Raw genomic sequence first — 55988 nt, forward strand, 5'->3', positions numbered from 1 at the left:
GTCTTCCTCGACGAGAAGACGACGACGGTCATCTGCGATCCTTCGGTGCCGGGTTTCCGGCGGTCGCGGCCCTGGCAGGTGAGCTACATCGCGATTACCGACCACGCCCGCATCTACGACTTTCTCGCGACGACCAGGCGGCTGCAATTGCCGCAGGCATCCTGGGTGCAGGAATCCGGTCTTTTCCAGCACCGTGCGGACATGGTCGTGCGCGGCCTCATCAACGATGTCGATCCTGGGGCCGATCTGACGAATGCCGACCGGATCTGGCTGCAGACCTGGATTCACCGCAACGCCGCCCTCGTCGCGCGCGATGGGCTCTATCCGTTCCTCCAGGAAATGTCGCGGGCGATCGCCGCGACCGGCTCGATCAAGATGCAGGAGATCGCGCCCGAAAATCGTTTCCTCCTGGTGAGGGCCGCACCCGACCACCCCGACCGGTGGCTCGTCAACCAGCTCATTTCACAGCTCGTCCCCCGCGATTTCGTCTCGCGTTTCGTGTTCGACAAGCAAGGCTTCTACGGCGCCTACGAACGCTACGGCGAAAAGTTCCGCGAATATGTTGTGGCAACGCTGACCGGCACATATCTCAGCGACAAGGCCGCCTTCCGCCACAAGCTCTACGGTCTCAAAGAGGAATAGGACATGTTCGATCCGATCGTTGCGTTCTTCCAGCGTGTTTTCACGGCGATCGGCCGTGGCATCGGCCTGGCGGTGGCGTGGATTCTCTGGCCCTTCGTCGCGCTCGGCGCCTGGTACCGGGGGCGGAGCTGGATCATCAAGGGGCCGATCGCGCTGATCCTCCTGGCACTCGTCGTCTTCTACGGATACTTCATCTGGCAGACGCAGGCCTGGACCAATTTCGATCCGGACTACGTCGATCGCTACAAGCTTGCCGAGCGCACGGTGCCGGCCGGTTCGCCGGTCAGCGGCCCGGGTGCGGCGACGGGTCAGTCCGGTGCCGCGGCGGGCGCAAACCAGGCCGCGGTCCAACCCTCCGGTGCCGACAGCACGACCGAGGCGCTCGCCGTCGTGCAACTTCCGGCCGGAACGGTCTGCCAGACCTCGGCCATCGTCGACGTGACGGCGGATCTGATAGACCTCAACGTCAACCAGAATGCCTGGATATCCTCGATGCTCGCCTACAAGCTCGGCTTTTTCGGGCTCGACTGGGACGACACGCCCTGGCTCGACAACAAGGCGTCGTTCCAGCGCGGCATAAACCAGGCGGTGCGGCGCACGGCGGTCGAGCTCGTCGATTCGCTCGGCCGCGTCCGCGGCACCTCAGGCATCAACAACGACCTGCAGAGCGCCCGCGGCAACATCCAGTTCGACGAGGAGACCTGGTATTTCGGCCTCAACCCCTTCGGCCCCAAGACCCCGACGCCGAGCTTCTACCGCGCCGCCGAGCGCGACTTCCGGAAGTTCAACGTCTCGCTCGGAAAATGCGAAGCGGTCTTCGACGGCCGGTCCGACAACATGGTCGAGTTCCTCGACCGCATCGCCAACGACCTCGGCAATACCTCCGCCATCATCCGCGAGCGCTCGGAATTCCACAATGGCGGCTGGTTCGACACGCGGGCCGACGACCGCTTCTGGTTCTCCTTCGGCCAGCTCTACGGCTATTACGGCATCCTTTCGGCCGCCGGTGCCGACTTCGAGAATGTCGTCCAGCAACGCGGCCTGACGCCAATCTACACCGAGACGCTGAAGCAGCTTCGCTCGGCGCTGCGCATCCAGCCGCTCATCATCTCGAACGGCCGCGAGGATGGCTGGATCATGCCGACTCATCTCGCCACCATGGGCTTCTACATCCTTCGCGTCCGCTCGAACCTCGTCGAAATGCGCGACATCCTTGCGCGCTGACGGGCGGCATGCCAGCGTAAGCGCAAAGAAACGCAGCGCGCGTTCCGCGGAGGAGGCGGAGTGCGCGAGCGAAAAAGGGGGGAGACATGCCGGAGGTCAGATCCGATATCGAGATCGCGCGCGCCGCGAAGAAGAAGCCGATCACGGAGATCGGTGAAAAGCTCGGCATACCGCCGGAGCATCTTTTGCCCTACGGCCACGACAAGGCGAAGGTCAGCGCCGCGTTCATCGCCGCGCAAAAGGAGAAAAGCAGCGGCCGGCTCATCCTGGTGACGGCGATCAACCCGACGCCGGCGGGCGAGGGCAAGACGACGACGACCGTCGGCCTCGGCGACGGCCTCAACCGCATCGGCAAGAAGGCGATCGTCTGCATCCGGGAAGCCTCGCTCGGCCCCTGCTTCGGCAGCAAGGGCGGTGCGGCCGGCGGCGGCTACGCCCAGGTCGTGCCCATGGAGGACATCAACCTTCACTTCACCGGTGACTTCCACGCGATCACGGCGGCGCACAACCTGCTCTCGGCCCTGATCGACAACCATATCTACTGGGGCAACGAACAGGCGATCGACATCCGCCGCATCGCCTGGCGCCGCGTGATGGACATCAACGATCGGGCGCTGCGCCAGATCGTCGGTTCGCTCGGCGGCGTCGCCAACGGCTATCCGCGCGAGACCGGTTTCGACATCACCGTCGCCTCTGAAGTCATGGCGATCCTGTGCCTGGCGATGGACCTCAAGGACCTCGAGACGCGACTCGGCAACATCATCATCGGGTACCGGCGCGACAAGAGCCCGGTCTTTGCGCGCGACATCAAGGCGGACGGGGCGATGACGGTGCTGCTCAAGGATGCGATGCAGCCGAATCTGGTGCAGACGCTCGAGAACAACCCGGCCTTCGTCCATGGCGGGCCTTTCGCCAATATCGCCCACGGCTGCAATTCGGTCGTGGCCACGGCGACGGCGCTGAAGCTCGCCGACTATGTCGTGACCGAGGCCGGTTTCGGCGCCGACCTCGGGGCGGAGAAATTCTTCGACATAAAGTGCCGCAAGGCGGGCCTGAAGCCGGACGCTGCCGTCGTCGTCGCGACCGTCAGGGCGATCAAGATGAATGGCGGCGTGAAAAGGGAGGACCTCGGCCGGGAGAATGTCGAGGCGGTCAGGAAGGGCTGCGCCAACCTCGGCCGGCACGTGCAGAACGTCAAGAAATTCGGCGTGCCGGTGCTGGTCGCGATCAACCATTTCACGACCGATACGGAAACGGAAATCCAGGCGATCAAGGCCTATGTCGCCACTCTCGGTTCCGAGGCGATCCTCTGCAAGCACTGGGCCCAGGGCTCGGCGGGGACCGAGGAGCTCGCGCGCAAGGTCGTGGACCTCGCCAATGCCGGGCATTCGCAGTTCTCGCCGCTTTACCCGGACGACATGCCGCTCTTCCAGAAGATCGAGACGATCGCCAAGGACATCTATCACGCGAGCGAGGTCATCGCCGACAAGGTCGTGCGCGACCAGCTCAGGACCTGGGAGGACCAGGGCTACGGGCAACTGCCGATCTGCATGGCCAAGACCCAATATTCCTTCTCGACCGACCCGAACCTGCGCGGCGCGCCGAGCGGCCACACCGTACCGATCCGCGAGGTGCGGCTTGCCGCCGGCGCCGGCTTCATCGTCGTCATCACCGGGGAGATCATGACGATGCCGGGCCTGCCGAAGGTGCCTTCGTCGGAGCGAATCTGCCTCAACGAGGAGGGGCTGATCGAGGGGCTGTTTTAACACCGTCGCGGGCGTCCACCCCCTCTGGCCTGCCGGCGATCTCCCCCACAGGGGGCCACAAGGGGGAGAAGCGGTGTGGCACCGTCTACGCCACCGCGGGAGCGTGCCGCTTGCAGGACGGCTCGTCGGAGCAAGGCGCCCGCCGCATATGTTCTCCCCCCTTGTGGGGCTTGTGGGGGAGATGGCCGGCAGGCCAGAGGGGGTAAGACGCGGAGGCAGAAAGTATAGAACTACCCGAGCCCGACGATGAAATCCGACTTGCCGATCGGAACGCCCTTGTGCCGGAGGATGGCGTAAGCGGTGGTGACGTGGAAGTAGAAGTTCGGCAATACGAATTTGAGGAGATAGTCCTCGCCGCTGAAGGTCATCTTGAAGTTGGGGAAGCTGAGCGTCACTTCGCGGCTCTCGCTGCCTTCGAGATCTTCCGGTTTGACCGTCTCGAAGAACGCCACGGTTTTTCCGATCCGCTGGCGCAGATCGTCGAAATTCCTTTCGTCATCGGGAAACCGCGGCACTTCGAGGGTGGTCAGCCGGGCGATGGCATTCTTGCTCGTGTCGCTCGCCCTCTGGACCTGCCCCGAGAGCGGCAGCATGTCCGGTGCCAGCCGCGCATCGAAGAGTTCGGAGAGCGGCAGGCCACTTTCAGAGGCGAAGGCCTCGGCCTTGTCGAGAAGGCCGCTGAGGGCGGAAAAGCCACGGGTGAAGGCGGGAACGGAAAGCGTGTGCATGGTGAGCGGCATGGAATGCTCCTCGGGTGGGGCGGGTGACGGCGGGATGAGCCAAAGGAAGATCGGCTGCGGTTTCATAGATCGTGTCGCGTGCCGATAATTTCAATCGAGACGGGAGCGCTTGCCTATCCGAAAGCCGACTTGCGGCCACTCGCTCGATGTGCTTTCGCTCGAGCACTACGTCTCCGATAGCGTCGCCGGGAACAACAGGGAGGCATCATGACACCAACGGAACTGCAGGCCTACCTCCACACCCACATACCGCTTTCCGCCGCGATGAAGGTCGAGGTGGTGGCCGCCGATTGGGATCACGTGCTCCTTCAGGCGCCGCTGGCACCGAACATAAACCATCGTGAAACCGTGTTCGGCGGCAGCGCTTCCGCCCTTGCGATTCTCTCCGCCTGGTCGCTCCTGCACCTTCGACTTCGTTCGAGCGGCGTTGCCGGCCGCCTGGTGATCCAGAGCAACACCATGGACTACCTAAAGCCCATGGCAGGCGCATTCTCGGCCCGCTCGAGCCTTGCGGACCCAGGGCAATGGCCGAGCTTCCTGCGATTGCTGGAACGACGGGGCCGGGCGCGCCTCGTGGTCACCGCCGAGCTCATGAGCGAGGGCGAGGCAGCCGGCCGCTTCTCCGGCGAGTTCGTGGCGCTTCGATAGTATCTCGCAGGGCGGAGCAGAAGCGAAGGTCGAGGATTTTGCCCCCCACCCTGAGCCTCTCCCCGCTTGCCCACCGCATGCATGAGGGGCGATTCCCAGCCGGTTCTATCGACAGTAGCGGTACCCGTTCTCCCGCTCGATGACGTCGAGATGCAGGTGCATCTCGTGCGCCTCGTCGCTGCCCGGATCGAGCACGGTCGTGAAGTAGAGGCAGGCCGAGGCCGTGACGGCGCGCTGGAACGCGCCGGTCAAGGTGCCGTCCTCGTCGCGTGGCTGGATGACGATGGTCTTGCCGTCGGCGAGCTCGAAGGAGGCGATGTCGACGGCGTTGCCGTGGGCGTGTTCCGATATCTTGCCCGTGCTCGCACCGTTCCTGTGCCGGCAGACATAGGTGGAGGCCTGGTTCAAGGCGGTGATGCGGGTATCCGGCCCGAAGGCCGTGCGGGCCGCCGGGGCCGCCGCTTCCTTGGTCCAGGTGGCGAGCGCCAGTGCCGTCCGGCAGCGCATCCTTCCCCCTGGGGAGAGGGCCACGCCGGGCAATATCGTCTCGACCTCGATCGGCTTGTCGATGCCGCAGCCGCTGCCGTCGTCGATGCGTGCCGCCTCGGTGAAGCGGCTGCCGATCTTCCTCAGCGCGGCGAGACAGGATGCATATTCCTCGGCGGACTCCGTCTTGACTGGAACGATCACCTCCGCCGGGGCCGCGCTCCCGGGCGGAGGGGGAAGCGCGTCATCCTTCTGCGGCAGGTCCTCACCTTTCCCGGGCGGGCTCTCCGCCTTGCTCGCGTCGTTGGCGAGACCTTCATCGCCGTCGCGCGCCTTCGCCGGTTTCGATGGGGGTCGCGGCATCGGTGTCGGTTGTCCGCCGAGGGTCGCGGGCTTTGCAACAGGCACCGGCCCCTTCTTCGGCAGCGTCGCGCCCGTAAGGATCACGGAGGAAAGCAGTATCATTCCGACGGCGTGGCGCATTGAGGTCCTCCCGTGTAGCGGCCGAAGCGGCGTAACGCGCGGAAAAACAATCCTGTTTCAAATTGTGCTGAAATTCAGGACGGGCCCGTCAGGAGGTCGTCGGGAGGGGAGGGGGACGTCCTTCCCCACCCTAATTTATATTGACTATTACACTCATGTTTTCTTATGTGGCGCAAATAAGGCGAGCGAAGCCCGTCTTGCCCGATTTCCGACACATGCCCAGCCAGCCCTTGAGTTCGCCGCTCAACAGCAAGCCCGGCCAACATCTCAAAAGGACTGGTCCATGCTCAACCGGCATCATCGCCTGGCGCTCCTCGCATGCACGGCATTCGTCACCCTCGCCGGGACGACATTTTCCCGTGCGCAATCGGCCGACGAAGCGGCAACGGCCAATGAAAAACAAGATCGCGTCACCGTGCTGAAAAAGCTGACCGTCAAAGGCGGGGGGGAGGAAGGCGTGGCCGACACCCCGCTTGCCGAAGAGGTGACGCAAGAGGAGCTCGACAACAACCAGATATCGAGCTTCGAGGATCTGGGCAGAAGCCTGGAGCCCGGCGTGGGCTTCAACCGCTCGAACGGCAGCGTCAACATTCGCGGCCTCGAGGGGCCTCGTGTGCTGACGACGATAGACGGCATTCCGATCCCGTTCATCGATGACGGTGCGCGCGACGCGGACGGCGGGATCGACAGCTTCGATTTCGCCGCCCTCTCGGCCGTCGACATCGTGCGCGGTGCCGATTCCAGCCGCGCCGGCGGCGGCGCGCTCGGCGGCGCCGTGGTGCTCAGGACACTCGAGCCGGAAGACCTGATCGGCGAGGGCAGGACCTGGGGCGGCATCTTCAAGCTCGCCTATGACGGCGAAGACGAGGGCCTCGGCGGATCCGCCGCCGGTGCCGCGCGCTACGATAACACCGCGGTCCTGGTCCAGGGCGGTTACAAGAGGGGACACGAAAGGAAGAGCAACGGCGATGTCGGCGGTTATTCCACGACGCGCACTGAGGCGGATCCCGCCGACTACGACCAGAACAACCTCCTGTTCAAGGTCCGCCAATATACCGACAGCGGGCATACATTCGGCCTGACGGCCGAGCGCTTCGACCGTGAAAAGGACATCGATTTCATGTCGGGCCAGAGCCTCACCGGCAACTACCGTCCGGGCGACTACGACAAAGTCGACAATACCCGGCGCGAGCGCCTGTCGCTCGACTACGATTTCGCGGCCACCGACGACGACGCCTGGTTCGACAGCGCTTCCGCCGTCGTCTATTGGCAGCGCCTGCTTCGCGAGAACGGCGTCGATGCGTACCGCAGCCTCTCGGTGATCGGCGACTACTCGCGCCTCAACGAGGCCGAAAACGAGAGCTTCGGCGCGGGCGGCTATGTCGACAAGTTCTTCGACAGCGGCGTGCTCCAGCACAAGGTGACGCTCGGCGGCGACTTTGCGATCGGCAAGCTGCACCAATATTCCTCGGGCGAGGATAGCTGCGACACGACACCCACCCCGACCTGCAACTTCCTGCACACGAACCAGTCCGACAGCCCGGATGTCGACAGCCGGCAGTTCGGCATCTATCTGCAGGATCGCATTTCGATCGGCGATGGCCCCTTCGCGCTGACGCCGGGCATCCGTTTCGACTGGTACGACTACGCGCCGGAAAACACCGCGGCCTACATGGGCAATCCCAACTATGACGGCCTGCCGCCGGGCCAGAGCGACCAGGCGCTCTCGCCGAAGCTGCTTGCGACCTACCAGGCGGCCGAAGAGGTCGAGCTTTTTGCGCAATGGGCGATGGCCTTCCGGCCGCCGACGGCGGAAGAGCTCTACCTGAACTACGGCGCGCCGGGCAGCTATCTGCAGATCGGCAATCCCGACCTGAAGCCGGAAACGAGCCACGGCTTCGAGGTCGGCGCCAATCTCGGGGACGAGGAGTTCGGCGGGCGCGTGAGCGCCTTCTACAACAGGTACAGGAACTTCATCGACGAGCGCCGGACCGCCGATACGACCGGCACCTATCCGCTCGGCATCACCGAGGCGATAAACCGCGCCAACGTCTCGATTCACGGTATCGAGGTGTCGGGACACAAGGTCTTCAGCAACGGATTCCATGTGCGCACGGCTCTCGCCTATGCCTATGGCCAAGACCTGGACACGGACGAGGTGCTGGGTTCGGTGCCGCCGCTCAAGGGCGTGCTCGGCCTCGGCTATGCAACGGAAACCTGGGGAACCGACCTGATCCTGACGGCAGCAGCGGCCGTTTCGGACAAGTCGACCAACAGCTTCAAGGCGCCCGGCTACGGCATCGTCGACGTGACCGGTTGGTGGCAGCCGGAGCAAATGCCGGGATTGCGGGTGAACGCCGGCATCTACAATATATTCGACAAGACCTATTGGGACGCGGTGAACACGCAGAACACGTTCATTCAGCCGGCGGAATTCTATTCGGAGCCGGGCCGAACCTTCAAGGTCTCGCTGACGCAGCGCTTCTGAGGCTTTCAGGGGCTTCTTCAAAAGGGGCGACCATCGTGGCCGCCCTTTTTTGAACTCGCCGCTTGCTAAGCCACGCGAGGCAGGCTAACAGTTGCGCCCATGGCAAACACGCAGAACATTTCGATCTGGTGGTGGGCTCGCTGAGGCGGCCTTGACCAGTCATGCGTGATTGAGACATGAAGCCGCCCGGAGATTTCGAGGCGGCTTTTTCGTATTCTGGCCGCGTGGAAAGACCGGGCTTTTACGGAGCGAGACGAATGGCAACGGTAATTCTGGAAGACGGCGCTGAGAGTTACACCACCCAGGGCGGCATCGTGGTCACGCGCAGACGGCGTGATGCTTCCTATGCGGGCGCGATCGCGGGTTATGTCGACAGGCTCGACGAGCGGCGCGGCGCCGTCTTCTCTTCGAACTACGAATATCCCGGCCGCTATACCCGTTGGGACACCGCCGTCGTCGACCCGCCGCTCGCCATCTCCTCCTTCGGTCGCTCGCTCTGGATCGAAGCCTATAACGAGCGCGGCGAGGTGCTGCTGGCGCTGATTGCCGAGCATCTGAAATCCGTCGCCGACATCACGCTCGGTGCACTCACCGCCCGCCGCCTCGACCTCACCGTCAACGAGCCCGATCGCGTCTTCACCGAGGAAGAGCGCTCGAAGATGCCGACCGTCTTCACCGTCCTGCGTGCGGTGACGAACCTGTTCCACTCGGAAGAGGATTCGAGCCTCGGGCTCTACGGCGCCTTCGGCTACGACCTTGCCTTCCAGTTCGACGCGATCGAATTGAAGCTCGCCCGTCCGGACGACCAGCGCGACATGGTCCTCTTCCTGCCGGACGAGATCCTCGTCGTCGACCACTATGCGGCCAAGGCCTGGATCGACCGCTACGATTTCGCCAGGGACGGCCTCTCGACCGAGGGCAAGGCGGCGGATATCGCGCCGGAGCCTTTCCTGAGCGTCGACAGCATTCCGCCGCATGGCGACCATCGCCCGGGCGAATACGCAGAGCTGGTCGTCAAGGCGAAGGAGAGCTTCCGCCGCGGCGATCTCTTCGAAGTGGTACCGGGGCAGAAGTTCTACGAGCGCTGCGACAGCCGCCCCTCGGAGATCTCCAACCGGCTGAAGGCGATCAATCCGTCGCCCTATTCCTTCTTCATCAATCTCGGCAACCAGGAATATCTCGTCGGCGCCTCACCGGAGATGTTCGTGCGCGTTTCCGGCCGTCGCATCGAGACCTGCCCGATCTCCGGCACGATCAAGCGCGGCGACGATCCGATCGCCGACAGCCAGCAGATCCTGAAGCTTCTGAACTCCAAGAAGGACGAATCCGAGCTTACCATGTGCTCGGATGTCGACCGCAACGACAAGAGCCGCGTCTGCGTGCCGGGCTCGGTGAAGGTGATCGGCCGTCGCCAGATCGAAATGTATTCGCGGCTGATCCACACGGTCGACCATATCGAGGGCCGCCTGCGCGACGACATGGATGCCTTCGACGGGTTCCTGAGCCACGCCTGGGCGGTGACCGTCACCGGTGCGCCGAAGCTCTGGGCGATGCGCTTCATCGAAGCCCATGAGAAGAGCCCGCGCGCCTGGTATGGCGGTGCGATCGGCATGGTCGGCTTCAACGGCGACATGAACACCGGGCTGACGCTGCGCACGATCCGCATCAAGGACGGGATCGCCGAGGTGAGGGCGGGTGCGACGCTGCTCTACGATTCCAACCCGGAAGAGGAAGAAGCCGAAACCGAACTGAAGGCCTCCGCCATGATTGCAGCCATCCGCGACGCGAAAGCCGCCAACAGCGCCAATGCGGCGCGCGACGTCGCGCCGGTCGGCGCGGGCGTCAACATCCTGCTCGTCGACCACGAGGACAGCTTCGTCCATACGCTGGCGAATTATTTCCGCCAGACGGGCGCGACGGTTACCACCGTGCGCACGCCGGTCGCCGAGGAGCTCTTCGACCGGGTCAAACCGGATCTCGTCGTGCTCTCGCCCGGCCCCGGCAGCCCGAAGGATTTCGACTGCAGGGCGACGATCAAGAAGGCGCGGGCGCGCGAACTGCCGATCTTCGGCGTCTGCCTCGGTCTTCAGGCGCTTGCCGAAGCCTATGGCGGCGATCTCAGGCAACTGGCGATCCCGATGCACGGCAAGCCCTCACGCATCCGCGTGCTCGAGCCCGGCATCGTCTTCTCGGGCCTCGGCAAGGAAGTGACGGTCGGGCGCTATCACTCGATCTTCGCCGATCCCTCCAGCCTGCCGCGCGAGTTCATGATCACCGCCGAAAGCGAGGACGGGACGATCATGGGCATCGAGCACCTGAAGGAGCCGGTGGCGGCCGTGCAGTTCCATCCGGAATCGATCATGACGCTCGGCGGCGACGCCGGCATGCGGATGATCGAGAACGTGGTGGCGCACCTCGCCAAGCGGGCGAAGATCAAGGCGGCGTGATCTCGCGCAGCCGCCGGTAAACCTTTGACAAGCGGCGCGACATCGCCCATATGACGTATAGCTCCGCCTGCGCGAAAACCCGCGCGGGCGGTTTTGCGTTTGAATGGATGTGCATTTGCAAAGCGTTTGCATCTGCACGAGGAATGAAGATGGCTGCGTCCGACAATCGAACAGTCCTGAGGCTCGCCTTCTGGGGCGTGCCGCTCTCTCTCGGGGTGATGAGCCTGAAGATGCTGGCCTGGTGGGTGACGGGTTCCGTTGCGCTCCTGTCCGACGGGCTCGAGTCCACGGTGAACGTGGTGGCGGCGGTGATCGCCTATGCCATGATCGGCTATGCCGCAAAACCGGCGGACGCCGACCATCCGTTCGGGCACCACAAGGCGGAGTATTTTTCCGCGGTGATCGAGGGCGTGCTGATCGTGGTGGCGGCGCTGGTGATCATCTGGGAGGCGATACCGGCCCTGATGGCGCCGGCCACCCTCGATGCGCCGGCGCTAGGGCTGGCGATCAACTTCGGCGCCGGCATCGTCAACGCGATCTGGGCGATCGTGCTGATCCGGGCGGGCAGGGCCCATCGGTCGCCGGCGCTAAGTGCCGACGGGCATCACGTTCTTTCCGACGTCGTCACCTCGGCCGGCGTGCTCGTCGGGCTTCTCCTGGTCCTCGGCACCGGCTATACCATCCTCGATCCTCTGCTTGCGATCGTGGTTGCCGGCAATATCCTGTTCCAGGGCTGGAAGGTCATCTCGCGCTCGATCGACGGCCTCATGGACAAGGCGGTGCCGGCGGAGGAGGAAGAGGCGATCAAGCAGGCGATTGCGGCCAATGCCGGCGGCTCGCTCGGCGTCCACGATCTGAAGACGCGGCAGGCGGGCAAGGCGACCTTCGTGGATTTCCACATGGTCGTTCCGGAGGCGATGCCGGTCGGCGACGCCCATGACATCTGCGACCGCATCGAGGAAGCGATCCGCGCCGTCCATCCGGGCGCGAGCATCGCCATCCATGTCGAGCCGGAAGGCGAAAAGGCGCACGGCGTGCGCGTCAAAGTTAGTGGAGCACTACGGAAATGACCAAGACGGACCTAACAGGACTTTCACAGCTCGGGGCAAAGGTCGATCTGCCCCAAAGCCCGGAAGAGGCGGTGCTCGAAAGGGTGCCGAGCGGCCACGCAGGCACTGATTTCGTCGTGCGCTTCACCGCGCCGGAATTCACCTCGCTCTGCCCGATGACCGGACAGCCGGACTTCGCCCATATCGTCATCGACTATGTGCCGGACGGCTGGCTGGTGGAATCCAAGTCGCTGAAGCTGTTCCTGCATTCCTTCCGCAACCACGGCGCCTTCCACGAGGATTGCACCATCGACATCGCCAAGCGGCTGGTGTCGCTGCTTTCGCCGAAGTGGCTCAGGATCGGTGCCTACTGGTATCCGCGCGGCGGCATCCCGATCGACGTCTTCTGGCAGACCGGCAACCCGCCCGAAGGCGTCTGGCTGCCGGACCAGGGCGTGCCGACCTATCGCGGCCGGGGGTAACGCACGGGAGCGGCGCAGGACCCGGCCTCCGACCTTCCCGCAAGGTCGTTCCGACGGGGAGAGGGACTGAGGCGGCGCCGCGAGTCCCTTCGCCCGCCGCGGACCGCCTGCGGGGAGAAGGTGGCCGGCAGGCCGGATGAGCGGGAATCTCGCTACACCTCCTGAACGGCATCCCGCGCTTGAACGACACCCGCGCGAAACGGTTTTCCTCAATCGCATATTCGTGTAGGCAGCGGGGCGATCGGCCGCCTGGCCGAAGTTTCACACTCCACCGAGAGCCCGCCTGATGATCATCCTGCGTTCGATCCTGTTCAATCTGGTCTTCTATGCGAATCTGATCGTCCAGATGATCGTGCTGACGCCGGTCTATTTCCTGCTGCCGCGAAAGGCCGCCTGGTTCGTGCCGAAGAACTGGGTGCGCAGCAATCACTGGCTGATGGCGAAGATCGTCGGCACGACCTTCGAGATCGAGGGCCTGGAGAACATTCCGAAGGGCTCCTTTATCTTCGCGCCGAAGCATCAGTCCTTCTGGGACGCCTATGCGCTTCTGCCCTGGCTCGACGATCCCTTCTACATCCTCAAGCGGGAGCTGACCTGGATTCCGCTCTTCGGCTGGTACGTCCTCAAGCAGCGCATGGTGCCGGTCAACCGCGCCGCGCGCGGCAAGGCCATGACAGCGGTCATGGATCGCACCAAGCGCGAGATGGCGAGCGGTCGCCAGCTGATCATCTATCCCGAGGGCACGCGCCGCCCGCCGGGCGCGCCGCCGGAGTACAAATACGGCATCGCCCGGCTTTACCGCGACCTGCAGGTCCCGGTCGTCCCCGTCGCCATGCATCCGGGCCTGTTCTGGCCGCGGCGCAAGTTTCTGCGCTTCCCCGGCCATTTCAAGGTGCGCATCCTGCCGCCGATCGAGGCCGGCATGGACCCGGATGCCTTTCTGGCGAAGCTGGTGGAGGTGACGGAGGCCGCCAGCGACGATCTCCTGGTCGAAACCGTGAAGGCCAATCCGCATCTGCCGTTGCCGCCCACGGCGGAGCAGCGCCTGCGCGAACTCGGGGCGGAATGAGGACGGCGCAGCTTTCCGCCCGAAATCGGGGTTAAGCCCGGGCCGACATGCCGCCGCCCGCCTCCAACATCGCCGCGACCTCCTCGAGCCAGTGGTCGCGGATGCCCATTTCCTTGAGATGCGCGAGCGTGTTGAGGACATATTCGCGATTGGGGCCGGACTTGCCGACCGCACCCGCGACCGTTGCCGCCGCCTGCGCGGCGGTCAGCGCGCCGGCATATTGAGCGTGACTGCGGTCGGTGACATAGGCGAGCGCCGGCACGCGCCGTCCGTCGGCAAGCTGCACGGGCATCGTGCGTTCCTTGTAGACACGCGTCACCAGTTCGCGTTCGCGCAGGTAGTCGATCACGTCCGCCTTTTCCGAGGATGCCACCCGGAAAGCCGTGCCGATGCAGGAGCCGCCGTAGTCGAGGCCGAGCACGAGGCCCGGCCGGTGCTCCGTTCCCCGGTGCACCCAGGAATGCACGCAAAGCGAACGGCGATAGCCGAAGGCGCGCGCCGTCCGCTTCTCTTCGAAGCGAAAGCCCGGATTCCACATCAGCGAGCCGTAGCCAAAGACCCAAAATTCGTCCATATCCGCTACCAATCACCCCGTGCCGCCGACCGCCGAATCAGCGATCGGCGCCGTTGCGGCATTCGAATTTTCTACCGCATCTCTCCATAAATCGACCTCGATTCAAGGACAAAGACATGCGGCAATTCAAAGTGCTGCAGCGACATGCAGCCTCAAGTTCGCCGGATGGGAACCGGTCGCCCGAAAGGCCGTTCCCACCGCATCATATGGAGTATCCGATATCATGACGGCAACCGCAGTCGCCAACCGATCGTCCGTCAGCAGGAAGATTTTATGGCTGGCCGCGGGCATCGCGCTCGTGAGCGGCCTTTACTCCGCCGGCTGGTTCGTCGCCGCGGACCAGGTCGAGAAGCGCCTCACGGCCTATCTCACGGAAAGGCAGGCGAGCGGTTTCGGTGGCGAATGCGCGGAGATGGAGGTGCGGGGATTTCCGTTCCGCATCGGCCTTTTCTGTGACAAGGTGCGCCTCGACGATACCCGCCACGGCGCCTCCGCATCCTTCGGCGCCCTGCGATCGGCCGCCCAGGTCTACCAGCCCGGACGCGCCGTGATCGAACTCGACGGCCCGGCCGAAATCCGCGTCTCGCCGGGCGCCACGATCTCGGCCGACTGGACGCTCCTCCACGCGAGCCTTGCGGCGACGCTCTCCGGCGTCGACCGCACCTCGCTCGCCTATGACAACCTGACCGGCACCGCACGCTCGCCGCTGACGGGGAAGGGCCTGGGCTTCGGCGCAAGCCATGGCGAAATCCACCTGCGCCAGAACGGCGGCGACCTCGACGCGGCGCTCAGCATCGACAAGCTCGACCTGCGCCCGGGCGAGGGACCGAGCCTCGCCCCGCCGGCCGACGTCACCATGGAGCTGACGGTCGCCGGCAAGGCCGAATGGCTTCAGGCCGCCTCCTTCTCGCCGCACATGCTGCGCGCCACAAGCGGCGAACTGCGCCAGCTGACGCTCGATGCAGGTTCGGGAATGAGCGCCAAACTCTCCGGCCCCTTCTCGGTCGATGACCAGGGGCTGATCTCCGGCGAATTTTCACTGGTGATCGCGAATATCGATAGCTGGCGGGAAAGCCTCGTGAAGATAATACCCGGTGAGGCCGAGCTTCTCGACAACATCGCCAACATGCTGAAGGCGCTTTCAGGCGGCAGGAACGAAGCGATCGTCAAGCTCAATGTGCGCGACGGCACCGCCTTCCTCGCCTTCGTTCCGATCGGCGTGCTGCCCGCGCTCTGACAAGGGAAGGCTATTTCTGGTCCATGGCATGCCGGCCGAAGTCCGGCATTGCCGTGTCCTGGCCCGCCTGGATGATCGACCGGCGGATCGCGCGCGTGCGGGTGAAAAGATCGAACAGCTTGTCGCCGTCGCCCCAGCGGATCGCCCGCTGCAGCGAGGCGAGGTCCTCCGAGAAGCGCGCGAGCATTTCGAGGATCGCCTCCTTGTTGTGCAGGCAGACGTCGCGCCACATGATCGGATCGGAGGCGGCAAGGCGGGTGAAGTCGCGGAAACCTGAGGCGGAATACTTGATCACCTCGGACTCGGTCACGGTTTCGAGATCGTCGGCCGTGCCGACGATGTTGTAGGCGATGATGTGCGGAAGGTGCGAAACGATCGCCAGCACCTTGTCGTGATGCTCCGGATCCATCTCGTCGACCATCGAGCCGAGCGTTTCCCAGAAGAGCCTGAGTCTCGCGACCGCCTCCTCGTCCGTCCCTGGCGGCGGGGTCAGGATGCACCAGCGCCCGCGGAACAGCCCGACGAAACCGGCATCCGGACCGGAGTGCTCGGTACCGGCGATCGGATGGCCGGGGATGAAATGCACGGTTTTCGGCAGATGCGGCATCATCTGCGCGATGACCGAGCCCTTTGTCGAGCCGACATCGGTCACGATCGCCCCGGGCTTCAGGTGCGCGGCGATCTCGGTCGCGACGGCGCCCGAGGCGCCGACCGGCACCGACACGATGACGAGGTCCGCGTCCTTCACCGCCTCGGCCGTCGAGAGCGTATAGCGGTCGCCGAGGCCAAGCTCGCCGGCGCGCTTCAACGTTGCTTCGCTGCGCGTCGTCACGACGATCGTGGCGGCAAGCTGCTTCTCGCGGATTTCCCGGGCGATCGACGATCCGATCAGGCCGATGCCGATGAGGGCGATGGTGTCGAACTGCTGAGCCATCATTTCCGTCCCATGAATTCGCTGAGCGCCGCGATCACGCCTTCGTTCGCTTCTTCAGAGCCGATGGTCATCCGCAGCGCATTGGGAAAGCCGTAGGCGCCGACGGCGCGCAGGATGAAGCCCCGGCTCGTCAGGAACGCATCCGCCGCCTCGGCCGACCTGTCCGCTTCGTCCGGGAAGTGGATCAGCGCGAAGTTGGTCACCGACGGGGTGACGCGAAGACCAATTGCCGTCAAGGCCTCGCTGACGCGCGCGAGCCAAGTCTGGTTGTGATCGACGGCAGCGGCGACGAAGGCCTGGTCGCGGACCGCCGCAGCACCGGCCGCGATCGCCGGCGCGTTGAGGTTGAATGGTCCGCGCACGCGATCGACCGCCGCCACCACATGGCGCGGCGCATACATCCAGCCGATGCGCAGGCCCGCAAGACCGTAGATTTTCGAGAAGGTCCGCGTCATCACCACGTTGCGGTTGGTCGAAACGAGCTCCAGGCCGGCCTCGTAGTCGTTGCGCCGGACATATTCCGCATAGGCGGCATCGAGCACCAGCAGCACATGTGCCGGCAGTCCCGCGTGCAGCCGCCGCACTTCGTCGACCGGAATATAGGTGCCCGTCGGGTTCGCCGGATTGGCGATGAAGACGATCTTCGTCCGCTCCGTCACGGCCGCGAGAATCGCATCGACATCGACCCGCTGATCCTTCTCCCGGACCGCCACCGGCGTGCCGCCGGCCGCGGTGATCTGGATCTTGTAGACGAGGAATCCGTGCTCGGTGACGATCCCCTCGTCGCCGGGGCCGAGATAGGTGTGGCAGAGGAGGCCGAGCAATTCGTCCGAGCCGTTGCCGCAAAGGATGTTTGCGGGGTTGAGGCCGTGAACCGCCGCGATCGCATCCTTCAGCGCATGCTGCTGCCCGTCCGGATAGCGCTCGAGAGCGAAGGCCGCGGCCTGGAAGGCCTCGATCGCGCGCGGGCTCGCACCAAGCGGCGTCTCGTTCGACGACAGCTTGTGAACCCTGGCCACGCCCGGCGCATGTTCCTTGCCGGGCACATAGGCGGCGATATCCAGGATGCCGGGACGCGGCTCAGGGCTCTTCAAGGCAAGGTCCATCGGATCGGCTTTCACGGAAAGAATGCGGTCCAGCCAATACCGGGGCCAGTGATTTTTGTCGAGTGCGACGTTGTGGCCGCGATGCCGCGAATTAGAAGAGTTCGGGTAGCTGATTCGCCCCTCATCCGCCTGCCGGCACCTTCTCCCCGTTCTGACGGGGAGAAGGGACAAGCAGCGGCCGCTCGCTCAAATCTCAGCGCATGCGCAGGATGCTGCCGCAAGCCCTGGGGCAGAGCATCGCCGCGAGTCCCTTCGCCCCGCCTGCGGGGAGAAGGTGCCGGCAGGTGGATGAGGAGCAATCCAGAATGAAAACCGCCTACGGCTCCGCTCGACCTCGCGTGCTCGGCACGCCGTGCGGCGCCAGCACCGGAACGAAGACGCGGCGCGAGGCGCGTGCGGCGACCGGCAGGCCCTGATAGAGGCGCTTCTGCGCCTCTACGATGATGACCCCGGAAAACACCGGCCAAAGCCACCGGCCGAAGCGCTCCAGACTGTGGCGCATGCGAAGGATCAGCTTGCGTTTCGACGGCGGGAAGAACAGGGCCTCGGAGGTGGCGCCGGGCGTGAAGTTCGTCTCGCGCAGGAGCGCCGTCAGTTGCCCGCGCGAATAGGGCCGCCCCGAGCCGAACGGGGTGTGCTCCATGCGGGCCCAGACGCCGCGGCGGTTCGGCACCACGATGATGAGGCGCCCGCCGGGGGCGAGCACCCGCCAGATCTCCTTCATCGTCTCGCGCGGGCTTTCGGCGAATTCGAGCGAGTGAACCATCAGCACCCGGTCGATCGAGGCATCCGGCAGCGGCAATTCCTCGTCGAAAACCAGCGCCGTGGACGAGAGTTCCGCCACCGGCCAGTTCACCGCCCCCTGTCCCGCCGGCATGAAGGCGAATGTCCGCTCCGTGTCGGCGCGGAAACGCTCGAGATAGGGAACGGCATAGCCGAGCCCGACCAGCCGCTCCTCCGGCAGACGCGCCCAGACGGAGGCAAGCGCCATGCTGACCGCCTGTTCCGCCATTCGGCCGAGTTCGGAATGATAGAATTGGCGGAGATCGACAATATCCGTGTGCATGGGCAACATGTTAGCTTCGAAGCGGTAGACTTCAAGGCGAGCCTCGCTACATTCGGCTACAGCGCCGCGCCGCGCCGGACGCGTCAAGGCGGCGCTGTCGCACTCGCCCATACCCGATCGGAGGACCAAGCCATGGCCGCGCTCGAACTCGACCTTTTCCTCTGCCGCACGGACAATTTCGGCGTGCTTCTCCACAACCCTTCGAGCGGCGCCACGGCCTCGATCGACGCGCCGGAGGAACAGCCGATCCTCGAAGCGCTCGAACGGCGAGGCTGGCAACTGACCCATATCCTGACGACGCATCATCACGGCGACCACGTGGCGGCGAATGTAAGCCTCAAGGAACGTTTCGGCGTGACAATCATCGGTCCGAAGAACGAGGCGGCGAAGATTCCGGGCATCGACAAGACGGTCGGCCAGGGCGACCGTTTCGATTTCGCCGGCCATGCCGTCGAAGTCATCGAAACGCCGGGGCACACGGCCGGCCACGTCTGCTTCCATTTCCCCGAGGACAAGCTGCTCTTCGCTGCCGACACCCTGTTTGCGCTCGGCTGCGGCCGGCTCTTCGAGGGAAACGCCGAGACGATGTGGCAATCGCTGGGCAAGCTGATGGCGCTGCCGGATGATACCGCCGTCTATTTCGGTCACGAATACACGCTCTCCAACGCCCATTTCGCCGTCACCATCGATCCGGAAAACAAGGCGCTCAAGGACCGCGCGAGGGAGATCGAGGAAACCCGATCGGACGGCGGCTACACCGCGCCGACGACGATCGGCCTCGAAAAGCGGACGAACCCGTTCCTGCGCGCCGGCGATCCGAAGATCCGCGCCCATCTCGGCATGGAGAAGGCGAGCGATGCCGCCGTCTTCGCGGAGATCCGCAAGCGCAAGGACAATTTCTGATGGCATCGCGGGAAATGACGGCGGAGACGATTATCGCGACGCTCGGGCTTGCCCGGCATCCGGAAGGCGGCTGGTACGCCGAGACGTTCCGCGATCCCGGCGGGCCCCCGCGCGGCCATTCGACCGCGATCTACTATCTGCTCGAGAAAGGCGAGCGCTCGCACTGGCATCGCGTCCGCGACGCTGCCGAGCTCTGGCACTATTACGCCGGCGCGCCGCTCGAGCTCAGCATCGCCGGACCGGAGGGGCCCGCCTCAAAGGTGCGGCTCGGCCCGAACCTTGCGGACGGCGAACGGCCGCAGCAGGTCGTGCCGGCCGACTGGTGGCAGTCCGCCACCTCGCTCGGCGACTGGACGCTCGTCGGCTGCACGGTCGCGCCCGGTTTCGACTTCTCCGCCTTCGAAATGGCGCCGCCCGATTGGCGGCCGCCTGGCGAGTAGGCCTGTGGAAATTTCGCCCCTCATCTCGGCCACCTTCTCCAATTGCCGGCGCGCCTGGCGGCGGAGCCGGACGATCTCGTGATCTCTACCTGCCACTGGATCCGCGGACCGGGGCATGAACGAGTGCTTTGGACAGGCCGATCTTTTCGAGGTCGGTTTCGAGTATGGGATCGAAGGCGACCTTCTTCCAGAGCACCCGGTAGCCGAGATGCTGGTAAAGCCGGAGCGCCCGTTCGTTCGCGGCGGCCACGTGAATGCGGGCGTCCCTGTATCCCCGATGGGCGATTTGCGTTTCCAGCGCCGCAATGAGTGCCGATCCGGCGCCCCGCCCTTCGAAGGCCGGGGCCACCCAGATGTCGCTGATGGTGTCGTCGGCGTGCTCGCAGGCGCCGATGCCGGCGGGCTTCCCGTCTATTTCGGCGACCAGAACGCGCGCACCCAACTCCCGCAGGAATGGCAGGAACGGATTGGTCTGGTCGATCCTCGCCGCGACCTGCGCCGTCACCAGAGGCTCTATCCCCTTGCGCCACGCCGCGAGGCCGATCTGCGCCAGGACGTCGGTTTCGTCCGCCTGGGCGGGACGGATGGTCACCATTCCGGCTTTCCTTCCGAAAAGGGCCGGTGGAACCAGCCCCTTGGCTCGCGGTTCGGCGACATCAGCCAATGAGCAAGGCCGCGCCGATTACGGCGGTGATGCCGCCGAGAAGCCGGGCGAGGGTGCCCTTGTGCGAAAGCCTCGCGACGCCGAGGCCAATGCCGATGCCGGCGATGTGCAGAAGGACGGTCGCGATGATGAAGCCTGCCGCGAATGGCCAGGCACCGGCTGTGCCGAGTTCGCCGCCATGGGCGTGACCGTGAAAGAGCGCGAAGACCGCCACGACCGCCGCGGCTGCAGCCGCGTCGAGCCGCACGGCCATGGCGACGAGGAGGCCGAGGGCCACCACGGAAGCGAGGATCGCCGGCTCCACGAAGGGCAGCATGACGCCGCCGACGGCAAGGCCGAAGCCGAGCGCCATCGTTGCGACAAAGGCGGCCGGCACGCTCCACAGCGCCCGCCGACCGATCTGAGCCGCCCAGAGCCCGACCGCAATCATCGCCAGGACGTGGTCGGCGCCGAAGAACGGATGGGAAAGGCCCGCCATCAACGAGCCGTGCGCGACGGGATCAACATGGGCGAGGGCGGGCGCGGCGGACGTGCCGAGCGCCGTGACGGCGATAAGAATCTGTTTCTTCATTCTGGTCCCCACTGGTCGGCAGGTCCGGGAGGCGGCCTGCCCGATTTCGAAACGGCCGGAGAGGCATGGCACGCTTGCCGTCTTCGACGAGCCGCTGATCTTATTGGGGTTTTACCCGCTGTCCATACGGCATTTGGCGGTCCCCCGTTTACCATGGCGGCAGCGCCGGCCGTGGAACCGGCCTTCGCCCGTCCCTTTGCATTGTTTTCGCCGTCGAGTCGCATTATCTGACTTTGAAGACATTTGACGAGGAGTCCGGAGAATGCGGAACGACGACGAACAGGAAGAGAAAAAGACCGAACTGCCCTTGGGCAAGGAAACGGAGGCGAACCTTTTCAAGTCGCGTTCGATTTTCATCTACGGAACGATCACCCAGGAGCTGGCGCAGAAGGTCTGCTCGCAGCTCATGGCACTTTCCGCGGCAAGCGACGAGGATATCCGCATCTTCGTGAACTCGCCGGGCGGTCATGTCGAATCGGGCGACAGCATTCACGACATGATCAAGTTCGTGAAGCCGAAGGTCTGGACCATCGGTACCGGCTGGGTGGCCTCCGCCGGCGCGCTCATCTATGTCGGGGCTCCGAAGGAGCGGCGCCTGTGCCTGCCGAACACCCGCTTCCTGCTGCATCAACCCTCCGGCGGAACCCGCGGCATGGCCTCCGACATCGAGATCCAGGCTCGCGAAATCCTCAAGATGAACGAGCGGCTCAACCGGATCTTTTCGGAAGCGACCGGCCAACCGGTCGAGAAGATCGCCAAGGATACCGATCGCGACTACTGGCTCGGCGCCGAAGAGGCCAAGGCCTATGGGCTCGTCTCGCGGATCATCACGTCGATCGCCGAGATTTGATATCGGGCGGACTCACGCTTGGTCCACTGAGCGCTTGTTCTCCCTCGGGTTTGCCCCTCACCCTAACCCTCTCCCCGCATGCGGGGAGAGGGGACCTGGAGCGAAGCGGTTGCCGCGAGTCCCTTCGCCCCGCCTCGCGGGGAGAAGGTGCCGGCAGGCGGATGAGGGGCGAATTCCGGCCGCGCGTCACATGCATCAGCTCCCTTGCCCTGCGGCGTCAAGCCGTGTATAGGCTCTGCCCATGACCAAGGCGAACGCATACAAGATCGCAGCGATCTTTTCCGGACACGGTGGCAACCGTGCTCCTGCGCGCGCCTTCGCCTCGCTTCTTCTTCTCGGCCTTACTCGCGGTTGCCGGGTTCGCTGAGGAGCGCCCGGCGGCCGAAAAGCCTGCCGGCATGAGCTCCTCGAAATCCAGAAAAGCTTGAGACAAATCGCGTTGCGCCGCCGGCATCAGCCATCGCAATATCCTCGGTGATCGGCTATTGCATGCGGCAGGCTACGCCCAGTGACGAAGAGAAGCTGCACATGATCCTGAAATCGCATCCCACCAAGGTCGGCATGCCCGAGGCGGCTGTGAAATATCAGCCCTATCCCCAGATCGCCCTGCCGGATCGCACCTGGCCTTCCAAGACGATCACCAAAGCGCCGATCTGGTGCTCGGTGGACCTGCGTGACGGCAACCAGGCACTCGTCGATCCGATGGGCCACGACCGCAAGGCGCGCATGTTCCATCTGCTCCTGGACATGGGCTTCAAGGAAATCGAGATCGGCTTCCCCTCCGCCTCGCAGACCGACTTCGACTTCGCCCGCTGGTGCGTGGAGGAGGGCAACGTCCCCGAGGACGTGTCGCTGCAGGTCCTGGTGCAGTGCCGCCCGGAACTGATCACGCGCACTTTCGAGGCGCTCGAGGGCGCGCACAGGCCGATCGTCCATTTCTACAATTCGACCAGCGAGCTGCAGCGCCGCGTCGTGTTCGGCAAGGATGTCGCCGGCATCAAGCAGATCGCGACGGACGCTGCGAAGATGATCACCGACATGGCGGCAAAGGCCGGTGGTGGCTACCGGTTCCAGTACTCGCCGGAGAGCTTCACCGGCACCGAGCTCGAAGTGGCCCTTGAGATCTGCAACGCCGTCATCGAGATCGTCAGGCCGACGCCGGACAACAAGCTGATCATCAATCTGCCCTCGACGGTCGAGATGGCAACGCCGAACGTCTATGCGGACCAGATCGAATGGATGTGCCGCCGCCTCGACAACCGCGAGAACCTGATCGTCTCGCTGCATCCGCACAACGACCGCGGCACCGGCATTGCCGCCACGGAACTCGGCCTGATGGCGGGCGCCGACCGCGTCGAGGGTACGCTCTTCGGCAATGGCGAGCGCACCGGCAATGTCGACGTGGTGACGCTGGCCTTGAACATGTTCACGCAAGGTGTCGATCCGACGCTCGACTGCTCCGACATCGAGCGGATCAAGGAAGTCTACGAATATTCCAACCAGATGGTCATTCCGGAACGCCATCCTTATGTCGGCGAGCTTGTCTACACCGCCTTCTCCGGATCGCATCAGGATGCGATCAACAAGGGCATGAAGGCCTTGAAGCAGGCGAACAAGCCCATCTGGGAGGTGCCTTACCTGCCGATCGACCCGCGCGACGTCGGGCGCAGCTACGAGGCGATCATCCGCATCAATTCCCAGTCGGGCAAGGGCGGCATCGCCTATATCCTGCAGGAGGACTACGGCATCAACCTGCCGCGCAACCTGCAGATCGAGTTCCGCGAGGACATTCAGCGGATCACCGACGAGGAAGGCAAGGAATTGCCGTCCAAGCGCATCCACCAGCGCTTCCTCGAGTGCTACGTCGAGCAGCCGGGCGCGCGCATCAAGTTCGTCGACCACCACACCTATCCGGTCGGCGAGCACAAGGGTCTGCGCGTCGTCGCGGCCGAGATCACCGATCGGGGTGAGACGAAGCGGATCGAAGGCAAGGGCACCGGCCCGATCGACGGCTTCATCAACGCGCTGTCGATCTATCTCGGCATCGAGCTCTCGGTAGCGGACTATTCCGAGCATTCGCTGCAGCACGGCTCGAACGCCGCCGCGATCGCCTATGTGGAGGTCGAGTATCCGGGCGGGACGCTCTTCGGCGTCGGCATCAACACCAACATCGTCGCCGCCTCCCTGGAAGCGATCGTGTCGGCGGCCAATCGCGTGCTGGAAGTGATGGGCCGTTAACGCCCTGACTGGTTGCTGGGCACGGATTACGGAGGCTGTGCCCCTCACCCTAACCCTCTCCCGCATGCGCGGAGAGGGGACGGGGGCGGTGCGGTATCGTCCCTTCGCCCCCGTCTTCACGGGGAGAAGGTGCCGGCAGGGCGGATGAGCCGCAAGCCGCGCCGTTATCTCACATCAGATAGCTGCCGCCGCCGTTTCGGCGAGGTCCTGCAATGCGGGGTTCGACGAGGGGCCGACGATCACGAAGGATGCCCCGTTTCTCTGCCAGGAGACGAAGCCGAGGTCGCCGCGAATGGTCTCGATGAAGTCGCCCGATGGCGGCGCAGCCGCCTGCTTGCGGAAGCAGATGGCGACGATCTCGCCCTCGCGATCGCGGTAGACGAGCTGGGCGACCGGGTTGCCGTCGACGACCAGCAGCCGCGCGCCCTCGAAGGTCAGGCCCTTGCCGTCGAGCGTCGGGATCCGGAAGGTCACGCCGACGCTCGAGGCGAGCCAGGTTTCTATCTTTTCGCCCTGCGCTGCCGGCACTTCGACAAGGTGCTCCCTCTGGCGCGAATAGACATGGTGGTATTCGGCGATCTCGTCGAGCCAGGAGCGCTCGTTAGCCATCCTCGTCGGCTCGGCGATGTTGGTGGCGCTGCCGAGAATGAAGCCGGCGACGCCGCCAAGCAGCAGCAGGACGGTGGAGGCGGCGACGATGCGGGGCCAGATATGGGCGCTTCGCTTCGGAAGATTGGCCGTGGCGACGCGCTCGGACTTCGGGCTGATGCCGGATCCCTGCTTGATCTGGCGCACCAGCGCAAGCGGTACCGGGTCATGGAGGAAATCCTCGAAGGCCCCGTTGCCGAAGGCACTGCCCGCCTTCAGCTTGTCGAGCAGGGCCCGTGCATCCTCGTCGCTCGCCAGCAGTGCGTCGAGCTCGGTCTTCTCGGCTTCGCCGAGTTCGCCGTCGATATACGCGGACAATCGCACTTCGAGCGCCACACCCTTCGTCTGCAACAACGTCACGCCCTCCTTTCCGTATTCTCTGACAGCATGGCAGCGAGCCGGAGCCGGGCCGTCGACAGCCGGCTCATGACGGTGCCGATCGGTATGCCGAGGATCTCCGCCGCTTCCCGGTAGCTGTAACCCTCGACATTGACGAGCAGAAAGACGCTGGCCAATCCCTCCGGCATGGAAAGGATCATCTTCTGCACCTGGCTGGCATAGACGGCCTTTTCGGCCGCCGCTTCCGTGTTCAACTCATCCTGCTCGAAGATGTCGACCATCCCACCACCGCCGCGGACCTTGCGCTTGCGGACCTCGTCGACCCAAAGATTGCGGGTCATGGCGTAGATCCAGCTTTCGAGCCGGCCCTCACCGCTCCATAGGTGGCTGCGGGCGATCGCACGCTCGCAGGCCTCCTGAACGAGGTCGTCGGCGTCGTTGGCGTTGCGCGTCAGCGTCATCGCGAAGCGGCGCAGCTTGGGCAGCATGCTGACCAGATCGCGTCTGAAGTCCTTCGTATCTGCGGCTGGGCGCATTGCTCTTCCAGTGAGACGTGCCGGATCATGCGTCTATTCGCCATGCGGACGCATTGCGCATGATATGAAACATTTGATCCGAAGTCTGCAAGGGAAGAGCCGGAACGGCAGGCGGTTTTTGCGTTCCGGCACCGGTTTTCCCACTGTCCCGTGTTCCATCGTCTAAGGCTGCCGTCAATAGGTGCGAACACCCCCGAGAGACTGCAGCAGTGCCCGGTAGGCCCATGTGTCTTCGCCGCCGCGGTCGCGGATTTCGATGAGCTGGACTTTCGCTTCCTCGATCTTGCCCTGCTCGACCAATGCCTGGCCCATATAGGAGCGCGCGAGGATATAGTTCTCGTCCGCCTGAAGCGCGCGGCGATAATATTGCATGCCGACCTCCATCCGGCCCGCCTTGCGGTTGGCGTAGCCGAGATAGTTCAAGACGCGCGCGCTCTTCTGCTCCTTCATCGCGCCGAGAACCTTGATCGCATTTTCGTATTGGCCGGCATAGGCGAGCTCGCGGGCGGCATCGAACAGGACGTCGTCACCGAGATCGCTCCTCTTGGCGTCGACGCATCTGTTCGACTTGGCGTCCCAGACCTTGCCGTCGCGGCATTGGGTGGTCGTCTTGGTCTTCTTCGGCGGCTCGCTGGTGTCTTCGCCGACGGCCAGGGCGGCATGGCCCATGACCGAGGTCATGAGGGCCGCGAGGGTGAAGAGGGTCGCATTGCGGTTCATCGTGCCTGTCTCCCGTGAAAATCGCGCCGGCGCCGGGTGCACCTGTCGCTGCGTCCGGCGGTTGTCATCGAAAGCGGCTACAGCGCCGCGCGTCTTATCAGGCGCGCAATGGTCGCTGTAGCGGCTTGAATTGCTGTCCTTAAATCGAGATGGATTTAAGGAGACCTGCAGCAGGACGCTTGAGGTGCGCGATTTATTCGGTCCAGTCGAATTTTTCAGAAATGCGTGGTCTCGGCGAGCGTGACGTCGGTGGCGTCGGCAGTGAGCGCGAAGCGCTCCCGGGTCAGCCGCCAGTCTCCGGGCCCGCCGTCGACTGAGAAAAGGTTGTAGGCCGCGACCGGCTTGCTGCCGCCGGGGCCCTGCGAGGCGGACGCGATGCCGACGACCGGGACCGGTCCCGCATGTCCCTTGAGCCAGTAGACGGTGTTGAGGTGCGTGTGGCCGTGCAGGACGAGCTCGGCGCCTCCGGAGGAGACGGTGGCGGCGAACCGGCGGATGCCGATCATGCGCTTGTGCATCGAAGTCGCGCCGCGGATCGGCGGGTGATGGATCATGACGATGCGGAAGAGCCCGGCCTCGCCGGCCGCGCGCAGAAGGTTGACCGTCGCTCGCGCCTGCCGCGGCCCGAAGTAGCCGCTGGCGGCGAAGGGCGGCGTGGCGACGGCCGTCGAGCAGCCGATGAGTGCTACCGGACCGCGCACGCGCATATAGGGAAAGCAGCCGTGATCCTTCAGCCAGCCGGCCGGACTGTCGTCGCCGCGCATGAAAGGATACCACGCACGCGATGTCTTCTCGTAGGCGCCCGGCACATAGGCGTCGTGGTTGCCCGGAACGATCGAGATGTCCTTGGGATCGCCTGCCGCCATGAGCCAGGCGGTGACCGCCTCGATTTCAAGGGAGGAAGCGAGGTTGACGAGGTCCCCGGTGATCGCGAGGTGATCCGGCTTGCGCTTTTCGATGTCCTTCATCAGGCAGTCGAGCGTGCCCGGAAACAGATGGCGTATCCTGTTCCTGTGCCAATTGACGAAACCGGTGATCCGCTTGGAGGCGAGCTCGCGGAAAGTGAGGTCCGGCAACGGGCCGAGATGGACGTCGGATATATGCGCAAGTTTGAACATCGACTCCGTCTACCGCATATTCCGCGACAGGGGAATCACTTGGATGGATTATCCCTGCGGCGCCGCGCGCCCCGATCGGGCACGCGAAGGTCGCCGTAATCGGAGCGGTGCCGAAGGAGAATCGATATGGACGAGGACCGTCCGCCGGACGCGCTCAACTGGCGGCTCCGCCTGCTGACGCGGATTGCCCATGTCTATCTTGCCTTCGCCCGCGGCATGACGCTCGGGGTGCGGGCCGCCTGTTTCGACGAGGAGGGGCGGGTCTTCCTCGTCAAGCATTCGTATCTTCCCGGATGGCACCTCCCGGGCGGCGGTCTCGATCGTCATGAAACGGCGGTGGAGGGGCTCGTGCGCGAGCTCAGGGAGGAAGGCAATCTCGCGCTGACGGCACCGCCGCGGCTCTTTCAGGTCTATTACAACCGGCGCACCAGCAAGCGCGATCACGTCATCTTCTTCCGCTGCGACAACGTCCGCCAGGAGCGGCCGAAGGTCGCCGATCTCGAAATCGTCGCGGCAGGCTTCTTCGCCCCCGACGCGCTTCCGGTGGACACCACGGCCGCAACGCGGCGCCGGCTCGCCGAACTTGCCGGAACGGTGACGCCGGATACGTTCTGGTAGGAGCTTAAGGCCGCGGACGCTCGCCGTTCAAAGCCCGTCCCGCCCATGCGGCGCGCCGAGGTCGATCTCCGGTCCGACCGGCACGATGCCGTTCGGATTGATCATCGTGTGGCTGCGGTAATAGTGCTGCTTGATGTGGTGCAGGTTCACCGTCTCGGCGACGCCCGGCACCTGATAGAGGTCGCGCAGATAGCCGGAGAGGTTCGGATAGTCGGCGATGCGGCGAAGATTGCATTTGAAATGCCCGACATAGACCGGATCGAAGCGGACGAGCGTCGTGAACAGGCGCCAATCGGCTTCGGTGATGAGGTCGCCGAGGAGATATCGGCGCGAGGCAAGGCGGTTGTCGAGCTCGTCAAGCATGGCGAAGAGCGCCGCCACGCTCTCCTCGTATGCCGCCTGGGTGGTCGCGAAGCCTGCCTTGTAGACGCCATTGTTGACCGCGTCGTAGACGCGGGCGTTGAGCGCATCGATTTCCGGCCGCAGCTGTTCGGGGCAGAAGTCGGCGGTCGACCCGGTGAGTTGGTCGAAGGCCGAGTTGAACATGCGGATGATTTCGGCGGACTCGTTCGAGACGATGGTGTTCTTCCGCTTGTCCCAAAGAACCGGCACCGTCGCCCGGCCGGAATAGACGGGATCGGCGCGTACATAGACCTGCCAGAGGGCGCGCGAGCCGAAGAGATGATCGGGATTGCCGTTCTCGTCGTTGAATTCCCAGCCGTTCGCCAGCATCAGCGGATCGACGACCGAGAGCGAGATCAGCTCCTCGAGCTTCTTGAGCTTGCGGAAGATCAGCGTGCGGTGGGCCCAGGGGCAGGCGAGCGAGACATAAAGATGATAGCGGCCCGCCTCGGCCTTGAAGCCGCCATCGCCGGTAGGGCCGGGCGAACCATCGGCGGTGACCCAGTTGCGGAACTGCGACTCGCTGCGCTTGAAATGGCCGTTCGTTGAACGCGTGTCGTACCAGACGTCCTGCCAGACGCCGTCCACCAGCCTGCCCATGCGCAATCTCCTGTCCGTGGCTTCCTTGTCTCAATAGATAGTGCAAAGAGCCGCGGCCAATAGGTGCGAAATTCCGAACAGTGCGTTTTCGCTTTGACAGACGGCGATTTTCTGCTATCGGCGATCCGAACGCTTTTTCACCTTGGGAAACGACCATAGCCATGATCCTGTCGGGAAGCCTGCGACGACGCTGATGCTGCGAACGCCCATTCGGGGCGAGCCATCTCAATTCCGTTCGCATGCCGGTCTCGACATCCATGAAAAAGCACGATCTCGTCTATCTGACTGAAGACGCGTCCCACGACGCAGCCATCGAAATCATCAACGAAGAAGCCTTCGGCCCGGGCCGGTTCGCCCGCGCGGCGGCGCGCATTCGCGAACAGGGGCCGCATGACCGGTCGCTCTCCTTCGTCTGCGCCGACGCCGGCGAAACGATCGCATCGGTCAGGATGACGCCGGTCATGGCGGGGTCCGTCAAAGGACATCTGCTTGGCCCGCTTGCGGTGCGGCCGTCGCATAAGAACAAGGGCATCGGCCGGGAACTGGTGCGCATCGCCGTAGAAGCGGCGCGGCGGAAGGGCTCCGAGGCGGTGATCCTCGTCGGCGACCCGCCCTATTACCAGCCGCTCGGCTTCGAGAAGGTGCGCTACGGTGCGCTCGACTTTCCGGGCCCGGTCGACCCGGCCCGCGTGCTGGTCGTCCCGATCGCCGCCGACGTTCACGCGCGGCTCGAAGGCGTGATCGCCTGGCGGGACGACAATGTAACGGCGGCCGAGACCGCTGCGCCGCAGGCCCAGGGCGCTGCGGCCTGAAGCGGGCGGTGTTTATTGGTCGCCCCAAGCCGCGCCAAATGTGTTGCGCGGCGCAGGCCCGAGATCGTGACCTCGCCACCGGTTACCGCCCTTCGCGGTACCAGGTGGCGGAGACGAGGAAGAGCAGGGCGGCGAGACCGAACAGGCCGGAGAAGAGCGACAGCGAGTTGACGCCCTTCAGCACCGTCTCGTCGGTCATGCGCAACGACAGGCGCTGGTCGTCGGCGACCCGCACCGCTCCGCGAACCGGCAGGATCGAGGGGAGGTCGACCGGGCCGTCGGCGTCCGCCAGTCGGCGGACGAGGCCCTTGGTCTTTTCCGCCCAGGGCCTTAATTTTTCTTCGGTCGAGATCGCCGCCTTGAACTCCGGGGCGTCGACGTTGCCGACATGCACGAGCGTCGTCATTTCGTCGTTCGATACCTCGAAGAGGCCGATCTCGTCGGTCTTCACCTCGGCCTTGTAGAGGCCGGGCTCGCGCTCGGCCAGATTGACGTCCTGCGTCCGGCCCGAGGGATAGGTGAGAGTCGCCTGGCCCGGGTCCCCCTCGATCGTCTGGCGGGTGATCTCCAGCGTCCGGCCGAGGGCGCGGGCAGTCAGAGCCTCCTCCTCGAGCGCCGGCTCCTGCATCAGCCAGTGGGCGGTGCGGCGATAGAGCGAGACGTGCGGCCCGCCTCCCTCGAAACCGCGCGCCCAGAGCCAGCCCTGGTCGGAGAGCAGCATGGCGACGCGCCCCTTGCCGACGCGGTTGAGGACGAGCAGCGGCTTGCCGTCGGCCGCTTCCATCACCGTCTGGCCGAGCGGCCTGTCGACATCGACGGTGCGGAACCAGCGCCCCCACGCGGGCGGCTCGCTCGACGCGCCTTCGAGGCCGCGGGTGACCGGATGCTTCTTACCCTCCTCCGAAAGCCGCGGGAAGAAGGCCTTTTCGTTCATGACGCCGGTCGGGGTCGCCGGCAGCACCGCCGAAAGCGGGGTCGCGGCGATCGAATCGTCGCCGGCATGCTCGGGGCCCGCAGCGATCAGCAGGGCGCCGCCGTTCTGCACATATTGCGCGATGTTGTCGTAGTAGAGGATCGGCAGCACGCCGCGGTGCTGGTAGCGATCGAAGATGATGAGGTCGAACTCGCTGATCTTGTCGACGAAAAGCTCGCGCGTCGGAAAGGCGATGAGCGAGAGTTCGTTGATCGGGGTGCCGTCCTGTTTCTCCGGCGGCCGCAGAATGGTGAAGTGGACGAGATCGACGGCGGCGTCCGATTTCAAAAGATTGCGCCAGGCGCGCTCGCCGGCATGCGGCTCGCCGGAGACGAGAAGCACGCGCAGGTTCTCGCGAATGCCGTCGAGCATGTGGACGGCGCGATTGTTGGCCTCCGTCACTTCGCCGGGAATGGCATTGACGGCGAATTCGAGGATGTTGTTGCCGCCGCGCGGGACGGTAAAGCTGAACGGCACGTCCGTCCCCGGTTCCGCGTGCTCGGTGGCGATCTCGTTGCCGTTGAGACGGATCGTCACTTCGGCGCTGCCGCCCGGGGCCGCACCCTCGTCGACGACGCGGAACGTCATTTTCTGCTGTTCGCCGACAATGCCGAAGCGCGGGGCGCTGACGATCTCGATGCGCCGGTCGAACTCGTCCGGCCGGCCGGTGATCAGCCCATGGATGGGCGCGTCGACGCCGAGCTTCTGGTTCACGTCCGGGACGTCGTGGATCTGGCCGTCGGTGATGAAGATGGCGCCGCCGACACGCGCAGGCGGCACGTCGGCGAGTGCGGTCGCGAGCGCACCGAAGAGCTTTGTCGAGGGGGCCTCGCTCTCCTCGCCGTCCGCGGCCTCGACCACCCGGGTCTCGATCTGCGGAAAGCGGGCAAGGCGTTCCTTGAGCTCGGCAAGCGCGGAATCGGTCTGGGCGCGGCGGTCGCCGTTCTCCTGGCTCTGGCTGCGGTCGACGACGACGGCGACGACGGTCGAGAGCGGCTGCCGCTCCTCCTGGAAGAAGACGGGATTGGCGAGCGCCAGGCAGAAGGCGGCAAGCGCCGCCGCCCGGATCCAGGCGCCGCGCACGCGCCGCCAGATGCCGAGCGCCGCCAGTGCAGCCGCGACAAGCGCCAGCGCCGCAAGATAGGGCCAGGCGAGGATCGGCGAAAAGACGATGGTCATCGCTCTGTCCTCACTGTCCGAGCCGCTCGAGCAGGGCGGGCACGTGCACCTGGTCGGCCTTGTAGTTGCCGGTCAGCATGTACATCATGATGTTGACGCCGGAACGGTAGGCGTATTCGCGCTGCATCTCGTCCGGCGGCACGGTCGGCAGCAGGGCGGCGCCGTTCGCATCCACCGCCCAGGCGCCGGCGAAGTCGTTGCCGGTGATCATGATCGGCGTCACGCCGTCGCCTGAGCGCGCCGGCCGGTTGCTCGGCTCCTCGCGGTTGTCGAACGTCGCCTCGATCCAGAGCGGGCTGCCGGCATAGCGGCCGGGAAAGTTCGTCAGCAGGTAGAAGGCCTTGGTCAGCACATGATCGGCCGGAACCGGTTCCAGCGGCGGTATGTCGAGATTGGCGAGGATCGCCTGCAGGCGCTCGGCATTCGGGCTGGTTCCGCCCGAGGAGGCGCCGAGCGAGGAGAACTGGTCGCGCGTGTCGAAAAGCACGGTGCCGCCGGCGCGCATATAGGCATCGATGCGGCTGACTGCCTGCGGGTTCGGCATCGGGGCGCTTGCCGAGATCGGCCAGTAGATGATCGGGTAGAAGCTGAGCTCGTCCTTCGCGATGTCGAGGCCGACCGGCGCGCCCGGCTCGAGCGTGGTGCGATAGGTCAGGAAATCAGTGAGGCCCTTGAGGCCGTTTTCGGAGAGACGATCCACGTCCTCCTCGCCGGTGACGACATAGGCGAGGTGAGTCGTGTCGAGCCGCTCCAGGATGCGCGCGTCGTCCGGCCGCGTGTCGTCCGCAAGGGCTGGCGGTGACGGCAGGAGGGCCGCGCCGGCGAGCACGAGGAGCAGCAATGTCGCCGCGGTGGCGCTCGCCCTTTTGACGCGCGAGAAGACGCCGCTCATGAAGAGGACGATGACGGCGTCGGCGAGCAGCAACAGGAGCGCAAGCGTCATCAGCGCAGGCTTCAGCGACCAGCTTTCCGCACCGGCCAGCCGTTCGGCGACGTGCGGGCCGGCCGCCACCATGTCCATCCGCTTCAGTTCCGCATTGCGCGGCAGCACGTTGAGCGCGGTGAAGCCGTCCTCGGAGCCGTAGAGGCCCGGCGGGTTGTCCGGCGTCGCGAGCGGCTCCTTGCCCGGTGCGACGTTGAGCGGACGGGCGTTGCCGGTCTCGGCGACGAGCAGGCCATGGGCGTTCAGCAATCGGTAGGGCGGCAGCGTCTGCGCCTTGACGGCCTTGCCTTCGCTGGCGATGCCGCCGCTGCGCGAAAGCTGGACGCTGCGGCGAAGCATTTCGACGAAATGCCCGGAGATCGGCAGGTTCGACCAGGTGGCCTCGGCGCTCACATGGAAAAGGATGATACGGCCGGCGCCGCGTGTCGCCGTCGTCACCAGCGGCGTGCCGTCGGCGAGGTTTGCCCAGGTGCGCTCGGCAAGGTCGGCGGTCGGCTCGGCGAGCACCTGCCGCTTGACGAGAATGTCGGTCGGCCGGGGCATGCCGGCGAAGGGGCTGTTCGCCGGGTAGTCGGCAAGCGGCTGCGGCTCGGACCAGGACAGCGCGCCGCCGAGCGCGCGCTCGCCCTGCCGAAGCGTGACCGGGACCAGCGGATCGTCGGCGGGCGCGGCGGCCAGTCGCGGACCGGCGAAGCGGATCAGCGTGCCGCCATTGTCGATCCATTTCGCGAGCACCGGATAGGTTTCCTCCGGCAGGCGGCCGATGTCCGCCATGATCAGGACCGAGGGCCGCTGTTCCAGGAGTTCCGGAATGGCGACGGCGAGGTCGGTCTCGCGCGGCTCGACGAGATCGGCGTAGGGGACGAGGGCCCGGTTGATGTAGTAGAGCGGCGACAGCAGCGGCTGGGAGAGGTCGCGGGCCTCGCCGCTCAGGAGGGCGACGCGGCGGCGGCGGAAGCCGTCGTCCAGGAGGTGGGTGGCACCCGCCGTCGAGAGGCCATCGATGCCGATGCGGGCGAAGTCGTTGCGCAACTCGAAAGGCGCCTCGATGGTGCCCTTGGCGGTCGCCGCGCCGGGCGTGAAATCGATCGCGCCGTTGGCGATCGCGCGGCCGCGGGTGTCGTAGGCGACGACCGACAGCGTGCGCCGGTCGTCGGTCTTCAGCCGTGTGGCCGTCACCGACATGCCGCTCGATTCGTTGCTCGTATCGGTCAGCGCCACCGCCTCGCTTCCGTCCGCCTCGATCACCCGGAGACCGCCCGCCCGGATCGCTGCGAGGGCCGCCATCGTCTTGCCGTCCGGGGCCTCGATGCTGTCGGTGATGAAGGCGATGGTGCCGGGCGGAGCGTCCTTGAAGGCCGCCTGCAGGGCGGCGATCGCGGACCGACGGTCGGCGGGCAGCGGTTCTGGGCCGGCTGCGGCGAGGCGATTGCGCGCCGTTCCGGCCGATCCCGGCGTCGCATCGTGCTGGCGCTCGCCGGTGAAGACGATCGACACGGCGAGGTCCTTCGCCTCGGCATCGTCGATGAGCGCCGAGGCGGCCTCGACCCGCCGCTCCCAATCGGGCGCGGTCGCCCAGCTGTTGTCGATCATGAGCGCGAGCGGCCCGGATGTCGCAAGCGTGTTGCTGCGCGGGTTGAACACCGGGTCGGCGATCGCAAGAATGACGGCTGTCGCCATCAGCATCCTGAGGAGCGTCAGCCACCAGGGGCTCTTCGAAGGCGTCTCCTCGCGCTTCATCACCGAGGCGAGGATGCGCAGCGGCGGAAAGACTTCCGCCGCCGGCCGCGGCGGCGTCATGCGCAGCAGCCACCAGATCACCGGCAGCGCGATGAGGGCCGCCAGTATGGCCGGGTTGGCGAAGGCGAAGGAAAGCCCGCCGATCATCGCAGGCCCCCATGCGTCGCCCGGGTAGGCATTCCGGAGAGATACATATGCACCGCGACCAGCGCCTCCGAGGCCGGCCGATCGGTGCGGTGCGGAATGAAGGTCCAGCCGAGATGGCGAAGGCTCTCGCCGAGGCTGTCACGGCGGGCGCGATAGGCGCGCTGGTAGTCCTCGCGCAGGATTTCGGCGCGGCCGGCGGTCAGCTTCTCGCCGGTCTCCGGATCGGTGAATTCGGTTCGGCCGGCATAGGGGAAGACCTCCTCGGCCGGGTCGGCGATCTCGACGACGTGGCCGTGCAGTCCCCGCCGTGCAAGCGGTCCGAGCCGTTCCATCACCTCGTCCGCCGGATCGAGGAAATCGCCGATCAGCACCAGATCGCTGGCGCCGCGGATCATGCCGGTCTCGGGCAGGCCCTCGGCAAGCGGGCTCAGCATGATGGCCGTTGCCAGCCGTTCGGCGGCGTTGCGGGCCGAGACCGGCTCCATGACTCCCGGGCAGCCGATGCGTTCGCCGGAGCGGGCAAGAATTTCGGCGAGCGCCAGCATGAGCACGAGGGCGCGGCTTTCCTTCGAAACGGCGCCGAGCGTCGACTTGTACATCATCGAGGGCGAAAGATCGGCCCAGAGCCAGATCGTGTGCGCGGCCTCCCATTCACGGTCGCGGACGTAGGTGTGGTCGTCCTTGGCGGAGCGGCGCCAGTCGATGCGCGACAGGCTTTCGCCTTCGCTGTAGGGCCGGAATTGCCAGAAGTTTTCCCCGATGCCGCGCTTGCGCCGGCCATGCCAGCCCGAGATCACCGTATTGGCGATCCGCCGCGCCTCGACGAGGCAGTCGGGCACGAGCATCGCGCGCTGCTGCGCGCGCGACAGGACCTCGCCAGAGGGAGTCCGCGCAACAATGTGCCCGATCGAGGCCATACGCTATCCCTTGGCTCGCTTCACCAGGTCGGCGATGACGTCGCGCACGGTCATCCCCTCGGCGCGGGCGGCAAAGGTCAGCGCCATGCGGTGCTGGAGAACGGGTTCGGCAAGCGCAAGGATGTCGTCGATGGAAGGGGCAAGCCGCCCGTCATATAGCGCGCGGGCCCGGGCGCAGAGCATCAGGGCCTGTCCGGCGCGCGGTCCCGGACCCCAGGCGACGTTCTTGTCGGTGGCGGCATTGCCGTTGCCGGGACGGGCGGAACGCACGAGCACCAGGATGGCATCGACCACCTTTTCGCCGACCGGCATCTGGCGGATCAGGCTCTGGACCTGCTGCAGGCGCTCGGCATTGATCACCGGCCGCGCCTCTGCCTCGGCGAGGCCTGTCGTCTCCAGGAGGATCTGGCGCTCGGCGGCGAGTTCGGGATAACCGACATCGACCTGCATCAGGAAGCGGTCGAGCTGGGCCTCGGGCAAGGGATAGGTGCCTTCCTGCTCCAGCGGATTCTGCGTCGCAAGCACATGGAAGGGCTGCGGCAGGTCCTTGCGCGCGCCGGCAACGGTGATGTGGTATTCCTGCATGGCCTGCAACAGGGCCGACTGGGTGCGCGGCGAGGCCCGGTTGATCTCGTCGGCCATCAGGAGCTGGGTGAAGATCGGGCCGGGAATGAAGCGGAAGGAGCGATGGCCGGCGGTGTCCTGGTCCATCACCTCGGAGCCCAGGATATCGGAGGGCATCAGGTCGGGTGTGAACTGGATGCGGCTGTTGTCGAGCCCGAGAACGGTGCCGAGCGTCGCGACGAGCTTGGTCTTGGCAAGGCCGGGCACGCCGACAAGCAGCGCATGGCCGCCGGAAAGCACGGCCAGCAGCGTCTGCTCGATGACGCTCTCCTGACCGAAGATGACCTTGCCGATCTCCGCGCGGATGAGCGCGATTTCACCGAGGGCAGCTTCCGCAGCGGCAACGATCGCCTTTTCATCGGCCAGTTCGGTTGCGCTTTTCATCACACTCATCACAGCTCTCCCCCGGCCGCGCGCCGCCCGGACGAATCGTCATCGCCCGCTGGCCAATTCCTATTTTTCAATTTAGACCCTGGCGAACGGCTGACAAGCCGGCGCCAACGCACTATCTCGTGAGTTCCAAGAGGCATACGGCACAGTTCGTAGACGTCGGATGCCCAACACGCAAGATCGGGGCCAAACGGGACAGAACAATGGCAGAGGCCAAGATTCGGCAAACGGGCGATGCGGCGGGCCTCGCCGCGCTGATCACGCGCGCTGCCGGCCAGACGGGCGGCGAGGCGAGGGGACTGCCGCCGGTCGAGCGCTGGAATCCGCCTTTCTGCGGCGACATCGACATGGAAATCCGTGCCGACGGCACCTGGTTCTATATGGGCACGCCGATCGGCCGCCAGCCGCTCGTCAGGCTGTTCTCGACCGTGCTGCGCAAGGACGACGACGGCGGTACCTATCTCGTGACGCCGGTGGAAAAAGTCGGCATCCGCGTGGCCGATGCTCACTTCATCGCCGTCGAAATGAGCGTGACGGCAAGGGACGACGCCCATGTGCTGACCTTCCGCACCAATGTCGGCGATGTGGTCGAGGCCGGCCCGGAGCACCCGTTGCGCTTCGTCATCCACGGCGACAATCGCGAGCTGAAGCCCTATCTGCATGTGCGCGGCCGGCTGGAGGCGCTCGTTTCGCGGCCCGTCATGTACGACCTCGTCGACCTCGGCGAGACGGTCGACTTCGACGGCATCGAGATGTTCTGCGTCAAATCGGCCGGGGCGGTTTTCCCGATCATGCCGGCGGCCGAGCTGGAAGCACTGTCGCGATGAGCCGTCATCCGTTCTCCGCCGATGAATTCCGCCGCCGCGCCTATGCGCAATCGGGCGGCCCGGTCGAAACCGCCTGGCGCGACCATGGCGACTTCCTGCTCAATCCGGGCATCGTGCCCTATCTCGAATCCCTGCATCTGAAGGATGCCGCCGTGCTCGTGCCCGTCGTCGACAGCGGCGAGGATGCGAGCGTGATCTTCACCCAGCGCACCTCGCACCTGCGCAAGCATTCCGGCCAGGTCGCCTTTCCGGGCGGAGCCGTCGATCCCGAGGACCGGTCCATCGAGGTTGCCGCACTGCGCGAGGCGCAGGAGGAGATCGGGCTCGATCCGCGCTTCGTCGAGACCATTGGCCGACTGCCGCACTACATGGCAATGTCCGGTTTCCGCATCACGCCGGTGCTTGCGGTGGTCCAGCCGGGCTTCGAGCTCATACCTAATCCGGAGGAAGTGGAAAGCGTGTTCGAGGTGCCGCTGTCGTTCCTGATGAACCCCGACAATCACGGCCGTGGCAGCCGCCACTGGCAGGGCGAGGAGCGGCAGTTCTACAGCATGCCCTATGGCGACCGGAACATCTGGGGAATCACCGCGGGAATCGTCCGCATGCTCTACGAGAGGCTCTACGCATGACCTCGATTGCCGCCGAGCCCTGGTTTCAGGCGCCTTCGCTGCAGCGCATCTTCGGCCTCTTGAACGTCGACGGCGGCGAGGTCCGCATCGTCGGCGGGGCGATCCGCAACAGCCTGATGGGCCTGCCGGTTGCCGATGTCGACCTGGCGACCACCTGGCGACCCGAGGACGTGGCCGAGAAGGCGAAGGCGGCCGGCATCAAGGCGGTGCCGACGGGCATCGACCATGGCACCGTCACGCTCGTCGTCGATGGCGAGCCCCACGAGATCACGACGCTGCGCCGCGACGTCGCCACCGACGGGCGTCGGGCCGAAGTGGCTTTCGGGACCGATTGGAAAGCGGATGCGGAACGGCGCGATTTCACGATCAACGCCCTTTATGCGAACAGCGAGGGAGAGGTCCTCGACTATGTCGGCGGGCTTGCGGACATCGAAAGCCGCACCTTGCGCTTCATCGGCAACGCCGCCGAACGGGTCGCGGAAGATTATCTCAGAATCCTGCGCTTCTTCCGTTTCTTCGCCCATTACGGCAGCGGCCGGCCGGATGCCGAGGGTCTGAAAGCCTGCGCGCAGGCGCGCGCGAAACTCGCGACCCTTTCCGCCGAGCGGGTCTGGAGCGAGACGAAGAAGCTGCTTGCCGCCGAGGATCCGGGCCGCGCGCTTCTCTGGATGCGCCAGGCGGGCGTGCTCGGCGAGGTCCTGCCGGAAAGCGAGAAATGGGGTATCGACGCGATCCCGGCCCTGATTGCGGCGGGGAAGAGCTTCTCCTGGCGGCCCGATCCGCTGTTGCGGTTGGCGGCGATCGTTCCCCCGGACGCCGAGCGGCTCGAAGCGATGGCGAAGCGGTTGCGGCTGTCGAAGGCGGAAGCCGCCTATCTGGACCGTTTCGCCAAGGCTCCGGCGATTGCCGCCAAGCTGGCGGACGCGGCCCTCGACCGCCAACTCTATCGTCATGGCAGCGAAGGGATTGTCGCGCGGCTAAAACTCTCGCTCGCCTCGGCTCGCCGCAAAGCCGAAACCGACCCGGCATTCCTTGCCGAAAGCGCGTCGTATCAGCGGTTGCTCGCGCGGGCGGAGAAGTGGCAGCGGCCGGCATTTCCGTTGAGCGGCGCGGACGTCCTGAAGGCTGGGGTTCCCGCCGGCCCGAGGGTCGGGGAGACGCTGGCGGAACTCGAAAATCTCTGGATCGAAAGGAATTTCGCCATCGACCGGGCGACGCTCCTCGCCCGGCTCGAATCCCTGGTGCGGCCGGCCTGAGCCGGCACTCGTCCGCGCGGTCAGGCCGCCTCGGTCTCGTCGACGATGCGAGCCTTGATGTTCTCGATCATGTTTTCGCGGATGACGGTTTCCCCATGGGTTTCGCGCATGTGCTCCACCGCGCGGCGGACGATCTCCGCATCTTCGTCGGCGCGAGTGTGCCAGGGACAACCCGGGACGAGCGAACCGCATTCGAACAGGCGCATGACGTTCCTCCTTCCTTCAATCGTCTGCAATCGGCAAAGCCTGGAAAAGCCTAGCATCAACCCGTGCCGCGGCCAAATCGTTCCGGTTGTGCCGATATACTGTTGCTTGCCTCGACCGCCGACATCATGAAGCTGCGTTCTGCGACGTGAGTGGAGAAAATCCTGTCGTCACGCGGTTCCTTGATGCTATGGCTATGCGATCCCGCAAGACAAAGGCCCGCTTCGAGACATGACCGCCATTCAATCGGAACTGATTTCCGCCATCCGCAGCATCCCGGACTATCCGAAGCCGGGCATCGTTTTCCGTGACATCACCACCTTGCTCGGCAATCCGCGGGCCTTCCGCCGGGCGATCGACGAACTGGTCCAACCCTATGCCGGCAACAAGATCGACAAGATCGCCGGCATCGAGGCGCGCGGCTTCATTCTGGGCGGTGCGATCGCGCACCAGCTTTCGGCCGGCTTCGTGCCCATCCGCAAGAAGGGCAAGCTTCCCTACGATACCGTCAGGATCGCCTACAGCCTGGAATACGGCGTCGACGAGATGGAGATGCATCGCGATGCGATCGTTCCCGGAGAGAAGGTGATCCTTGTCGACGATCTGATTGCGACCGGCGGCACGGCGGAAGGCGCGGTCAAGCTCCTGCGGCAGATGGGCGCGGAGATCGTCGCCGCCTGCTTCATCATCGACCTGCCCGAGCTTGGCGGCCGCAAGAAACTCGAGGCGCTCGGCGTCGATGTCCGGACGCTGATCGCGTTCGAGGGGCATTGAGAGAGGAAGGAGCCGCCGTTTCCAGCGGCTTCCCGGTCCGCCTCACGCAAATTCTATGACCTTGCTTTCGAAGCGGATCACCGCCTCGCCGTGCTGGTTTTCGCCTTCGCAGAGGATCGTGTTGATCCGCCAGCCGGGGCGCGACGCGACCACGCGGGCCTCGATCAGCGTGACCGCATAGGTGATCGTGTCGCCGGCATAGACCGGCTTCAGCCACTTGAGCTCACGGAAGCCGGGCGAGGGGCCGAGCTTCGGCGCGTGCAGGCCTTCGGCGGCGAGCCGTTGGATCTCACCCTTCCAGAATTCGACGAAGCAGTGCATCCAGCCGGCACTGGTGTGCCAGCCGGAGGCGCAGAGACCGCCGAAGAGCGAGTGCCTCGCCTCTTCCTCGTCGAGATGAAAGGGCTGCGGGTCGAAATCGCGGGCGAAGCGGATAATGTCCTCGGCGGCGAAGGTCAGGCTGCCGATCACGACCCTTCGGCCGGCTTCGTAAAGTTGTGCGAGCGTCATCATGCCCGGCGCTCCGCGTCGCGCCGGCGGAACATGACCGAGCATTCCGAGACCGCCACGGCTTCGCCGTTCTGGTTCTCGATTTCGTTGCGGAACTTGACGATGCCGATCGCGGGTTTCGACTTCGATTGGCGCGATTCCAGCACCAGGCTGAAGCCCGAGAGCAGATCGCCGGCAAGGACCGGCTTCTTCCACTCCATGAAGTCGATGCCCGGCGAGCCTTGCGAGGAGGAATTGCCGAGAAAGGCATCGATCATCATCCGCATGCCGATGGCGCTCGTGTGCCAGCCGGAAGCGGAGAGGCCGCCGAGAATGCTGCCCTTGCCCGCCTCTTCGTCGAGGTGCATCGGCTGCGGATCGAATTCCTTGGCGAAAGCGATCATGTCTGCCGTTCGCATCTGGACCGGGCGATAATCAAAGCGCCGTCCCGGCGAAAAATCCTCGAAATAGAGCATGCCGACTTCCTCATGTTGCGCCGCCCTCTCTGGCGGGATCTGACAGCTCCACATGGCGCTTGACGCCGGTTCATGCAACCACTTACTTGGGGTTGCGCCGTCCCGCCTGTACAAGGAGCAAATCTTGACCGAACTGAACACAGCACTTGCCGCCGCTGCCGACAAGGGGATCATCTTGCCGCATCAGGTAGGGGCCCTGGAAGCATATCTCCTGGAGCGCGGCATTGGTACAGGCGGCCGTGACGCAGCCTTGCGGGCGGGCACCCCCGCCGAAATCAAGACGGCGGAAGACAGCGAGCAGCCGCTGTTTCTAAGAGGATTTCATGACATCCTGATCACGATCGGGGTCGTCATTGCCCTGGTGGGGCTTTCCGGCATTGGCGGCGTACTCATCCTGCTGCCTGCGATCCTGGTGCTCGCCGAAATACTGGTTCGGCGGCAGAGGCTGGCCTTGCCTGCGGTTAGCCTGTCACTCGCAATGGTTTGGTGCGTCGCCATTGCGGCGCAGGACTTCGTGACCGACCAGGAGTGGGAGCGGTTTACCCGAGGAGTGATCTTCGTTTGGGCCTTTCCGCTGCCGCTCTGCTTGTTCTATTGGCGTTACCGGGTGCCCCTGTCGCTCGCGCTGTTCCTGCTCTCGGTCGCTGCCGCTGCAGTCATCCTCGTGCTCTTCGTCCTTTGGGAGGCGTGGAGAATCGACGCTGGCCTGGATCCGTATCTGCTCTCCAGCATCGTGTTCATCGCGGCGCTGGCGGTTTTCGCAGCAGCACTTCGATATGACATTTCGGATCCGCGGCGCGTGACGCCGCGCTCGGACACCGCGTTCTGGCTGCATATGGCAGCGGCGCCGGGATTGTTCTATGCGATGCTCGGTTTGATCACCGGCGGCGAGGCGTTTTGGTTGAGCGGCGAGGGGGACCTGGGTCGCGCAGCGGCTGTTGTGCTTCTTGTCGCATTTTTGATGACAATCGGCTTGGTGATCGACCGTCGGGCGTTCGTCACTTCGGGCCTGTTGTCGCTCGGCGGCGCGATCTGGGTCATCCTCAACGAAGCGGGCGTCTCATTCGACACCTACGTCTTCGTCGTGTTCGCCGCCGTTGGCCTGACGGTGCTTGTCATAGGGATTTTCTGGCAGGCGCTGCGCCGCGTGGTGATGCGGCTGTTACCGGATGCCATAACGACGCGCCTACCTGCCACGCGCTGACGGCCTCCAGCGGCCGCTGTCTTTCGGTGAGCACGCGTTGCGCGATGACCGCTCGACTGCGAGGTGTGAGGCGGGTATTTGGTTTCGACGTCCATTCGGTCCCCTGAGAATCACTGAAGCTTCGACAACATCAGCTTTCCCGGTCGAGACCGGATGGACGGCCTGTTGGACGCTCCGTTTTAGGTATTGAAGCGGAAGTGAATGACGTCGCCGTCCTGGACGACGTATTCCTTGCCTTCGTCGCGTGCCTTGCCCGCTTCCTTGGCACCGTTTTCGCCGCCATAGGCGATGTAATCGTCATAGGCGATGGTGTTGGCGCGGATGAAGCCGCGCTCGAAATCCGTATGGATGACGCCGGCGGCCTGCGGCGCCTTGGTGCCGCGCGGAATCGTCCAGGCGCGCGTCTCCTTCGGCCCGACCGTGAAATAGGTGATGAGATCGAGCAGCTTGTAGCCGGCGCGGATCAGCCGGTCGAGGCCGGCCTCTTCGAGACCGAGCGCGGCCAGGAATTCCGTCGCTTCCTCTTCCGGCAACTGCGCGACCTCGGATTCGATCGCCGCCGAGATGATGACGGTTTCGGCGCCTTGCTCCTTCGCCATCTTTTCGACGGCGCGGGTGTGCTCGTTGCCGGTCGCCGCATCGCTTTCGGCGACATTGCAGACGTAGAGAACCGGGTGGGCGGTGAGCAGGTTGAGGCCCTGCAGGATGCGCAGTTCGTCCGCATCGAGCTTCGCCAGCAGGGTGCGGACCGGCTTGCCTTCCTGCAGGAGCTTCAGCGAGGCTTCCATGATCGGAAGCTGCGCCATCGAGTCCTTGTCCTTGCCGGTCGCGCGCTTGCGCGTCTGTTCGGTGCGCCGCTCGAGGCTTTCGAGATCGGCAAGCATCAGCTCGGTCTCGATCGTCTCGGCGTCCTCGACCGGATGAATGCGGCCTTCGACATGGGTGATGTCGTCGTCCTCGAAGCAGCGCAACACGTGCACCACGGCGTCGACCTCGCGGATATTGGCGAGGAACTGGTTGCCGAGGCCTTCGCCCTTCGATGCGCCGCGGACGAGACCCGCGATATCGACGAAGGAAATCCTCGTCGGGATGATCTCCTTCGACTTGGCGACGTCGGCGAGCTTGCGCATGCGCGGATCGGGAACGGCGACCTCGCCGGTGTTCGGCTCGATCGTGCAGAAGGGATAGTTCGCCGCCTGTGCCGCCGCCGTCTTGGTCAGTGCATTGAAGAGTGTGGACTTGCCGACATTCGGCAGCCCGACGATACCGCATTTGAAGCCCATGGCCAAAACCTGTCATTCTTGATTGCTTGGGCGTGGCTATGGGATAAAGGAGAGAAGCGGTCAAGCTCTTCGCGCATATCCGGGCGTGCCCGAGCGCCTTTCCCCGCGAATGTCCCGGTCGCGGTGCCGGCGGGTCCCGGCGATCGTAACCGCCTCCTCGTGACGTCAACCGGTGGGCTTCCGATGAGTGACAGTGACGTTGCCGCAAAACGGAAAACCAGGTCGAAGCCGAAGCTGGAACGGCCGAGGCTCTACAAGGTCATCCTCGTCAACGACGATTACACGCCGCGCGAGTTCGTCGTGATGGTGCTGAAGGCCGTCTTCCGGATGAGCGAGGAGACCGGCTATCGGGTGATGATGACGGCGCACAAGCTCGGCACATCGGTCGTGGTGATCTGCGCCAAGGATGTCGCTGAAACCAAGGCCAAGGAGGCGACCGACCTCGGCAAGGAAGTCGGCTTCCCGCTCATGTTCACGACCGAACCGGAGGAGTGACGGTCCTGGTCGCCGCCCAATTCTGCGCGGCGTGCGTCAGTCCCCCTTCGAGCCGAACATCTTCTTCAGCATTTCGGCCATCGGACCGGTTGCCGGGAGCTTCTTCGGCTGGGCCGCGGCGCGGGCCTGGTGGATGTGCGACTGCGCCGCCGGCTTCTTCGACGCCCCGGGCTTTTCCGCCTCCGGCTTGCCGCCCGTCGCGAGCGCGATCTTGTTCAGGAGTTGCGACTCCTCGCCCTTCACCAGCATCGCCGCATTGTCGGCGATCGTGTCCAGCAGCGGTGAAAGCCAGGCCTGGTCGGCCTTGGCGAAGTCGCCGAGCACATGGGCATGCACCAGCTCCTTTACGCCCGGATGGCCGATGCCGAGGCGCAGGCGGCGGTAGTCCTTGCCGCAATGGGCGTCGATCGACTTGATGCCGTTGTGGCCGCCGTGGCCGCCCCCGGTCTTGATCCGCGCCTTGCCGGCCGGCAGGTCCAGCTCGTCATAGATGACGACGATATCCTCGGGCGCCAGCTTGTAGAAGCGCATGGCCTCGCCCACGGCTTCGCCGGAAAGATTCATGAAGGTCTGCGGCTTCACCAGGAGCACGCGCTCGCCGCCGATCTCGCCTTCGGCGATCTCGGACTTGAACTTCTTCGACCAGGAGGAGAAACCGTGACGCCGCTGAATGGCATCGGCCGCCATGAAGCCGATGTTGTGGCGGTTGCCGGCGTATTTCGGGCCTGGATTGCCAAGTCCGGCGATGATCAGCATGTCGGCAAGCTCCTGATGCGCATTTGCTCCACGGGCGGAGTGGAACGGCGCGGAAGCGCCCTTTTTGCCCCTCATCCCGCTGCCGCAGCCTTCTCCCCGCAGGCGGGGAGAAGGGGTATGCCGCGCCGCTAGAGTCCCTCTCCCCGCTTGCGGGGAGAGGGTTAGGGTGAGGGGCAATCACCCCTGTTCCGTTATTCAACCCCAAGATCATCGCGACCGGGCCAAAGTCAATGCCTATTTCGCCGCCTGCTCGATGCGGGTCGGCGGCAGGCCGTAGCGCTCGAAGATCCGGTTCTGCGTCCCATCGGCGATGAGGCGATCGAGCTCGGACTGCAGGCGGGCGATGATTTCGGCCGGCATGTCGCGGTGGCAGGCAATCCCGTATTGCTTGCCTTCGAGCACCAGCGCCGCCTCGACCGGCATTCCGTCGCTGCGCATGCTCTCGAACGTCTTCTGGGAAGTCATCATCAGATCGATGCGGCCGGCCACGAGCTTCTTGAGCGTCGAGTCGAGATTGGCGGCATAGTCGATTTTCCGGAAGCCGTGTTCCTTGAGATAGGTGGCGGAAAAGTCCTCGCGCTGCGTCCCAATGACGAACTGTTGCGCCGCCTCGACCGAGCGCGGTGCGACGGCCGAGCCCTTGCGGCGCACCATGATCATCTGGTCGACGAGCAGCGGCTCGACCCATTTGAACTTCCTGTCCCGTTCGGCATCGTGACCCGTGGTGAAGACGCAATGGAACGGCTGGGCTTCCGCAAGCGCAAAGGCTCGCGCCCAGGGCAGGACCTCGATCTCGTAAGGCAGGTCGAGCGCCTTCGCGATCAGTTCGACCTGTTCGACCGACGCACCGCTTGCGCCCTTCCCGTCGGTGAAGTTGTAGGGGGGATATTCTTCGGTGACAAAATGGATCGTTTCCGCATGGGCGGTGGCGGCAAGACCGAGGAAGAGTGCCACGATCAATTGCTTCATGCCCATTTTCCTTTTCATGTTGGCGCTAGAGCGGATGCACTCACATGCGTTCGCGCACCGCTCTATTTCATTGTTTTTGCCGCATTTGTGCGACGCCAGGTGCCTTCACCCGACTGCAAAATGCTCTAAGCCTGATGGCTCGCCTTGGCTTCCGATTCGTTCTCCAGCATCGCCACCATGTCGTTGATCGGCATGGGCCGGCTGAAGAGATAGCCCTGGCCATTATCCACACCAAGCTTGCGCAAAAGCTGCCATTGATCCTCAGTCTCGATGCCTTCGGCAACGACGGTGCATCCCATCTGGTGCGAGATGGTGCGAATGCCCTTGATGAGCATCCTGCTCTTGCGCCTGACGTCCACCGCATTGGAGCTCAGCGAGCGGGTGAAGGACTGGTCGACCTTGACGATGTCGACGGGGAACCGGTTGAGATAGCTGAGCGAGGAATAGCCGGTGCCGAAATCGTCGAGGGCGATCCGGCAGCCGAATTCGTTGAGCTGCTTCAGGACGGCATGGACCTCCGGATTGTCGAGCATCAGCACCGCTTCGGTGATCTCGATGACGATCCGCTGCGGCGAGATATGGTGCTTGAGCAGGAGCGCCGCGAGCTTGTGCGGGAGGGTGATCTCGAACTGCAGCGGCGAGAAGTTCACGGCGAGATAGGTGTCCTGGGTTCCGTCGAGCGCGGCGATCGCCGCGAGGTGACGGATCGCCTTTTCCAGCACGCGCTCGCCGATGCGGCCGATCGTGCCGGTCTCCTCGGCGATGCCGATGATCTTGCCGGGCGGCATGAGCCCCTTTTCGGGATGGTTGAGCCGCATCAGCGCCTCGAAGCCGACGATCTTGCCATCGCCAAGGCTGACGATCGGCTGCAGCCAGGTCTCGAACCAGTCTTCCCTCAGGCCCGCCTCGATGCATTGTTCGATCTCGTGGCGCTCGCGTGCCGCATCGAGCATGCCCGCGTCGAAGATCTGCTGGCCGTTCTTGCCGTCGCGCTTGCGCGCATACATCGCCATGTCGGCCTTGAGCAGGAGGTCTGCAGCGCCCGTGGCATGGGCGGGGTAGACGGAAATGCCGACGCTGGCGCTGACGGAGAGCTCGTTGCCGGCGACCGGCATCGGCTCGCGCAGCGCCGCGCAGATCCGCTCGCCGATTTCGCTCGCGAGGTCGACGACTTCGGCGGCGGCAACGAGGATGGCGAATTCGTCGCCGCCAAGCCGCGCCATCACGTCTCCGGGGCCGAGCGTCGCGCGGATCAGTTCCACCGTCTGGCGGAGCACCGCGTCGCCGGTGGCGTGGCCGAAATTGTCGTTGATCCACTTGAAGCGATCGAGATCGATGAAAAGGCAGGCAAGCTGCATGCCGCATTCGTCGGCGCTCCGGATCGCCTCATCCAGCGCGCTTTCGAAGCCCTGGCGGTTGAGGAGGCCCGTCAGGTGGTCGGTGATCGCCTGGGCATGGTTGCGGCTTTCGGCCTGCTTGAGGGCCGTCACGTCGGTCATCACCGAAAGCGACAGTCCGTTGCTGCCGGTCTCCGTCTCGAGGATGAGCACGGTCATGAATTCGCCGTCGGCCTTGCGGAAGGGCAGGGTGACTTCGCGGATCGTGCCGTTGCCGGGGGCGGTCGACTGCACGTGCAGGCGATGGGCCTCGTGCCAGTTCGGGTCGACGAAATCGGTGAAGTTCCGGCCGATGACCGCTTCGCGGGCGTAGCCGGTCGCAAGCAGCCAATAATCGCTGACGGCGGTGAGGCGGCCTTCGGCATCGAGCGAGAACAGCATGGCCGGCGTGAGGTTGTAGATTTCGGTGGCGCGGCGATGCGCGACCTTCAGTTCCTGCTCCTCGCGCTCCAGCCGATCCTGCATCTCGTTGAAGTTTGCGGCAAGCGTGCCCATCTCGTCATCCGAGGTCCAATCGACCCGATGGCGTGAGCCGAGCCGCCGCGTCGCCTCGATCGCTGCCGTCAGGCGCATCAGCGGGCGCATGACCGTGAAACGGTTGCCGATTAGCGCCGCCGCAAAGACGACCGCCACCGCAAACAGAAGAATGCCTAGGATCGCCCACTCGTCCTTGCTGAAGCGCGAAAGGATGCCGGATGCGGGAACGCGGACTTCGAGCGTGCCCACGGATTTGGCGCCGTCGACGCCGTCGTAGGAGATGGCGGTCTTCAGCAGCCGTTGCTTCGCAGCCTCGACGCCGGGCCCCAGATGGGCAAGGACGTTGCCCGTCGCATCGCGAATGACGACCGCCTCGACATCGGTGGCGTTCATCAGCGAGCGGGCGATCCGCTCGATGCCGTCCTGGTCGAAGTCCCACATGGGCTTGGCGATGGCTTCGGCGCTCGCCTCCATCAGGAATTCGACGTTGTGCAGGCGCTCGCGCGCGAGCCGCTCGGTGGATATGGTCAGGAAAAGAGCGAGCAGCGGTGCAACGAAAGCGAGCATCGCCCCGCAGATAATGGCAATGAAACGGTTCTCCACCGAATGCATCATCGGATGCTCCCCCCGGCGGACGTTTTCGCTCTGTTCATTTCGGATTCTCTCGGACTGCCACCTACTCCCCTGCGGCAGAACATCATCAAATCCTTAAATGTTGCTGAAGCCGCATTGCGGTTTTCGGAAAAAGACGCCTGCTACCATGCCGGGCATTCCCCAGAAAGAAAGAACCCGCCCCAGGCGATCCCGGGACGGGTTCTCTTCAATGATGAGCGCGACAGGGCAGGCGGTGCCGGCCGGTCGCATGAAGCTGCATCAAGCCTCGGCTTCGCCCTCGGCCTCTGCTGCTTCGCCTTCGGCTTCCATCACGCGGCCGGCGATCGTGGCGACCGTGAAGTCGCGATCGCTGATGACCGGGGTGGCGCCTGCCGGAAGCTTGATGTCCGAGATGTGGACCGTGTCGCCGATGTTGAGGCCGGTGAGGTCGACCGTCAGGAATTCCGGGATGCTGTCGGCGGAAACGTTCAGTTCGACTTCATGGCGAACGATGTTGAGTGCGCCGCCGCGCTTCAGACCCGGGGACTTCTCTTCGTTTTCGAAGTGAACCGGAACCTGAACCGAAACCTGGCTGTCCTTCGAGACGCGCAGGAAGTCGACATGCATGGTGAAGTCGCGGACCGGATCGAGCTGATAGTCCTTCGGCAGGACGCGGATCTTCTCGCCATTGACGTCGATGACGGCGACGGTGGTCATGAAACCGCCGGCATGGATCTTCATCGTCACGTCCTTGGTGGACAGTGCGATGGAAAGCGGGGGCTGCTTGTCACCATAGATGACGGCGGGAATAAGACCGTTGCGGCGAAGTTCGCGGGAGGACCCCTTACCAACCCGTTCGCGCGTCTCGGCCTTGAGCTCGTAAGTCTGGCTCATGGGTAGACCTTTCTGGTTATTTGGAGAGTTCGTCCGCCAAGGGGTCAAGAGACCCGGGGGCGGAAAAACCTGAAGCCGCATGGCGGCTTCATCCGCGGTGCCTCCAAGGGTGTCTGCGCGGACGCGGGGTCCATAGCCGAGAACAGGCGGAATTGCAAGGCGCGGGCCGTCAGGTCCTCGTTTTGCCGATCGCGCCGCAAACCTTGCGTCACGCCCTGCGTTTCGCCAGGCGCGCGAGCGCAAGCATGAGGCCGCCGGCGACGAGGCCCCAGAAGGCGCCGGAGACGTTGGCGAGGCTGACGCCCGAGGCGGTGACGAGGAAGGTGATCGCGGCGGCTTCGCGCGTCTCGGCTTCGGTGAAGGCGGCCATGGCGGAGCTCGAGAAGGCGCCGATCAGCGCGAGCCCGGCCACGGCTTCGATCAGCACCGGCGGAGCGAGGCCGACGAAGGTCGTCACCGCGCCGGCGAGCAGGCCGAAGGCGATATAGGCAATGCCGGCGTTGATCGCCGACCAGTAGCGGCGTGCGCGGTCGGGATGGGAATCGGCGCCGGCACACATCGCCGCGGTGATCGCCGCCAGGTTGACCGCGTGACCGCCGAAGGGGGCGCTCAGCATCGAGAAGAAACCGGTCGTCGCGAAAAGCGGACCCGGGGCGGGATGATAGTCGTTGACCTTCAGCACGGCGATGCCGGGAATGTTCTGCGACGCCATGGTGACGATGAAGAGCGGCAGCGCGATGCTGACCGTTGCCGCGGCGTTGAAGGCCGGCGCGACGAACTCCGCCTTCGGCACGAGCGCGGCGGAAAGACCGCCGAGCGCGCCCGCCGGCATCTCGACGCCGAGCGCGATGACGACGACGAAGGCGAGCAGCGCCGCCGGCACGGCGTAAAGCCTGTTGACGCTGCCGACGAGCGCCCAGGCAAGCACGATCGGCAGGCCGAGGAGCGGGTTGAAGGCGATCGCCTTTGCAGGCGCGAAGCAGAGGCTCAGGAGCACGCCCGCGAGCATCGCATTCGCCAGAGCCGGCGGGATGGAGGAGACCATCCGGCCGAGCGGCTTCCAGAGGCCGGCGATGACGACCAGCAGGCCGCAGACCAGGAAGGCGCCGACGGCGGCGCTGAAGCCGCCTTCGACGGCGCCCGCGCTTGCGAGCAAGGCCGCGCCAGGCGTCGACCAGGCGATGCTGACGGGAAGCCGCGTGACGGCGCTGATGACGATGGCGCAGACACCCATGGAAATCGACAGCGCCATCAGGCCCGAGGCGGCTTGCGCGTCGCTCGCGCCGACGCCGGTGAGGCCGTGCAGGACGACGGCGAAGGAGCTGGCGAAGCCGACAAAGGCAATGAGCAGGCCCATGAACAGGCTTTGAACGGAAAAGTCACGAAACATGGCGGACGAATCGGTTGTTGTTGGGCGAGTCGCGGTAGCTGCCCCAACCGAGTAGCACATCCGGCGGGGCTGTCCACCGCTCGAGGCGCAAGGGGGCGACCTTCGTCTGGATGGACCTCTCGCAGAATTGATGCCTATAGTGGCGCCGGACGCGAGCAGCGGAGAGCGGGGAGAGCCGCGCGCCGGTCCGCGGGGGGACGCCTTGCGAAGGGGGATGGTTTCCGTCCGCGTTGCACTTGCGAGGATCGATCACGCTTATGATTTGCGTCGTCTCGACGCGTGTCGCACGTGGTCCAGGGAGGAACCGAATGGCTTCGAACAGAGATCACTCGGAGCATGTCTACCGAGTCACGCATCAGCCGTCCGCCGCCGCCAGTTCGCCGGTCGCCGCCTCGTGGCGGCGCTGCATGACCGTTCACGGTCTTGCTCCGGAAGAGGCGCGGCTGCCCTGGCGTCTCAGCGAGAGCGAGTTGCGGCAGGCGCGCGAGCGCTCGGGGGCGCTGATCGCGGAGGCAACGGGCGAGCTCGACCGGCTTTTTGCCATGGTGGGCAAGGCGGGCTACTGCCTGCTGCTGACCGATGAGAACGGCGTCGCGCTCGAGCGCCGCGGCGCCGGCGGCGACGACGCGGATTTTCGCGGCGTCGGCCTCTGGTCGGGGACAGTGTGGAGCGAGGCGAGTGTCGGGACCAACGGTATCGGCACGGCGATCGTCGACGAGCGACCCGTCGTCATCCACCGGGATCAGCATTTCCTCAGCAGCAATATCGGTCTGAGCTGCACCACGGCGCCGATCCGTGGTGAAACCGGGCGCCTTGCTGCGGCGATCGATATCTCCACCTGCCGCGAGGATGCCTCGGAGGCGGTGCTGTCGATCCTTTCCCAGGCCGTGCGCGACGCGGCGGCCCGTATCGAGGCCAACCTGTTCCGCCGCGCCTTCGCGGGCGCGCGCATCGTGCTCGTGCCGGTCGACCGGGCGGGGCCGGCGCTGCTCGCGGTCGACCGCGACGATCTCGTTCTCGGCGCCACCCGGGCGGCCCGGCAATGGCTCGGGCTCGACGACAAGCGCATCGCCGCCGGAATCCCGGCCTCCGACCTGCTTCAGGAAGACCTGCCCCGCGAGGGCGGGGCCTTGCCCGACGCCGAGCGGGCGGCCCTGCGCCGCGTGCTCTCGCGCACCAACGGCAACGTCTCGATGGCGGCCGACCTCCTCGGCATCAGCCGCGCCACGCTTTACCGCAAGATGAAGCGGCTTTCGTTGAACTAAGTGGTTGCGCCAAGAAGGCCTTCTCACAGGAAGATCCCCTCACCCTAACCCTCTCCCCGCATGCGGGGAGAGGGGACGAAGGCGGCGCCGCATATCCCTTCGCCCCGCTTGCGGGGAGAAGGTGCCGGCAGGCGGATGAGGGGCAGCCAAGCCCGCGAACCCCTCACATTCGACCATTGCTGCGCTGCAGCACGACAGCCTCCGCCCGCCTGTCTCAATTCTGAAACACATGCCGCTCCCCGAGCGCGGAGCCTCCCTATCGGAAAACCGAATTCGCCTGCACCCTTCCTTCCACAGCAATCGGAGTGCTGTTTCTTTTCCAAAGGGAGGAAGTCATGCTGCATCAGAAGATCCTCGAGAACCCCTACAAGCTCAAGTACGGCAACTTCATCGGCGGGAAGTGGCGCGAGCCTGTTGCCGGCCGCTATTTCGACAATATGACGCCGATCACCGGCGGCACGCTCTGCCAGGTCGCCCGGTCGGATGCGGCCGATATCGAGCTCGCGCTCGATGCGGCTCATGCCGCCAAGGAAAAATGGGGCCGGACCTCGACGACCGAGCGCTCCAACATCCTGATGAAGATCGCCTCGCGGATGGAGGACAATCTCGAGCTTCTGGCCCGGGCCGAGTCCTGGGACAACGGCAAGCCGATCCGCGAGACGATGGCCGCCGACATTCCGCTGGCGATCGACCACTTCCGCTATTTTGCCGCCTGCATCCGCGCGCAGGAAGGCTCGATCGGCGAGATCGACCATGACACCATCGCCTATCATTTCCATGAGCCGCTCGGCGTCGTCGGCCAGATCATCCCGTGGAACTTCCCGATCCTGATGGCCGCCTGGAAGGTTGCGCCGGCGCTCGCCGCCGGAAACTGCGTCGTGCTGAAGCCGGCCGAGCAGACGCCGGCCTCCATCCTGGTCCTCGCCGAACTCATCGCCGATCTCTTGCCGCCCGGCGTCCTCAACATCGTCAACGGCTTCGGCCTCGAGGCCGGTAAGCCGCTCGCCACCAGCCCGCGCATCGCCAAGATCGCCTTTACCGGCGAAACGACCACCGGCCGGCTGATCATGCAATATGCCAGCCAGAACCTCATCCCGGTGACGCTGGAACTCGGCGGCAAGTCGCCGAACATCTTCTTCGCGGATGTCGCCAACGAGGACGACGACTATTTCGACAAGGCGCTCGAAGGCTTTGCGATGTTTGCCCTCAACCAGGGCGAGGTCTGCACCTGCCCGAGCCGCGCGCTCGTCCAGGAAAGCATCTATGACCGCTTCATGGAGCACGCGCTGAAGCGGGTCGAGGCGATCCGGCAGGGCAATCCGCTCGACGAGGCGACGATGATCGGCGCACAGGCGTCGAGCGAACAGCTCGAGAAGATCCTCTCCTATATCGACATCGGCAAGCAGGAGGGCGCCGAGGTGCTGACCGGGGGCGGGCGCAACATGCTCGAGGGTGAACTTTCCGGCGGCTACTACGTCAAGCCCACGGTCTTCCGCGGCCATAACAAGATGCGCATCTTCCAGGAGGAAATCTTCGGGCCGGTCGTGTCGGTGACCACCTTCAAGACCGAGGCGGAAGCGCTGGAGATCGCCAACGACACGCTCTACGGCCTCGGCGCCGGCGTATGGAGCCGCGACGCCAATCGCTGCTATCACTTCGGTCGCGAGATCCAGGCCGGCCGCGTCTGGACGAACTGCTACCATGCCTATCCGGCGCATGCCGCCTTCGGCGGCTACAAGCAGTCGGGCATCGGCCGCGAGAACCACAAGATGATGCTCGACCATTACCAGCAGACGAAGAACATGCTGGTGAGCTACAGCCCGAAGGCGCTCGGCTTCTTCTGATCCTCAACCGTCCGGTCCCGGCGGCGATCGCCGGGATCCTCCCGGCGGGCTCCCGATATCCTGTCGGGGGCCTGTCGGCATGTGGGAAGGTAGAAAATGGTGACGGAAACAAATGGAGAGCCGCGGGTCCTCGCGACCGACGCCGCGATCGAACTCATCCGCGAAATCCGGCGCGATCATCCGGACATACTCTTCCATCAGTCGGGCGGCTGCTGCGACGGCTCGTCGCCCATGTGCTATCCCGCGGATGACTACATCGTCGGAGACAACGACGTGAAACTCGGCGAGATCGACGGCGTGCCGGTCTATATCAGCGCCAGCCAGTACGAGGCCTGGAAGCACACGCAACTCATCATCGACGTCGTGCCGGGCAGGGGCGGGATGTTCTCGCTCGACAACGGCCGGGAAAAGCGCTTCCTCACGCGCTCGCGGCTCTTTGGCGGGGGCGAGGGTTGTGTTTTGCCGTCCCGGAGGTGAACTGGCGAGCATGTTCCCTTTTTGTTCGTTCGATGATATCGCTTGTTCGTCATCGACGGCGGAGGCGGACATGGCAGATCAACGTAGCAAGTATCATGCATTCCGGGCCTTGCACGATCGAGCGGGTGCTTTCGTCATTCCCAACCCGTGGGATGCAGGGTCGGCGCGCATCCTCGCCGCGCTTGGCTTCGAGGCACTGGCTACCACCAGTGCCGGATTTGCCTTTTCCATCGGACGGAGAGATTCGTCGGCGGCTCTCTCGCGCGAGGCGATTCTGCAGAACGCCGGGAGTATCGTCGAAGCCACCGATCTGCCTGTCTCCGCTGACCTGGAAGACGGCTTCGGCGCAGATCCCGCGTCTTGCGCTGAGACGATTTCGCTGGCAGCGGATGTTGGGCTGGTCGGCGGTTCGATCGAAGACGCCACGGGCGACCCCGGCAATCCGATCTTTGACTTCGGGCTCGCTGTCGAACGCATTGCCGCCGCCGCCGAAGAGGCGCGCAGGCACCCATTCGTCTTGACGGCTCGGGCAGAAAATTTCCTGCATGGCAGGCCCGACCTGGACGACACGATCCGTCGTCTCGTCGCGTTTGAAGAGGCGGGCGCGGATGTTCTTTACGCCCCCGGTCTACCGAGTCTCGAGGCGATCCGAACAGTCTGTTCTTCGGTCAGCCGGCCGGTGAACGTCGTCATGGGACTTGCCGGGCAGACCTACACGGTAAAGGAACTCGAGGCGGCTGGGGTTAGGCGCATCAGCGTCGGCGGCTCCTTTGCGCGAGCGGCTCTCGCGGGAATGATGAGCGCCGCGCGGGAAGTCAAAGAACATGGCACTTTCACCTATTCGACGCATGCAATGTCCGCTGCCGAAGCGGCGTCCTACATGCTAGACATGAAAAGATGATGTTGGGAAAAGCCGCTAGCCAAAACAAGAACGCCGGCGCTTGCAACGCCGGCGTCGGATACTTTCCGGTTCCCCGAAAGATCGCCCTCAGTCGAACAGGCTCGAAACCGATTCTTCCTGGCTGGTGCGGCTGATCGCTTCGCCGATGAGTGCAGCGGTCGAGATCACCCGGACGTTGTGAGCCGATTGCACGGCGGTGGTCGGCTGGATGGAATCGGTGATGACCAGTTCCTTCAGCATCGAGGAGGTGACGCGGGTGACGGCGCCGCCGGAAAGAACGCCGTGGGTGATATAGGCGGTGACGCTGGTGGCGCCGTTCTTGAGCAGCGCCTCGGCAGCATTGCACAGGGTGCCGCCGGAATCGACGATGTCGTCGATGAGGATGCAGTCCTTGCCGCTGACGTCGCCGATGACGTTCATGACCTCCGATTCACCCGGGCGATCGCGACGCTTGTCGACGATCGCCAGCAGACAGTCGAGCCGCTTGGCGAGCGCACGGGCGCGGACGACGCCGCCGACGTCCGGGGAGACGACCATGACGTTGTTGAGGTCGTAGTTTTCCTTGATGTCGCGC

General features: G+C 65.0%; 54 protein-coding genes (2 of these 54 cut by a window edge). 27 read left to right on the plus strand and 27 right to left on the minus strand.

Annotated elements, in window-relative coordinates; all coding sequences use genetic code 11:
• From ATB98_RS09600 to ATB98_RS09610, 3 genes are all read left to right on the plus strand, one after another.
• Nucleotides 1-642, plus strand: the end of a protein-coding gene (locus ATB98_RS09600) for a DUF6638 family protein (RefSeq protein ID WP_066872564.1). Its footprint begins 648 nt before the window's first position; the window shows 642 of its 1290 coding nt (coding positions 649-1290); its start codon lies beyond the left edge, outside the window; it ends in the stop codon at nt 640-642.
• 3 nt (nt 643-645) lie between these two features.
• Nucleotides 646-1866 (plus strand): DUF2333 family protein, encoded by a 1221-nt coding sequence (locus tag ATB98_RS09605; protein WP_066872567.1) that lies wholly within the window; start codon nt 646-648, stop codon nt 1864-1866.
• A gap of 86 nt (nt 1867-1952) precedes the next feature.
• The gene (locus ATB98_RS09610; protein WP_066872570.1) at nt 1953-3632 is read left to right on the plus strand and encodes a formate--tetrahydrofolate ligase; all 1680 of its coding nucleotides are present in this window, start codon (nt 1953-1955) and stop codon (nt 3630-3632) included.
• Between the two features lie 230 nt (nt 3633-3862).
• Here ATB98_RS09610 and ATB98_RS09615 read toward each other — a convergent pair whose 3' ends face one another.
• Nucleotides 3863-4372: a DUF1993 domain-containing protein gene (locus ATB98_RS09615; protein WP_066872789.1), complete on the minus strand. Its 510-nt coding sequence runs from the start codon at nt 4370-4372 to the stop codon at nt 3863-3865.
• Nucleotides 4373-4579: 207 nt separating this feature from the next.
• Here ATB98_RS09615 and ATB98_RS09620 point away from each other — a divergent pair, with 207 nt between their 5' ends.
• The gene (locus tag ATB98_RS09620) at nt 4580-5020 is read left to right on the plus strand and encodes a thioesterase domain-containing protein (protein ID WP_066872573.1); all 441 of its coding nucleotides are present in this window, start codon (nt 4580-4582) and stop codon (nt 5018-5020) included.
• Between the two features lie 105 nt (nt 5021-5125).
• Here ATB98_RS09620 and ATB98_RS09625 read toward each other — a convergent pair whose 3' ends face one another.
• Nucleotides 5126-5989 (minus strand): extensin-like domain-containing protein, encoded by an 864-nt coding sequence (locus tag ATB98_RS09625; protein ID WP_066872575.1) that lies wholly within the window; start codon nt 5987-5989, stop codon nt 5126-5128.
• 283 nt (nt 5990-6272) lie between these two features.
• On the opposite strand from ATB98_RS09625, the gene ATB98_RS09630 reads away from it, so the two are divergent.
• The 6 genes from ATB98_RS09630 (at nt 6273) to ATB98_RS09650 (ending at nt 13524) form a co-directional block, all read left to right on the plus strand.
• The gene (locus ATB98_RS09630; RefSeq protein WP_066872578.1) at nt 6273-8477 is read left to right on the plus strand and encodes a TonB-dependent hemoglobin/transferrin/lactoferrin family receptor; all 2205 of its coding nucleotides are present in this window, start codon (nt 6273-6275) and stop codon (nt 8475-8477) included.
• A 99-nt stretch (nt 8478-8576) separates the two neighbouring features.
• Nucleotides 8577-8621: a trpE operon leader peptide TrpLE gene (trpLE, locus tag ATB98_RS29765; RefSeq protein WP_178385068.1), complete on the plus strand. Its 45-nt coding sequence runs from the start codon at nt 8577-8579 to the stop codon at nt 8619-8621.
• A gap of 113 nt (nt 8622-8734) precedes the next feature.
• The gene (locus ATB98_RS09635; protein WP_066872581.1) at nt 8735-10924 is read left to right on the plus strand and encodes an anthranilate synthase; all 2190 of its coding nucleotides are present in this window, start codon (nt 8735-8737) and stop codon (nt 10922-10924) included.
• A 149-nt stretch (nt 10925-11073) separates the two neighbouring features.
• Nucleotides 11074-11994: a cation diffusion facilitator family transporter gene (locus tag ATB98_RS09640; RefSeq protein WP_066872792.1), complete on the plus strand. Its 921-nt coding sequence runs from the start codon at nt 11074-11076 to the stop codon at nt 11992-11994.
• Nucleotides 11991-12455 (plus strand): preQ(1) synthase, encoded by a 465-nt coding sequence (queF, locus tag ATB98_RS09645; RefSeq protein WP_066872584.1) that lies wholly within the window; start codon nt 11991-11993, stop codon nt 12453-12455. Before ATB98_RS09640 ends, queF begins: the two co-directional genes overlap by 4 nt.
• A 286-nt stretch (nt 12456-12741) precedes the next feature.
• Nucleotides 12742-13524 carry a lysophospholipid acyltransferase family protein gene (locus tag ATB98_RS09650; protein ID WP_066872586.1) on the plus strand — a complete coding sequence of 261 codons (783 nt, stop codon included), beginning with the start codon at nt 12742-12744 and terminating at the stop codon, nt 13522-13524.
• A 31-nt stretch (nt 13525-13555) separates the two neighbouring features.
• Here ATB98_RS09650 and ATB98_RS09655 read toward each other — a convergent pair whose 3' ends face one another.
• A complete protein-coding gene (locus ATB98_RS09655) occupies nt 13556-14110 on the minus strand; it encodes a gamma-glutamylcyclotransferase (protein WP_153435603.1) in 555 nt (184 codons plus the stop codon).
• Between the two features lie 211 nt (nt 14111-14321).
• On the opposite strand from ATB98_RS09655, the gene ATB98_RS09660 reads away from it, so the two are divergent.
• The gene (locus tag ATB98_RS09660; RefSeq protein ID WP_066872592.1) at nt 14322-15335 is read left to right on the plus strand and encodes a DUF2125 domain-containing protein; all 1014 of its coding nucleotides are present in this window, start codon (nt 14322-14324) and stop codon (nt 15333-15335) included.
• A gap of 10 nt (nt 15336-15345) precedes the next feature.
• Here ATB98_RS09660 and ATB98_RS09665 read toward each other — a convergent pair whose 3' ends face one another.
• The 3 genes from ATB98_RS09665 to ATB98_RS09675 form a co-directional block, all read right to left on the minus strand.
• Complete coding sequence (locus ATB98_RS09665; RefSeq protein WP_066872595.1) at nt 15346-16272, minus strand: prephenate/arogenate dehydrogenase family protein; 927 nt, start codon at nt 16270-16272, stop codon at nt 15346-15348.
• Complete coding sequence (hisC, locus tag ATB98_RS09670; protein ID WP_066872597.1) at nt 16269-17375, minus strand: histidinol-phosphate transaminase; 1107 nt, start codon at nt 17373-17375, stop codon at nt 16269-16271. Before hisC ends, ATB98_RS09665 begins: the two co-directional genes overlap by 4 nt.
• A gap of 316 nt (nt 17376-17691) precedes the next feature.
• Nucleotides 17692-18450: a class I SAM-dependent methyltransferase gene (locus ATB98_RS09675; protein WP_066872600.1), complete on the minus strand. Its 759-nt coding sequence runs from the start codon at nt 18448-18450 to the stop codon at nt 17692-17694.
• Nucleotides 18451-18573: 123 nt separating this feature from the next.
• Between ATB98_RS09675 and gloB the strand changes: the two genes are divergently transcribed.
• Together gloB and ATB98_RS09685 are read left to right on the plus strand one after the other, a co-directional pair.
• The gene (gene gloB / locus ATB98_RS09680; protein WP_066872603.1) at nt 18574-19344 is read left to right on the plus strand and encodes a hydroxyacylglutathione hydrolase; all 771 of its coding nucleotides are present in this window, start codon (nt 18574-18576) and stop codon (nt 19342-19344) included.
• Nucleotides 19344-19784, plus strand: coding sequence for a cupin domain-containing protein (locus ATB98_RS09685; protein ID WP_066872606.1), 441 nt, complete (start codon nt 19344-19346; stop codon nt 19782-19784). The genes gloB and ATB98_RS09685 overlap by 1 nt, the downstream gene beginning before the upstream one ends.
• An 85-nt stretch (nt 19785-19869) precedes the next feature.
• On the opposite strand, the gene ATB98_RS09690 is transcribed toward ATB98_RS09685, so the two are convergent.
• The gene (locus ATB98_RS09690; RefSeq protein WP_066872609.1) at nt 19870-20379 is read right to left on the minus strand and encodes a GNAT family N-acetyltransferase; all 510 of its coding nucleotides are present in this window, start codon (nt 20377-20379) and stop codon (nt 19870-19872) included.
• Nucleotides 20380-20440: 61 nt separating this feature from the next.
• Nucleotides 20441-21019 carry a HupE/UreJ family protein gene (locus ATB98_RS09695; RefSeq protein ID WP_066872612.1) on the minus strand — a complete coding sequence of 193 codons (579 nt, stop codon included), beginning with the start codon at nt 21017-21019 and terminating at the stop codon, nt 20441-20443.
• Nucleotides 21020-21281: 262 nt separating this feature from the next.
• Between ATB98_RS09695 and ATB98_RS09700 the strand changes: the two genes are divergently transcribed.
• Entirely contained in the window at nt 21282-21869 is a 588-nt protein-coding gene (locus tag ATB98_RS09700; protein ID WP_066872615.1) for an ATP-dependent Clp protease proteolytic subunit, read from the plus strand.
• A gap of 528 nt (nt 21870-22397) precedes the next feature.
• A complete protein-coding gene (gene leuA / locus ATB98_RS09705) occupies nt 22398-24107 on the plus strand; it encodes a 2-isopropylmalate synthase (protein WP_066872618.1) in 1710 nt (569 codons plus the stop codon).
• A 174-nt stretch (nt 24108-24281) separates the two neighbouring features.
• Here the strand turns inward: leuA and ATB98_RS09710 are convergent, their stop codons facing one another.
• The 4 genes from ATB98_RS09710 to ATB98_RS09725 form a co-directional block, all read right to left on the minus strand.
• Nucleotides 24282-25109 (minus strand): anti-sigma factor family protein, encoded by an 828-nt coding sequence (locus ATB98_RS09710; protein ID WP_066872621.1) that lies wholly within the window; start codon nt 25107-25109, stop codon nt 24282-24284.
• A gap of 2 nt (nt 25110-25111) precedes the next feature.
• On the minus strand, nt 25112-25630 hold the full coding sequence (locus tag ATB98_RS09715) for an RNA polymerase sigma factor (RefSeq protein ID WP_066872624.1): 519 nt from the start codon (nt 25628-25630) through the stop codon (nt 25112-25114).
• 174 nt (nt 25631-25804) lie between these two features.
• Entirely contained in the window at nt 25805-26350 is a 546-nt protein-coding gene (locus ATB98_RS09720) for a tetratricopeptide repeat protein (protein WP_066872627.1), read from the minus strand.
• A 215-nt stretch (nt 26351-26565) separates the two neighbouring features.
• Complete coding sequence (locus ATB98_RS09725; protein ID WP_066872630.1) at nt 26566-27468, minus strand: metallophosphoesterase family protein; 903 nt, start codon at nt 27466-27468, stop codon at nt 26566-26568.
• Between the two features lie 126 nt (nt 27469-27594).
• Between ATB98_RS09725 and ATB98_RS09730 the strand changes: the two genes are divergently transcribed.
• Complete coding sequence (locus ATB98_RS09730; protein ID WP_066872635.1) at nt 27595-28086, plus strand: NUDIX domain-containing protein; 492 nt, start codon at nt 27595-27597, stop codon at nt 28084-28086.
• 27 nt (nt 28087-28113) lie between these two features.
• Here ATB98_RS09730 and ATB98_RS09735 read toward each other — a convergent pair whose 3' ends face one another.
• Nucleotides 28114-29088 carry a glutathione S-transferase family protein gene (locus ATB98_RS09735; protein ID WP_066872637.1) on the minus strand — a complete coding sequence of 325 codons (975 nt, stop codon included), beginning with the start codon at nt 29086-29088 and terminating at the stop codon, nt 28114-28116.
• 257 nt (nt 29089-29345) lie between these two features.
• Here ATB98_RS09735 and ATB98_RS09740 point away from each other — a divergent pair, with 257 nt between their 5' ends.
• Nucleotides 29346-29900: a GNAT family N-acetyltransferase gene (locus ATB98_RS09740; RefSeq protein ID WP_066872795.1), complete on the plus strand. Its 555-nt coding sequence runs from the start codon at nt 29346-29348 to the stop codon at nt 29898-29900.
• A gap of 82 nt (nt 29901-29982) precedes the next feature.
• On the opposite strand, the gene ATB98_RS09745 is transcribed toward ATB98_RS09740, so the two are convergent.
• Genes ATB98_RS09745 through ATB98_RS09760 form a run of 4 tightly spaced genes read right to left on the minus strand, consistent with a single transcriptional unit; the run spans nt 29983 to nt 36816 of the window.
• Nucleotides 29983-32052 (minus strand): hypothetical protein, encoded by a 2070-nt coding sequence (locus tag ATB98_RS09745; protein WP_066872640.1) that lies wholly within the window; start codon nt 32050-32052, stop codon nt 29983-29985.
• A 10-nt stretch (nt 32053-32062) separates the two neighbouring features.
• A complete protein-coding gene (locus tag ATB98_RS09750) occupies nt 32063-34882 on the minus strand; it encodes a DUF4159 domain-containing protein (RefSeq protein ID WP_066872643.1) in 2820 nt (939 codons plus the stop codon).
• Nucleotides 34879-35799 (minus strand): DUF58 domain-containing protein, encoded by a 921-nt coding sequence (locus ATB98_RS09755; protein ID WP_066872646.1) that lies wholly within the window; start codon nt 35797-35799, stop codon nt 34879-34881. Before ATB98_RS09755 ends, ATB98_RS09750 begins: the two co-directional genes overlap by 4 nt.
• A 3-nt stretch (nt 35800-35802) precedes the next feature.
• On the minus strand, nt 35803-36816 hold the full coding sequence (locus ATB98_RS09760; RefSeq protein WP_066872650.1) for an AAA family ATPase: 1014 nt from the start codon (nt 36814-36816) through the stop codon (nt 35803-35805).
• Nucleotides 36817-37016: 200 nt separating this feature from the next.
• On the opposite strand from ATB98_RS09760, the gene ATB98_RS09765 reads away from it, so the two are divergent.
• Genes ATB98_RS09765 through ATB98_RS09775 form a run of 3 tightly spaced genes read left to right on the plus strand, consistent with a single transcriptional unit; the run spans nt 37017 to nt 39525 of the window.
• The gene (locus tag ATB98_RS09765) at nt 37017-37640 is read left to right on the plus strand and encodes a DUF1285 domain-containing protein (RefSeq protein ID WP_066872653.1); all 624 of its coding nucleotides are present in this window, start codon (nt 37017-37019) and stop codon (nt 37638-37640) included.
• Nucleotides 37637-38269, plus strand: a complete 633-nt coding sequence (locus ATB98_RS09770; RefSeq protein ID WP_066872656.1) for a CoA pyrophosphatase — start codon at nt 37637-37639, stop codon at nt 38267-38269. The genes ATB98_RS09765 and ATB98_RS09770 overlap by 4 nt, the downstream gene beginning before the upstream one ends.
• Nucleotides 38266-39525 (plus strand): CCA tRNA nucleotidyltransferase, encoded by a 1260-nt coding sequence (locus ATB98_RS09775; protein ID WP_066872659.1) that lies wholly within the window; start codon nt 38266-38268, stop codon nt 39523-39525. Before ATB98_RS09770 ends, ATB98_RS09775 begins: the two co-directional genes overlap by 4 nt.
• 20 nt (nt 39526-39545) lie before the next feature.
• Here the strand turns inward: ATB98_RS09775 and ATB98_RS09780 are convergent, their stop codons facing one another.
• Nucleotides 39546-39731 (minus strand): DUF1059 domain-containing protein, encoded by a 186-nt coding sequence (locus ATB98_RS09780; RefSeq protein WP_066872662.1) that lies wholly within the window; start codon nt 39729-39731, stop codon nt 39546-39548.
• 229 nt (nt 39732-39960) lie between these two features.
• On the opposite strand from ATB98_RS09780, the gene ATB98_RS09785 reads away from it, so the two are divergent.
• A complete protein-coding gene (locus ATB98_RS09785; RefSeq protein WP_066872665.1) occupies nt 39961-40503 on the plus strand; it encodes an adenine phosphoribosyltransferase in 543 nt (180 codons plus the stop codon).
• Between the two features lie 42 nt (nt 40504-40545).
• On the opposite strand, the gene ATB98_RS09790 is transcribed toward ATB98_RS09785, so the two are convergent.
• Nucleotides 40546-41016 (minus strand): MaoC family dehydratase, encoded by a 471-nt coding sequence (locus ATB98_RS09790; RefSeq protein WP_084435401.1) that lies wholly within the window; start codon nt 41014-41016, stop codon nt 40546-40548.
• Nucleotides 41013-41468 (minus strand): MaoC family dehydratase, encoded by a 456-nt coding sequence (locus tag ATB98_RS09795; RefSeq protein ID WP_066872667.1) that lies wholly within the window; start codon nt 41466-41468, stop codon nt 41013-41015. Before ATB98_RS09795 ends, ATB98_RS09790 begins: the two co-directional genes overlap by 4 nt.
• 124 nt (nt 41469-41592) lie before the next feature.
• On the opposite strand from ATB98_RS09795, the gene ATB98_RS09800 reads away from it, so the two are divergent.
• A complete protein-coding gene (locus tag ATB98_RS09800) occupies nt 41593-42672 on the plus strand; it encodes a hypothetical protein (protein ID WP_066872801.1) in 1080 nt (359 codons plus the stop codon).
• Nucleotides 42673-42851: 179 nt separating this feature from the next.
• On the opposite strand, the gene ychF is transcribed toward ATB98_RS09800, so the two are convergent.
• Entirely contained in the window at nt 42852-43955 is a 1104-nt protein-coding gene (gene ychF / locus ATB98_RS09805; RefSeq protein WP_066872671.1) for a redox-regulated ATPase YchF, read from the minus strand.
• Between the two features lie 183 nt (nt 43956-44138).
• On the opposite strand from ychF, the gene clpS reads away from it, so the two are divergent.
• Nucleotides 44139-44450, plus strand: coding sequence for an ATP-dependent Clp protease adapter ClpS (gene clpS, locus ATB98_RS09810; protein ID WP_066872675.1), 312 nt, complete (start codon nt 44139-44141; stop codon nt 44448-44450).
• A gap of 36 nt (nt 44451-44486) precedes the next feature.
• On the opposite strand, the gene pth is transcribed toward clpS, so the two are convergent.
• The 5 genes from pth to ATB98_RS09835 form a co-directional block, all read right to left on the minus strand.
• The gene (pth, locus tag ATB98_RS09815; RefSeq protein WP_066872805.1) at nt 44487-45206 is read right to left on the minus strand and encodes an aminoacyl-tRNA hydrolase; all 720 of its coding nucleotides are present in this window, start codon (nt 45204-45206) and stop codon (nt 44487-44489) included.
• A 234-nt stretch (nt 45207-45440) separates the two neighbouring features.
• Nucleotides 45441-46175, minus strand: a complete 735-nt coding sequence (locus ATB98_RS09820) for a substrate-binding periplasmic protein (RefSeq protein ID WP_066872808.1) — start codon at nt 46173-46175, stop codon at nt 45441-45443.
• Between the two features lie 125 nt (nt 46176-46300).
• The gene (locus ATB98_RS09825) at nt 46301-48664 is read right to left on the minus strand and encodes a bifunctional diguanylate cyclase/phosphodiesterase (protein WP_066872678.1); all 2364 of its coding nucleotides are present in this window, start codon (nt 48662-48664) and stop codon (nt 46301-46303) included.
• Between the two features lie 258 nt (nt 48665-48922).
• The gene (locus tag ATB98_RS09830; RefSeq protein ID WP_066872681.1) at nt 48923-49537 is read right to left on the minus strand and encodes a 50S ribosomal protein L25/general stress protein Ctc; all 615 of its coding nucleotides are present in this window, start codon (nt 49535-49537) and stop codon (nt 48923-48925) included.
• Nucleotides 49538-49745: 208 nt separating this feature from the next.
• Nucleotides 49746-50927 carry a benzoate/H(+) symporter BenE family transporter gene (locus ATB98_RS09835; RefSeq protein WP_066872684.1) on the minus strand — a complete coding sequence of 394 codons (1182 nt, stop codon included), beginning with the start codon at nt 50925-50927 and terminating at the stop codon, nt 49746-49748.
• 308 nt (nt 50928-51235) lie between these two features.
• On the opposite strand from ATB98_RS09835, the gene ATB98_RS09840 reads away from it, so the two are divergent.
• The 4 genes from ATB98_RS09840 to ATB98_RS09855 all read left to right on the plus strand — a co-directional run bounded on the left by ATB98_RS09840 (nt 51236) and on the right by ATB98_RS09855 (nt 55414).
• The gene (locus ATB98_RS09840) at nt 51236-52192 is read left to right on the plus strand and encodes a helix-turn-helix domain-containing protein (RefSeq protein ID WP_066872687.1); all 957 of its coding nucleotides are present in this window, start codon (nt 51236-51238) and stop codon (nt 52190-52192) included.
• 335 nt (nt 52193-52527) lie between these two features.
• Nucleotides 52528-54036: an aldehyde dehydrogenase gene (adh, locus tag ATB98_RS09845; protein ID WP_066872690.1), complete on the plus strand. Its 1509-nt coding sequence runs from the start codon at nt 52528-52530 to the stop codon at nt 54034-54036.
• A 96-nt stretch (nt 54037-54132) separates the two neighbouring features.
• Nucleotides 54133-54513 (plus strand): DUF779 domain-containing protein, encoded by a 381-nt coding sequence (locus ATB98_RS09850; protein ID WP_066872693.1) that lies wholly within the window; start codon nt 54133-54135, stop codon nt 54511-54513.
• 70 nt (nt 54514-54583) lie between these two features.
• Complete coding sequence (locus ATB98_RS09855; protein WP_066872696.1) at nt 54584-55414, plus strand: isocitrate lyase/PEP mutase family protein; 831 nt, start codon at nt 54584-54586, stop codon at nt 55412-55414.
• An 87-nt stretch (nt 55415-55501) separates the two neighbouring features.
• On the opposite strand, the gene ATB98_RS09860 is transcribed toward ATB98_RS09855, so the two are convergent.
• Nucleotides 55502-55988, minus strand: partial view of a ribose-phosphate pyrophosphokinase gene (locus ATB98_RS09860; protein WP_066872699.1) — the 3' portion only. 446 nt of this gene lie beyond the right edge of the window; only the last 487 of its 933 coding nucleotides appear in the window; its start codon lies off the right edge, out of view; it ends in the stop codon at nt 55502-55504.

The organism is Sinorhizobium saheli, from assembly GCF_001651875.1.
Lineage (GTDB): Bacteria > Pseudomonadota > Alphaproteobacteria > Rhizobiales > Rhizobiaceae > Sinorhizobium > Sinorhizobium saheli.

Coding starts and splice junctions, on each gene's coding strand:
- ATB98_RS09740 (WP_066872795.1), top strand. CDS start 29,346: ATGAAAAAGCACGATCTCGTCTATCTGACTGAAGACGCGTCCCACGAC.
- ATB98_RS09855 (WP_066872696.1), top strand. CDS start 54,584: ATGGCAGATCAACGTAGCAAGTATCATGCATTCCGGGCCTTGCACGAT.
- ATB98_RS09620 (WP_066872573.1), top strand. CDS start 4,580: ATGACACCAACGGAACTGCAGGCCTACCTCCACACCCACATACCGCTT.
- ATB98_RS09840 (WP_066872687.1), top strand. CDS start 51,236: ATGGCTTCGAACAGAGATCACTCGGAGCATGTCTACCGAGTCACGCAT.
- ATB98_RS09790 (WP_084435401.1), bottom strand. CDS start 41,016: ATGATGACGCTCGCACAACTTTACGAAGCCGGCCGAAGGGTCGTGATC.
- ATB98_RS09700 (WP_066872615.1), top strand. CDS start 21,282: ATGCGGAACGACGACGAACAGGAAGAGAAAAAGACCGAACTGCCCTTG.
- ATB98_RS09820 (WP_066872808.1), bottom strand. CDS start 46,175: ATGAAGCAATTGATCGTGGCACTCTTCCTCGGTCTTGCCGCCACCGCC.
- ATB98_RS09660 (WP_066872592.1), top strand. CDS start 14,322: ATGACGGCAACCGCAGTCGCCAACCGATCGTCCGTCAGCAGGAAGATT.
- pth (WP_066872805.1), bottom strand. CDS start 45,206: ATGCTGATCATCGCCGGACTTGGCAATCCAGGCCCGAAATACGCCGGC.
- ATB98_RS09695 (WP_066872612.1), bottom strand. CDS start 21,019: ATGAAGAAACAGATTCTTATCGCCGTCACGGCGCTCGGCACGTCCGCC.
- ATB98_RS09760 (WP_066872650.1), bottom strand. CDS start 36,816: ATGAGTGTGATGAAAAGCGCAACCGAACTGGCCGATGAAAAGGCGATC.
- clpS (WP_066872675.1), top strand. CDS start 44,139: ATGAGTGACAGTGACGTTGCCGCAAAACGGAAAACCAGGTCGAAGCCG.
- ATB98_RS09625 (WP_066872575.1), bottom strand. CDS start 5,989: ATGCGCCACGCCGTCGGAATGATACTGCTTTCCTCCGTGATCCTTACG.
- ATB98_RS09725 (WP_066872630.1), bottom strand. CDS start 27,468: ATGTTCAAACTTGCGCATATATCCGACGTCCATCTCGGCCCGTTGCCG.
- ATB98_RS09745 (WP_066872640.1), bottom strand. CDS start 32,052: ATGACCATCGTCTTTTCGCCGATCCTCGCCTGGCCCTATCTTGCGGCG.
- ATB98_RS09720 (WP_066872627.1), bottom strand. CDS start 26,350: ATGAACCGCAATGCGACCCTCTTCACCCTCGCGGCCCTCATGACCTCG.
- ATB98_RS09640 (WP_066872792.1), top strand. CDS start 11,074: ATGGCTGCGTCCGACAATCGAACAGTCCTGAGGCTCGCCTTCTGGGGC.
- gloB (WP_066872603.1), top strand. CDS start 18,574: ATGGCCGCGCTCGAACTCGACCTTTTCCTCTGCCGCACGGACAATTTC.
- ATB98_RS09770 (WP_066872656.1), top strand. CDS start 37,637: ATGAGCCGTCATCCGTTCTCCGCCGATGAATTCCGCCGCCGCGCCTAT.
- ATB98_RS09685 (WP_066872606.1), top strand. CDS start 19,344: ATGGCATCGCGGGAAATGACGGCGGAGACGATTATCGCGACGCTCGGG.
- ychF (WP_066872671.1), bottom strand. CDS start 43,955: ATGGGCTTCAAATGCGGTATCGTCGGGCTGCCGAATGTCGGCAAGTCC.
- ATB98_RS09750 (WP_066872643.1), bottom strand. CDS start 34,882: ATGATCGGCGGGCTTTCCTTCGCCTTCGCCAACCCGGCCATACTGGCG.
- adh (WP_066872690.1), top strand. CDS start 52,528: ATGCTGCATCAGAAGATCCTCGAGAACCCCTACAAGCTCAAGTACGGC.
- ATB98_RS09615 (WP_066872789.1), bottom strand. CDS start 4,372: ATGCCGCTCACCATGCACACGCTTTCCGTTCCCGCCTTCACCCGTGGC.
- ATB98_RS09635 (WP_066872581.1), top strand. CDS start 8,735: ATGGCAACGGTAATTCTGGAAGACGGCGCTGAGAGTTACACCACCCAG.
- ATB98_RS09630 (WP_066872578.1), top strand. CDS start 6,273: ATGCTCAACCGGCATCATCGCCTGGCGCTCCTCGCATGCACGGCATTC.
- ATB98_RS09675 (WP_066872600.1), bottom strand. CDS start 18,450: ATGTTGCCCATGCACACGGATATTGTCGATCTCCGCCAATTCTATCAT.
- hisC (WP_066872597.1), bottom strand. CDS start 17,375: ATGGACCTTGCCTTGAAGAGCCCTGAGCCGCGTCCCGGCATCCTGGAT.
- ATB98_RS09735 (WP_066872637.1), bottom strand. CDS start 29,088: ATGGGCAGGCTGGTGGACGGCGTCTGGCAGGACGTCTGGTACGACACG.
- ATB98_RS09775 (WP_066872659.1), top strand. CDS start 38,266: ATGACCTCGATTGCCGCCGAGCCCTGGTTTCAGGCGCCTTCGCTGCAG.
- ATB98_RS09665 (WP_066872595.1), bottom strand. CDS start 16,272: ATGATGGCTCAGCAGTTCGACACCATCGCCCTCATCGGCATCGGCCTG.
- ATB98_RS09765 (WP_066872653.1), top strand. CDS start 37,017: ATGGCAGAGGCCAAGATTCGGCAAACGGGCGATGCGGCGGGCCTCGCC.
- ATB98_RS09690 (WP_066872609.1), bottom strand. CDS start 20,379: ATGGTGACCATCCGTCCCGCCCAGGCGGACGAAACCGACGTCCTGGCG.
- ATB98_RS09795 (WP_066872667.1), bottom strand. CDS start 41,468: ATGCTCTATTTCGAGGATTTTTCGCCGGGACGGCGCTTTGATTATCGC.
- ATB98_RS09835 (WP_066872684.1), bottom strand. CDS start 50,927: ATGTTTCGTGACTTTTCCGTTCAAAGCCTGTTCATGGGCCTGCTCATT.
- ATB98_RS09825 (WP_066872678.1), bottom strand. CDS start 48,664: ATGATGCATTCGGTGGAGAACCGTTTCATTGCCATTATCTGCGGGGCG.
- ATB98_RS09830 (WP_066872681.1), bottom strand. CDS start 49,537: ATGAGCCAGACTTACGAGCTCAAGGCCGAGACGCGCGAACGGGTTGGT.
- ATB98_RS09850 (WP_066872693.1), top strand. CDS start 54,133: ATGGTGACGGAAACAAATGGAGAGCCGCGGGTCCTCGCGACCGACGCC.
- leuA (WP_066872618.1), top strand. CDS start 22,398: ATGATCCTGAAATCGCATCCCACCAAGGTCGGCATGCCCGAGGCGGCT.
- ATB98_RS09610 (WP_066872570.1), top strand. CDS start 1,953: ATGCCGGAGGTCAGATCCGATATCGAGATCGCGCGCGCCGCGAAGAAG.
- ATB98_RS09780 (WP_066872662.1), bottom strand. CDS start 39,731: ATGCGCCTGTTCGAATGCGGTTCGCTCGTCCCGGGTTGTCCCTGGCAC.
- ATB98_RS09650 (WP_066872586.1), top strand. CDS start 12,742: ATGATCATCCTGCGTTCGATCCTGTTCAATCTGGTCTTCTATGCGAAT.
- ATB98_RS09755 (WP_066872646.1), bottom strand. CDS start 35,799: ATGGCCTCGATCGGGCACATTGTTGCGCGGACTCCCTCTGGCGAGGTC.
- ATB98_RS09715 (WP_066872624.1), bottom strand. CDS start 25,630: ATGCGCCCAGCCGCAGATACGAAGGACTTCAGACGCGATCTGGTCAGC.
- ATB98_RS09730 (WP_066872635.1), top strand. CDS start 27,595: ATGGACGAGGACCGTCCGCCGGACGCGCTCAACTGGCGGCTCCGCCTG.
- ATB98_RS09605 (WP_066872567.1), top strand. CDS start 646: ATGTTCGATCCGATCGTTGCGTTCTTCCAGCGTGTTTTCACGGCGATC.
- queF (WP_066872584.1), top strand. CDS start 11,991: ATGACCAAGACGGACCTAACAGGACTTTCACAGCTCGGGGCAAAGGTC.
- ATB98_RS09785 (WP_066872665.1), top strand. CDS start 39,961: ATGACCGCCATTCAATCGGAACTGATTTCCGCCATCCGCAGCATCCCG.